General features: G+C 60.9%; 59 protein-coding genes, 1 tRNA gene and 1 pseudogene (2 of these 61 running past the window's edge). 28 read left to right on the forward strand and 33 right to left on the reverse strand.

Annotated elements, in window-relative coordinates:
• The 4 genes from SH584_RS02785 to SH584_RS02800 all read right to left on the reverse strand — a co-directional run.
• Positions 1 to 184, reverse strand: partial view of a cyclophilin-like fold protein gene (locus SH584_RS02785; RefSeq protein ID WP_324808379.1) — the 5' portion only. It extends 170 nt beyond the left edge of the window; only the first 184 of its 354 coding nucleotides appear in the window; its start codon is at positions 182 to 184; its stop codon lies beyond the left edge, outside the window.
• A gap of 143 nt (positions 185 to 327) precedes the next feature.
• Positions 328 to 858, reverse strand: a complete 531-nt coding sequence (locus tag SH584_RS02790; RefSeq protein WP_324808381.1) for a (R)-mandelonitrile lyase — start codon at positions 856 to 858, stop codon at positions 328 to 330.
• Positions 855 to 1826: an alpha/beta hydrolase gene (locus tag SH584_RS02795; protein ID WP_324808383.1), complete on the reverse strand. Its 972-nt coding sequence runs from the start codon at positions 1824 to 1826 to the stop codon at positions 855 to 857. The genes SH584_RS02790 and SH584_RS02795 overlap by 4 nt, the downstream gene beginning before the upstream one ends.
• 158 nt (positions 1827 to 1984) lie before the next feature.
• Entirely contained in the window at positions 1985 to 3136 is a 1152-nt protein-coding gene (locus SH584_RS02800) for an MFS transporter (protein WP_324808385.1), read from the reverse strand.
• A 171-nt stretch (positions 3137 to 3307) separates the two neighbouring features.
• Between SH584_RS02800 and SH584_RS02805 the strand changes: the two genes are divergently transcribed.
• The 3 genes from SH584_RS02805 to SH584_RS02810 all read left to right on the forward strand — a co-directional run bounded on the left by SH584_RS02805 (position 3308) and on the right by SH584_RS02810 (position 5912).
• Positions 3308 to 4201, forward strand: coding sequence for a LysR family transcriptional regulator (locus SH584_RS02805; RefSeq protein WP_324808387.1), 894 nt, complete (start codon positions 3308 to 3310; stop codon positions 4199 to 4201).
• 500 nt (positions 4202 to 4701) lie between these two features.
• Complete coding sequence (locus SH584_RS12675; RefSeq protein ID WP_416385145.1) at positions 4702 to 4929, forward strand: twin-arginine translocation signal domain-containing protein; 228 nt, start codon at positions 4702 to 4704, stop codon at positions 4927 to 4929.
• 797 nt (positions 4930 to 5726) lie between these two features.
• On the forward strand, positions 5727 to 5912 hold the full coding sequence (locus SH584_RS02810) for a hypothetical protein (protein ID WP_324808389.1): 186 nt from the start codon (positions 5727 to 5729) through the stop codon (positions 5910 to 5912).
• Between the two features lie 10 nt (positions 5913 to 5922).
• Here SH584_RS02810 and SH584_RS02815 read toward each other — a convergent pair whose 3' ends face one another.
• Both SH584_RS02815 and SH584_RS12680 read right to left on the reverse strand, forming a co-directional pair.
• Positions 5923 to 6234 carry a hypothetical protein gene (locus SH584_RS02815; protein WP_324808390.1) on the reverse strand — a complete coding sequence of 104 codons (312 nt, stop codon included), beginning with the start codon at positions 6232 to 6234 and terminating at the stop codon, positions 5923 to 5925.
• A 56-nt stretch (positions 6235 to 6290) separates the two neighbouring features.
• Positions 6291 to 6683, reverse strand: a complete 393-nt coding sequence (locus SH584_RS12680; RefSeq protein ID WP_416385162.1) for a lysozyme inhibitor LprI family protein — start codon at positions 6681 to 6683, stop codon at positions 6291 to 6293.
• Positions 6684 to 6847: 164 nt separating this feature from the next.
• Here SH584_RS12680 and SH584_RS02820 point away from each other — a divergent pair, with 164 nt between their 5' ends.
• The gene (locus SH584_RS02820; RefSeq protein ID WP_324808392.1) at positions 6848 to 7621 is read left to right on the forward strand and encodes a hypothetical protein; all 774 of its coding nucleotides are present in this window, start codon (positions 6848 to 6850) and stop codon (positions 7619 to 7621) included.
• A gap of 551 nt (positions 7622 to 8172) precedes the next feature.
• Here SH584_RS02820 and SH584_RS02825 read toward each other — a convergent pair.
• Positions 8173 to 8565 carry a DUF4019 domain-containing protein gene (locus SH584_RS02825; RefSeq protein ID WP_324808394.1) on the reverse strand — a complete coding sequence of 131 codons (393 nt, stop codon included), beginning with the start codon at positions 8563 to 8565 and terminating at the stop codon, positions 8173 to 8175.
• 482 nt (positions 8566 to 9047) lie between these two features.
• Here SH584_RS02825 and SH584_RS02830 point away from each other — a divergent pair, with 482 nt between their 5' ends.
• The 3 genes from SH584_RS02830 to SH584_RS02840 all read left to right on the forward strand — a co-directional run bounded on the left by SH584_RS02830 (position 9048) and on the right by SH584_RS02840 (position 11352).
• Entirely contained in the window at positions 9048 to 9257 is a 210-nt protein-coding gene (locus SH584_RS02830) for a hypothetical protein (protein ID WP_324808396.1), read from the forward strand.
• 1439 nt (positions 9258 to 10696) lie between these two features.
• Positions 10697 to 10906, forward strand: coding sequence for a hypothetical protein (locus tag SH584_RS02835; RefSeq protein WP_324808397.1), 210 nt, complete (start codon positions 10697 to 10699; stop codon positions 10904 to 10906).
• A 194-nt stretch (positions 10907 to 11100) separates the two neighbouring features.
• Positions 11101 to 11352 (forward strand): hypothetical protein, encoded by a 252-nt coding sequence (locus SH584_RS02840; protein ID WP_324808399.1) that lies wholly within the window; start codon positions 11101 to 11103, stop codon positions 11350 to 11352.
• 473 nt (positions 11353 to 11825) lie between these two features.
• Here the strand turns inward: SH584_RS02840 and SH584_RS02845 are convergent, their stop codons facing one another.
• Positions 11826 to 12359, reverse strand: a complete 534-nt coding sequence (locus tag SH584_RS02845) for an META domain-containing protein (RefSeq protein ID WP_324808401.1) — start codon at positions 12357 to 12359, stop codon at positions 11826 to 11828.
• 163 nt (positions 12360 to 12522) lie between these two features.
• Positions 12523 to 13315 (reverse strand): annotated as a pseudogene (locus SH584_RS02850) (MauE/DoxX family redox-associated membrane protein).
• A gap of 47 nt (positions 13316 to 13362) precedes the next feature.
• On the opposite strand from SH584_RS02850, the gene SH584_RS02855 reads away from it, so the two are divergent.
• Positions 13363 to 13767 carry a MerR family transcriptional regulator gene (locus SH584_RS02855; RefSeq protein ID WP_324808403.1) on the forward strand — a complete coding sequence of 135 codons (405 nt, stop codon included), beginning with the start codon at positions 13363 to 13365 and terminating at the stop codon, positions 13765 to 13767.
• A 274-nt stretch (positions 13768 to 14041) separates the two neighbouring features.
• Here SH584_RS02855 and SH584_RS02860 read toward each other — a convergent pair whose 3' ends face one another.
• Positions 14042 to 14665 carry a YceI family protein gene (locus tag SH584_RS02860; protein ID WP_322842688.1) on the reverse strand — a complete coding sequence of 208 codons (624 nt, stop codon included), beginning with the start codon at positions 14663 to 14665 and terminating at the stop codon, positions 14042 to 14044.
• Between the two features lie 405 nt (positions 14666 to 15070).
• Between SH584_RS02860 and SH584_RS02865 the strand changes: the two genes are divergently transcribed.
• Positions 15071 to 16072: a rod shape-determining protein gene (locus SH584_RS02865; RefSeq protein ID WP_324808405.1), complete on the forward strand. Its 1002-nt coding sequence runs from the start codon at positions 15071 to 15073 to the stop codon at positions 16070 to 16072.
• A 10-nt stretch (positions 16073 to 16082) separates the two neighbouring features.
• Here SH584_RS02865 and ygiD read toward each other — a convergent pair whose 3' ends face one another.
• The gene (gene ygiD, locus SH584_RS02870; protein ID WP_324808407.1) at positions 16083 to 16922 is read right to left on the reverse strand and encodes a 4,5-DOPA-extradiol-dioxygenase; all 840 of its coding nucleotides are present in this window, start codon (positions 16920 to 16922) and stop codon (positions 16083 to 16085) included.
• Between the two features lie 261 nt (positions 16923 to 17183).
• On the opposite strand from ygiD, the gene SH584_RS02875 reads away from it, so the two are divergent.
• Positions 17184 to 17660, forward strand: a complete 477-nt coding sequence (locus tag SH584_RS02875; protein WP_322842691.1) for an Lrp/AsnC family transcriptional regulator — start codon at positions 17184 to 17186, stop codon at positions 17658 to 17660.
• A 25-nt stretch (positions 17661 to 17685) separates the two neighbouring features.
• Here SH584_RS02875 and SH584_RS02880 read toward each other — a convergent pair whose 3' ends face one another.
• Complete coding sequence (locus tag SH584_RS02880; RefSeq protein WP_416385146.1) at positions 17686 to 19242, reverse strand: FMN-binding glutamate synthase family protein; 1557 nt, start codon at positions 19240 to 19242, stop codon at positions 17686 to 17688.
• Between the two features lie 113 nt (positions 19243 to 19355).
• Positions 19356 to 19844 carry a nucleoside diphosphate kinase regulator gene (gene rnk / locus SH584_RS02885; RefSeq protein ID WP_324808411.1) on the reverse strand — a complete coding sequence of 163 codons (489 nt, stop codon included), beginning with the start codon at positions 19842 to 19844 and terminating at the stop codon, positions 19356 to 19358.
• A 559-nt stretch (positions 19845 to 20403) separates the two neighbouring features.
• Here rnk and SH584_RS02890 point away from each other — a divergent pair.
• The 6 genes from SH584_RS02890 (at position 20404) to SH584_RS02915 (ending at position 26234) form a co-directional block, all read left to right on the forward strand.
• A complete protein-coding gene (locus SH584_RS02890; RefSeq protein WP_324808413.1) occupies positions 20404 to 21372 on the forward strand; it encodes a vWA domain-containing protein in 969 nt (322 codons plus the stop codon).
• Positions 21373 to 21399: 27 nt separating this feature from the next.
• Positions 21400 to 22722 (forward strand): protein kinase domain-containing protein, encoded by a 1323-nt coding sequence (locus SH584_RS02895; protein ID WP_324808415.1) that lies wholly within the window; start codon positions 21400 to 21402, stop codon positions 22720 to 22722.
• Positions 22722 to 23945 (forward strand): metallophosphoesterase, encoded by a 1224-nt coding sequence (locus tag SH584_RS02900; RefSeq protein WP_324808416.1) that lies wholly within the window; start codon positions 22722 to 22724, stop codon positions 23943 to 23945. Before SH584_RS02895 ends, SH584_RS02900 begins: the two co-directional genes overlap by 1 nt.
• A 35-nt stretch (positions 23946 to 23980) precedes the next feature.
• The gene (locus SH584_RS02905; protein ID WP_324808417.1) at positions 23981 to 24478 is read left to right on the forward strand and encodes a hypothetical protein; all 498 of its coding nucleotides are present in this window, start codon (positions 23981 to 23983) and stop codon (positions 24476 to 24478) included.
• A 122-nt stretch (positions 24479 to 24600) separates the two neighbouring features.
• A complete protein-coding gene (locus tag SH584_RS02910) occupies positions 24601 to 25548 on the forward strand; it encodes a manganese catalase family protein (protein ID WP_324808419.1) in 948 nt (315 codons plus the stop codon).
• A 254-nt stretch (positions 25549 to 25802) separates the two neighbouring features.
• The gene (locus SH584_RS02915) at positions 25803 to 26234 is read left to right on the forward strand and encodes a DUF1810 domain-containing protein (RefSeq protein WP_324809445.1); all 432 of its coding nucleotides are present in this window, start codon (positions 25803 to 25805) and stop codon (positions 26232 to 26234) included.
• Between the two features lie 21 nt (positions 26235 to 26255).
• On the opposite strand, the gene SH584_RS02920 is transcribed toward SH584_RS02915, so the two are convergent.
• The 4 genes from SH584_RS02920 to SH584_RS02935 all read right to left on the reverse strand — a co-directional run bounded on the left by SH584_RS02920 (position 26256) and on the right by SH584_RS02935 (position 30966).
• Positions 26256 to 26513: a hypothetical protein gene (locus SH584_RS02920; protein WP_324808420.1), complete on the reverse strand. Its 258-nt coding sequence runs from the start codon at positions 26511 to 26513 to the stop codon at positions 26256 to 26258.
• Between the two features lie 93 nt (positions 26514 to 26606).
• Positions 26607 to 27563, reverse strand: coding sequence for a sensor histidine kinase (locus SH584_RS02925; protein ID WP_324808422.1), 957 nt, complete (start codon positions 27561 to 27563; stop codon positions 26607 to 26609).
• A gap of 213 nt (positions 27564 to 27776) precedes the next feature.
• Positions 27777 to 29591, reverse strand: coding sequence for a hybrid sensor histidine kinase/response regulator (locus SH584_RS02930; protein ID WP_324808424.1), 1815 nt, complete (start codon positions 29589 to 29591; stop codon positions 27777 to 27779).
• 286 nt (positions 29592 to 29877) lie between these two features.
• On the reverse strand, positions 29878 to 30966 hold the full coding sequence (locus tag SH584_RS02935) for a sensor histidine kinase (RefSeq protein WP_324808426.1): 1089 nt from the start codon (positions 30964 to 30966) through the stop codon (positions 29878 to 29880).
• 115 nt (positions 30967 to 31081) lie between these two features.
• Here SH584_RS02935 and SH584_RS02940 point away from each other — a divergent pair, with 115 nt between their 5' ends.
• The gene (locus SH584_RS02940; protein ID WP_324808428.1) at positions 31082 to 31936 is read left to right on the forward strand and encodes an alpha/beta fold hydrolase; all 855 of its coding nucleotides are present in this window, start codon (positions 31082 to 31084) and stop codon (positions 31934 to 31936) included.
• Positions 31937 to 32063: 127 nt separating this feature from the next.
• On the opposite strand, the gene SH584_RS02945 is transcribed toward SH584_RS02940, so the two are convergent.
• Entirely contained in the window at positions 32064 to 32252 is a 189-nt protein-coding gene (locus SH584_RS02945) for a hypothetical protein (RefSeq protein ID WP_324808430.1), read from the reverse strand.
• Between the two features lie 483 nt (positions 32253 to 32735).
• Between SH584_RS02945 and SH584_RS02950 the strand changes: the two genes are divergently transcribed.
• Positions 32736 to 33365, forward strand: coding sequence for a tyrosine-type recombinase/integrase (locus tag SH584_RS02950; RefSeq protein WP_324809447.1), 630 nt, complete (start codon positions 32736 to 32738; stop codon positions 33363 to 33365).
• A 170-nt stretch (positions 33366 to 33535) separates the two neighbouring features.
• On the opposite strand, the gene SH584_RS02955 is transcribed toward SH584_RS02950, so the two are convergent.
• The 4 genes from SH584_RS02955 to SH584_RS02970 form a co-directional block, all read right to left on the reverse strand.
• Positions 33536 to 33967, reverse strand: a complete 432-nt coding sequence (locus tag SH584_RS02955; RefSeq protein ID WP_324808432.1) for a Ros/MucR family transcriptional regulator — start codon at positions 33965 to 33967, stop codon at positions 33536 to 33538.
• A 206-nt stretch (positions 33968 to 34173) separates the two neighbouring features.
• A complete protein-coding gene (locus SH584_RS02960; RefSeq protein WP_324808434.1) occupies positions 34174 to 34860 on the reverse strand; it encodes a fimbrial biogenesis chaperone in 687 nt (228 codons plus the stop codon).
• Positions 34848 to 37328: a TcfC E-set like domain-containing protein gene (locus SH584_RS02965; RefSeq protein WP_324808435.1), complete on the reverse strand. Its 2481-nt coding sequence runs from the start codon at positions 37326 to 37328 to the stop codon at positions 34848 to 34850. The genes SH584_RS02960 and SH584_RS02965 overlap by 13 nt, the downstream gene beginning before the upstream one ends.
• Positions 37325 to 37858 (reverse strand): hypothetical protein, encoded by a 534-nt coding sequence (locus SH584_RS02970; RefSeq protein ID WP_324808436.1) that lies wholly within the window; start codon positions 37856 to 37858, stop codon positions 37325 to 37327. Before SH584_RS02970 ends, SH584_RS02965 begins: the two co-directional genes overlap by 4 nt.
• A gap of 120 nt (positions 37859 to 37978) precedes the next feature.
• On the opposite strand from SH584_RS02970, the gene SH584_RS02975 reads away from it, so the two are divergent.
• The 4 genes from SH584_RS02975 (at position 37979) to SH584_RS02990 (ending at position 39909) form a co-directional block, all read left to right on the forward strand.
• Entirely contained in the window at positions 37979 to 38425 is a 447-nt protein-coding gene (locus tag SH584_RS02975; RefSeq protein ID WP_324808438.1) for a hypothetical protein, read from the forward strand.
• A gap of 565 nt (positions 38426 to 38990) precedes the next feature.
• Positions 38991 to 39350 (forward strand): hypothetical protein, encoded by a 360-nt coding sequence (locus tag SH584_RS02980; RefSeq protein ID WP_324808440.1) that lies wholly within the window; start codon positions 38991 to 38993, stop codon positions 39348 to 39350.
• A gap of 280 nt (positions 39351 to 39630) precedes the next feature.
• Positions 39631 to 39789, forward strand: coding sequence for a hypothetical protein (locus SH584_RS02985; RefSeq protein WP_324808442.1), 159 nt, complete (start codon positions 39631 to 39633; stop codon positions 39787 to 39789).
• A 46-nt stretch (positions 39790 to 39835) separates the two neighbouring features.
• Positions 39836 to 39909: transfer RNA gene (locus SH584_RS02990), tRNA-Gly, on the forward strand.
• Positions 39910 to 39975: 66 nt separating this feature from the next.
• Here the strand turns inward: SH584_RS02990 and SH584_RS02995 are convergent.
• The 6 genes from SH584_RS02995 to SH584_RS03020 form a co-directional block, all read right to left on the reverse strand.
• Entirely contained in the window at positions 39976 to 40392 is a 417-nt protein-coding gene (locus SH584_RS02995) for a hypothetical protein (RefSeq protein WP_324808444.1), read from the reverse strand.
• Between the two features lie 242 nt (positions 40393 to 40634).
• Positions 40635 to 42206: an ArnT family glycosyltransferase gene (locus SH584_RS03000; protein ID WP_324808447.1), complete on the reverse strand. Its 1572-nt coding sequence runs from the start codon at positions 42204 to 42206 to the stop codon at positions 40635 to 40637.
• Complete coding sequence (locus SH584_RS03005; protein WP_324808450.1) at positions 42203 to 42844, reverse strand: methyltransferase domain-containing protein; 642 nt, start codon at positions 42842 to 42844, stop codon at positions 42203 to 42205. Before SH584_RS03005 ends, SH584_RS03000 begins: the two co-directional genes overlap by 4 nt.
• Positions 42841 to 43902, reverse strand: coding sequence for a glycosyltransferase (locus SH584_RS03010; protein ID WP_324808452.1), 1062 nt, complete (start codon positions 43900 to 43902; stop codon positions 42841 to 42843). Before SH584_RS03010 ends, SH584_RS03005 begins: the two co-directional genes overlap by 4 nt.
• A gap of 103 nt (positions 43903 to 44005) precedes the next feature.
• Complete coding sequence (locus SH584_RS03015; RefSeq protein ID WP_324808454.1) at positions 44006 to 44377, reverse strand: DMT family transporter; 372 nt, start codon at positions 44375 to 44377, stop codon at positions 44006 to 44008.
• Between the two features lie 105 nt (positions 44378 to 44482).
• Entirely contained in the window at positions 44483 to 45235 is a 753-nt protein-coding gene (locus tag SH584_RS03020) for a competence/damage-inducible protein A (RefSeq protein ID WP_324808455.1), read from the reverse strand.
• 50 nt (positions 45236 to 45285) lie between these two features.
• Here SH584_RS03020 and map point away from each other — a divergent pair, with 50 nt between their 5' ends.
• Entirely contained in the window at positions 45286 to 46116 is an 831-nt protein-coding gene (gene map, locus SH584_RS03025; RefSeq protein WP_324808457.1) for a type I methionyl aminopeptidase, read from the forward strand.
• A 3-nt stretch (positions 46117 to 46119) separates the two neighbouring features.
• On the opposite strand, the gene SH584_RS03030 is transcribed toward map, so the two are convergent.
• Positions 46120 to 46872, reverse strand: a complete 753-nt coding sequence (locus SH584_RS03030) for a phosphocholine cytidylyltransferase family protein (protein WP_324808459.1) — start codon at positions 46870 to 46872, stop codon at positions 46120 to 46122.
• 136 nt (positions 46873 to 47008) lie between these two features.
• Here SH584_RS03030 and SH584_RS03035 point away from each other — a divergent pair, with 136 nt between their 5' ends.
• The 3 genes from SH584_RS03035 to SH584_RS03045 all read left to right on the forward strand — a co-directional run bounded on the left by SH584_RS03035 (position 47009) and on the right by SH584_RS03045 (position 47928).
• Positions 47009 to 47347, forward strand: a complete 339-nt coding sequence (locus tag SH584_RS03035; RefSeq protein ID WP_322842390.1) for a P-II family nitrogen regulator — start codon at positions 47009 to 47011, stop codon at positions 47345 to 47347.
• On the forward strand, positions 47347 to 47568 hold the full coding sequence (locus SH584_RS03040) for a helix-turn-helix domain-containing protein (RefSeq protein ID WP_324808460.1): 222 nt from the start codon (positions 47347 to 47349) through the stop codon (positions 47566 to 47568). The genes SH584_RS03035 and SH584_RS03040 overlap by 1 nt, the downstream gene beginning before the upstream one ends.
• A gap of 117 nt (positions 47569 to 47685) precedes the next feature.
• Entirely contained in the window at positions 47686 to 47928 is a 243-nt protein-coding gene (locus tag SH584_RS03045) for an alkylphosphonate utilization protein (RefSeq protein ID WP_416385163.1), read from the forward strand.
• Here the strand turns inward: SH584_RS03045 and asd are convergent.
• Positions 47925 to 48794, reverse strand: coding sequence for an archaetidylserine decarboxylase (asd, locus tag SH584_RS03050; protein ID WP_324808461.1), 870 nt, complete (start codon positions 48792 to 48794; stop codon positions 47925 to 47927). The genes SH584_RS03045 and asd overlap by 4 nt on opposite strands.
• Entirely contained in the window at positions 48794 to 50416 is a 1623-nt protein-coding gene (locus SH584_RS03055) for a peptide chain release factor 3 (RefSeq protein ID WP_416385164.1), read from the reverse strand. Before SH584_RS03055 ends, asd begins: the two co-directional genes overlap by 1 nt.
• Before the next feature lie 267 nt (positions 50417 to 50683).
• Between SH584_RS03055 and glnA the strand changes: the two genes are divergently transcribed.
• A complete protein-coding gene (gene glnA, locus SH584_RS03060) occupies positions 50684 to 52096 on the forward strand; it encodes a type I glutamate--ammonia ligase (RefSeq protein ID WP_324808463.1) in 1413 nt (470 codons plus the stop codon).
• Positions 52097 to 52198: 102 nt separating this feature from the next.
• Positions 52199 to 53116, forward strand: coding sequence for a PilZ domain-containing protein (locus tag SH584_RS03065; protein ID WP_324808465.1), 918 nt, complete (start codon positions 52199 to 52201; stop codon positions 53114 to 53116).
• Here SH584_RS03065 and SH584_RS03070 read toward each other — a convergent pair whose 3' ends face one another.
• Both SH584_RS03070 and SH584_RS03075 read right to left on the reverse strand, forming a co-directional pair.
• Positions 53117 to 54403: an MFS transporter gene (locus SH584_RS03070; protein ID WP_324808467.1), complete on the reverse strand. Its 1287-nt coding sequence runs from the start codon at positions 54401 to 54403 to the stop codon at positions 53117 to 53119.
• Positions 54396 to 55741, reverse strand: partial view of an amino acid permease gene (locus tag SH584_RS03075; RefSeq protein WP_324808468.1) — the 3' portion only. The gene runs 55 nt beyond the window's last position; only the last 1346 of its 1401 coding nucleotides appear in the window; the start codon falls outside the window, past its right edge — the gene reads right to left on this strand; the stop codon is at positions 54396 to 54398. The genes SH584_RS03070 and SH584_RS03075 overlap by 8 nt, the downstream gene beginning before the upstream one ends.

Here is a 55741-nt window from a genome sequence, read left to right on the forward strand (position 1 = left end):
CTCTCTGCCGTTCCGCCTGTGGCAAGGGCGATGGTAGTTCACCCGTTTTCTCCTGGCGAAGATGATCGCGCATTTGAATGTGAAGGGGTAACATTTTTGCGAGTGCATGCGCCGCCTCGTTGTCTGATAAGCGCGCGATCAGTTTACGTCCCTCGGTCGTGATCACCACCTCACGATTGGACATAGTCGATCCTTTCGGTGTCTTGGATTGCCGCCCTGCGGGGATGTTATTTTGTGCGCTCGAATTCCCCTTCGCCGCGTCAGATGGAGTTGAAGAGCCACATCCGACGAAAGCAAGAGCGGCAATCATTGCGGCCCCCGGGCGCATCATGCCGGGCCGGCGCGATAGACCTCATCGGGGACGTGTTCCATCCATTCGACGGGTGAGCCGTTCTCGGCTTCCTGGATCGCAACGTGGGCCATGGCGGTTGTCGGCGTCGCGCCGTGCCAATGCCGCTTGTCGGGCGGACACCAGACAACATCGCCTACCCGAATTTCCTCGATCGGACCACCTTCCACCTGGGTCCAGCCTGTGCCTTCGAGGACGACGAGACGCTGGCCGAGGGGATGCTTGTGCCACGCCGTACGCGCCCCTACTTCGAAACGCACCGAAGCCGCGCCAACCTGCGACGGACCTTTCGGTTCGAACAGGGGCGTGATTGTCACGCTGCCAGTGAACCAGTCGCGCGGTCCAGGCGCGGGCGATCGCGCCGCGGCTCGGCTTACTTCCATCGTCGCTGCCTCGACGGCGTTTCCGTTAGCTTCGGCGGCCCCATTCTGGCTGGATGGGGCACGCTCGTTTTCAGGCGCACAGGCCAGCAACGGGAGCGCGCAGAGGGCTGCAATCAGCGTCTTCATTTCTTGTCTCCGGCCAAATGCTGCTGAAAGAAGGAAGTGAACTTGTCGAATGGGATCACGTTGGCCCGGTCGTACAGTTCGGTGTGGCTCGCCCCCGGGACAATCACCAATTCCTTCGGCTGCGCGGCCGCGGCGAATGCCGTTTCACTGAAGTAACGCGAGTGCGCCTTTTCGCCGTGCACGAACAGGATCGGTCGCGGCGAAATCTCCTTGATATACGTCAGGATCGGCATGTTCATGAACGACAGCGGATTAGTGACCGTCCACGACGCGTTCGAGTTGACCGACCTTGGATGGAAGCCCCGACGGGTTTTGTAATAGTCGTGATAGTCGACAAGGAATTGCGCTTCACCGCCCTTGAGCTCATTCATCGCCGGCCCGTACGTGGGCGCGCCGTTCCTGGCATCCTCCCACCGTTGGCGGCTCAATTGCTCCAACGTCTTGGTTCGCTCCGCCAGCGTGACGCTGTCGTTGTAGCCTTTCGACATGACGCGGGTCATGTCGTACATCGTGCTGACCGCCACGGCCTTGACCCGCTTGTCGACAGCCACCGCGTTCAACGCCATGCCGCCCCACCCGCAGATGCCAAGAATGCCGAGCCGCTGCCGATCGACCGACGCATGCCGACCAAGGTAATCGATGGCGGCGCTGAAATCCTCGGTGTTGATGTCGGGAGAGGCAACGTTGCGTGGCGATCCACCGCTTTCGCCAGTGTAAGACGGATCGAACGCCAGCGTGACGAACCCGCGCTCTGCCATCGTCTGCGCGTACAGGCCGGACGATTGCTCCTTTACCGCGCCGAACGGTCCGCCGACGGCGATCGCCGGCAAACGACGATCCCCGCGGCTCTTGGGCAAATAGAGATCGCCAACGAGGGTGATGCCATAGCGATTGGTGAAGGTGACCTTCTGATGATCGACCTTGTTGCTCCTTGGGAAGACTTTGTCCCACGTCTGCGTGAGCTGCATGGTCACTCCATTGGGTTGGTTCCGTTGTGATTGGGCCAGCGCTGGTTGGGCAGTGACGGCAGCGAATGCCGCCATCGCGAAAAACCCGGCCCGGGCAAGACGTCGGCTGCCAGGCGACCTACTGTTCGTTGAGACATGTTGCATCGGAATCTCCGGTTTCAGAGTGCCGCCGTGACGGCGTAGGGATAAGGAGCGCGATGATCGGCAGTGGGCGATGAGCGCGCGGCGACGAATGCGACGATTGATGACGACGTCAGCAGGGTGGCGCTGGCCAAGAAGGTCACCTGATAACCCCAGCGGTCGAAGATTATCCCTCCCAAAGCCGCGCCCAGCGTGATCGCGAGTTGGACGACTGCGACCATCAGGCCGCCGCCCGCCTCGGCTTCGTCAGGCAAAACCTTGCTCACCCATGTCCACCAGGCGACAGGCGCAGCGGTGGCAGCGAAGCCCCAAAGGCCGAGCAGAATGGTGACGAAAATGGGTGAGTGTCCGACGGCCACGAGCCCGCCTGCGATCGCGGCCATGACCAGCGGGATCGAAATCAGCAGCCCATACAATGTTCGCTTCAGCGCAATCCCGATGGCGTAGGTCCCAACCAGACCAGCAGCGCCAAGGCCGAGTAGCATCAGGGATAGCGTGGTGACGTCGACGGCGGTCACGCGTTCGAGGAACGGTCGCAGGTAAGTGAACAGGGCAAATTGTCCCATGAAGAATAGCGCAACGGCGAGCATGCCGAGAGGTACCTGCCGACGGCGAAGCACCTTGAAGGCCGCAACTCTGCTCGCACGTTCGGGAGACGGCATTTTGGGAAGCGACGTGAAGAGCCACACGAAGGTGACGACAGCGAGCGGGACCACGCAGAAAAATGCGCCGCGCCAGCCTACGAATTGACCCAGATAGCTTCCGAGAGGAGCAGCTATGGTGGTGGCGAGCGCGTTGCCGCCGTTCAACAAGGCGAGCGCACGCGGGACCGCATCTTGCGGTACCAGCCGCATGACCGTGGCGGTCGACATTGACCAGAAGCCGCCAATCACCACACCCAGCAACGCTCTCCCGACCATGAACACCGCGTAGTTTGGAGCGAGCGCGACAATGACCCCCGAGACGATCATGGCGATGGTGAGACCCAGCAGCAGATTACGCCGGTCGAGGCTCTTACTGGCTGAGGCAATGAACAAGCTCGTCATCACGGCAAAGAGCCCAGAGACCGCGATGCCCTGCCCCGCCTGGCCTTCGCTGACCATCAGGCCAGAGGCGATCGGTGTGAGCAGGCTGACGGGCATGAACTCCGACGCGATCAGCGTCGACACGCACAGTGACAGTGCGAATACCGCAGGCCAGCCGCCGCCCCGTAGGCCTCCACCTAAAAGCCTTTGCGCTGAGTTGTGATGCTGAGCAATTTCCATGCAGCCCATTTAGTGCATCCACTTGATGCGGATTAGACGCTATGATCGGCATGCGGCAGTGAGCAGGATTCAACGATGCAACGCGAAATGATGGCCGATCTTGTCGCGTTTCTTGCCGTCGCCCGTGAAGAGAGTTTTACTCGAGCGGCTGCAAAGCTCGGCGTTTCGCCGTCGGCCCTCAGCCACACGATCCGAAAGCTTGAGGAGCGGCTTGGCGTCCGTCTGCTGACGCGCACAAGCCGTCACGTATCGACCACTGAACCAGGCGAACGATTGCTACAGCGCGTCGGCCCAAACTTCGATCAGGTCGCTGACGAGCTCGCTCGACTGAAGGAATTGCGGGAAACCCCGGCCGGGACCTTGCGCATCACGACTGGCGACCAGCCCGCCGAGAGCATCCTCATGCCTGCCTTGGCAAAACTTATGCTGCTCTATCCCGACCTCTCGGTCGAGCTCATGGTCGATAACGGTTTCGTCGACATCGTTGCCGAGCGGTTCGACGCGGGGGTTCGTCTCGGCGAAACGCTTGCGCAAGACATGATCGCCGTTCCCATCGGGCCAGACATGCGTATGGCGATTGCCGCTTCACCGAAGTATTTCGAGCAGCGCGGACTGCCGCAGACGCCCGGCGACCTTGCCAACCACAACTGCATCAATCTGCGACACCAGGCTCGCGGAGGAAATTCGATCTGGGATTTGGAGAAAGACGGCCGTGCCGTGAACGTGCGCGTCGACGGGCAGTTCGTTGTCAATGACATCGCGATCGTTCGACAGGCCGCCGTGGACGGTGTCGGCATGTGCTATCTGCCACGCGACTACTTGCAGGAGAAGATCGAAGGGGGCGACCTCCTGCCGGTACTCGAAGATTGGTGCCCGCCATTCCCGGGCTATCATCTTTATTATCCTAGCCGTCGCCAACAGTCCCCTGCGCTGGCCGCCTTCATAGCCGCCGTTCGCTATCGACCCTGAAATGTTCGGCTTTTGGCCGTTAGCAGACTGTCTGCTTACGGGGCGCCAGGGCGGAGATCCCGCCATTCATTCACCGAGCCAGTGAATGACCGCATCCGACCCATTGCGGACATGGCCAGTCCATGCATTTTTCCTGATATGAACATCATGCAGCCATTCCTTGCTGGAGCGCTCGTCGTGCTGGTAAGTGGGTGCTCCCCTCGAGGAGACGCTGTACCTTCCCGTGACCGGTCACTGCAGATGGTGGGGTCAATCGAGTGCGTCGCAGCTATCTCGGAGGAGGTCCTAACGAGCCGATGGGGCACCATCAGCGCGCCGGAGTTTGTGGGTGCTTCAGAGCGCGGCAGAGTTACCTTCAGGGAATTGTCGCCCGAGCAGTTCCGGTATTCGAAGCGCATTGCCGAACGTCACAGCTGCGCGACGTCAATCACCGCTGGCGAGCAGCGTTGATGTCCGCTTTCCACCTATTGCGGACATGAGAGGGTGACATCAAAACGCCGATGGTGAGCAGACGCGACCTCCTACGCGCGGCGGCGGCGACGGGCCTGACTATGGTCGTCTACAGCCTGTGGGCGTCCAGCCGACGAGTGTGCTTCGACTCTCCGTGCTACTTGCCTGAAAACGTCATCTACTTCTTGTTTGATGAGGCTTGGGTCATCGGACTGGGTGTATTCCCACTTGCCTTCCTCACGATGTGGGCTTGGCGACGCGGCGCGGACAAGCCTTGAGCGAATGTCCCCGTCCGACCCATTGCGGACATAGGCACTTCAACTCACAAGGCCGAATAAACAATTGCAATCATCGCGCGGCGTCTGCCTGATGTCGTTCTTCAAGGAGGACGGCTACCTACGACCCGAGGAGCGAGCGCCCAAACAGTCTCCGTCTCGCATCAGGAAAGGGTGTGTGATCGTCTTGCTTATTGCGGCGGCTCTGCCCTCGAGTTGCGTCGTTCTGGCGTTCAAGGAACATCGTGAGCGCCCAGCAAAGATTACGGCTCTAGAGAGCGTCTGCCAGAGGTTTCCCAGCATTGATCGGGAAGGAGCGAGGGCGCTCGATAGGCTGTATAAGTCCGCCTCGCGAGGTGAGATCGGCAAGCAAAGTGTTACCTTTAAAAGTGGAGAATACAACAGCGGCGACTATGAGCCATTCCCGTATGCCGTAGAGGACTTGTCGCGCGGGGAACTGCGTGTCCGAGTGACCGATGTACTGGTTGATGGCCGACCAGCAATCACTCTTCGCGAACCAGAACTAGTTTTGCCCAATAGGATCGGCGTAGCTGCTGACTCAACTTTCGTCGTCAACTGCAAGCGAAGTTCCGTGTTCGAGGTCTCGGATGCGGTTTCGGAGGCGCGGGAACGGGCAAAGGGTCGCCGCTAATCAAAAACTCAGGCGAGCAGGGAGAGCATAATGTCAGCTTTCCGCCCATTGCGGACGGTCTGCTCTCCACCTATTGCTCACAATCAGATGACGTTTAAGTTGGCGGCATGCCTAGCAAGAGTATCCCGCTGAGCGGAAGATGCCGCGAGTGGCCATCGTCAAAGTGAGCGACTTTGGATATCAAGGATACTTTCCTCAGTGTCGCATCATTGGCCAAATGCTGAACGAAGGCGAGGAGCCGACGCCAGAAGGGCGTGACGCGATAGTTGTCTATCGGGTAGAAAACATTCTGGCCGGTAGATTGGAAGAAGAACGGCGCATTCCAGCGCGCTAAGTACCGACGCTTAGCGGGCGCGAAGCATCCGCCGTCCCAACCATGCTCCTAAGAGCACAATCAAAGCCCAAAGCGGCACGATGGCGACTGAGAGGGCCAGCAGCATGCCCCAACTTTGGCAGCTTGCCTGCATCCACAACCAAGGTGTTATCGCTGGCATGCAACCATCGCGGAAAGCGACACCCAGCAGCATCAATAAAGGGATAACGCAGGCGAGAGTGACTCCCGATCGGCGAACCCACGCTGTCGATATCAAACTGATCAACGCACCCAGCATCGCGGCAAAGCTCACGATGGCGATCCAGATCAGCACAATGTTCATGTTCCTCGACTAAGCATCTCTGCGAAACTGCGGCCCTGAGGAGTGTGTTGCCGGCGCTAGCGCTTGGAGATGGCTAGCGCTTGCAGAAAGTCTGCGCGCCTCGTGGTCCAGCTCGTCAAGCAACCCAGCTCATTGATAGCAAAGTAAGTGGCTCTTCCGGCCTGTGCGACCCTTGCACATTCGGCGTTTCGGACATCTCGCCATGCTCGTTGCTCCGTCCGCAATCGCCGTGCAGCCCCTGGCCCTTTGACGGCTCGTTCTTGCGCTAGGGCGACAATCCAGTGCCGATTCATTTCCGTCTCAGAAGCTCGAAACTGGAGCTCCGCCAAGCAGAGCGAATACGGTCGTCCCTCATCTTGCGCGCGATTATCGCAGGCGGCAGCGCCAGGGGTGGTGGAGCGTGGAGCTTTGGATTCAGCGCAGATCCCGGATGAGACCTGGATCGCCATTCCAAAAAAGACGAGCGCTTTGATGATCTGCACGCATCGGTCTTTCGCAGAGCAGGCGCAGGTCCGCAATGAGTGGAAAGCGGACGGTGGCTGTCGCAGTATCTTGTGAAACGCATTGACGCCCGTATCAAAGGCCCTTGATTGTCGGCACGTTGATTGGCCCCATGTTTGAAGGGTTCGGGATGTTTGCAAATTTATCTAGGTCACTCATCGCGTTTGGCCTTTTAAGCTCTCTTGCGTCGCCAGCCTTTTCGCAGCGCGCTCAACTCAGCACGACTTGGTGGATTGAGCCGGTTGCGCCGCCGATCGGCGTGCGCCAACTCGCATCTAAAGAGCATGTCTTGAAGCAACGGCTGCTCCCGTCGGGACTTGTGAGGCTTTCACGGCCTGTCACGACTGGCGAAGCCGGCTTCAATCTAGCATCCGGGACAGAGTTGTTAGAGGTCGACGGTGGCCCCGGCGCAATCTTCTGCGATGCACGGCTCCATTCGGTGGGTCTGATTGGCGGAAGTCCGCAAGGCTGCTTCCTCGATTCCGATCGGGATGGGCGCTTCGACGCAACATTTCGAACGGCGTCGCAGGCTCCTGCGCTCGTTATGATCATTGGACGAATGCCAAGGCGGACGACGCCCCTTGCCGCGCCAATCGCTTATTCGCGTGCCGACCCGGCCACTTCAACTCTCGGTGCGTTTGTCGCGATCGAACGGCGCAATTATTTCAACATCTATGGGCGAGAGAATTTCATGATCGCCTTCGGGACCGCCGAGAAGCAGGAGCGGATCACCGATCCCATCTATTTCAAGACGACCGATCTGCCCAAGCAAATGACGATTCTTGGATCATCCTTTACTGCTTTGAGCGAGGCAGAGGGCCGCATGGCAATCCGCGTCGATGCAGCAATGCCGCGGCAGCCGTTCGGTGTGATAAAAACCCGGTAACGACACTAAAGCGCTGCCTATATTCGTCGAGTGGACGATCAGGACGCCTTGATTCCTGATCGATCACAGCCTGACCATTACGAGGCGGAAGAACAGGAACACCGCGGCGCGGGCAAACCCGTGACAATATTCCTTGCTGACGAAAAAAATGGCCTTGTCTTGATCCTCATCTTGGCGCCGGCGGGCTAAGTAACGTCGTCCGCGCTTCTTTCGCGCCACATCTCGAACATTTTAATCGCTCCCTAATGTCCGCCAAGCATCCATTCCCGCACGCGCGGGCGAGATCAAAGCCGTCAACCGTCGTTCCGTAACCACAGGCTCCACAATCGATCTTGAGCGCACATTTAAAGCGCACGAGATCGCCGGCAGTGTGGACGTGCTTGGTCGACATTCCTGCCCGCTACGCGGACGAGAACGATTCGGGAACATCGAAGTGCTTGCACTGTAGGATTTCTGTGGACAGGTTGAGCAGGGGCAATTCCCGTCGCAAACGCCTGTTAAGGGTCAAACGGAGACTGTCCGCTTTCGACCCATTGCGGACATTTGGACTATCAGCGAACGAAGTACCCGTTCACCGCCCACCCGGAAGCCTCGCGAGCGAGTATTACCGTTTCAAAAGCGTCGGCTTTGTTGGCGAAGGCCGTCCGAAACTCCACGATCCGATAATCACCATCGGGTGCGCCGGGGAGCGATTTGGTGGGCGTGACCTTCTGGAGTTTCCGAGAATGAACAACTCCCAATGGTGTTCGAACCGGCTGTACTGCAGCAGCCCACTGTACGCTGGTAATCTGGGACCGGAAAAGCGCACCGGCCTCGCTCCAGCTGTCGGCCCACTTTTGCTGGTCCACCAAAGCAACCCATTCACCAGCGGCGGCTTCGACCGCGACATTCGAAGGGTCCGCGACAACAAGCGCCGAGACAGCCACGATAAGATTACTAAACACGCGTTGCTCCTGCCGAAAGGTAAGCGACGGACAGTGTGACTCCCCCAATAGTCTTATGCAAGTAGCCCCGATCGGCACTGACCGATGTCCGCTTTCCACCGATCGCGACATTGAAGCTGAGCGTCTGACGTCGACCGAACGCGAGCATTCCCGCACGTTTCAAAGGCGAGTTTTCAGCACTCTCGACAAGCCGTCCTGCCTGGCTCTAGCCTAGCCGACTGTCTCCACCGAGGTGCGCCATGTTCCTGCTACCCCTTCTTACACAGCTGGTTGGGGTAGGCTCGGCCCCCGGTACGCCGCTCCCACCGCCGCAAGCCGAAAGAACGGAACTGCCACCCGAGTATGTAGCCGACTGCCGCTTGGTGAATGCGGTCGGACGGGTCGCTCGGCTGCGGGTTCAAGTGGGGAACTTCCCACAGCCAAATGGGCGGATTGTTTCTGCCGATCCTGCGCTCGCGTATCTCCGGCAACCTAGCCTAGTCATGAGCCGGGTCAGCACCCCCGACGGCCTCGGCGGCTGGGATATGTCTGACACGATCATGATCCAGCAGACTACAAGTGGGGACGTCGGTGTCCGCCTTGAGACTCGCAATCGGGAGCCGTTGGCAAGTGTCGCGCTCATCTCAACCGCAAAGCGCGATTGGGGAAGAACCTATGAAGCCGGTATGTGTGGCGTGCAGGTGAAGAACTGACCAGCTACGCGCGACACGATTGAATGAGCGGCGGATCCAATGTCCGCTTTCCACCCCTTGCGGACATTACGTGTCAGCTTGAGCTCTTGGTGTCTGGCTGCGTACCGATGCGCATGACGGGCGCCGCTCCTCATCATTGGGATAGACTGGGCTGATGCTCACGCACGCCCTAAGCATGCGCTGCACCTCTACTAGGCACTCTTGCGGGCGAAGATTATCAGCGAGTTCCGCAGGTGCTGACCTTCGGCTCCTACCAAGGAACTCGACCCAGTAGTGGCCCGTGGGGTCTGGCATAAGGCTCCTTAAATCGGCTCTTGCAGATTGGGCTACCTCCACACCGCAATCAGTAACTGCCTTAACGCAGTTCTCGGGCATGCCGCATTCCCTGAACGCCGTGTATTCCCAGTGTCCTTCCCACTTGCCAGCAAACACTCTCGGGGCCCCAAAAAGCGGGGAGACGGTTTGATCCGACTGCGATGGCTGGCAGCCGGAAAGCAACAACGCAGCAAACATAATGGAGTAGCGCATACCGCATTGAACTCATCGTTATCTCTGTGCAATATCGGCTTGCGACCCATTGCGGACATGCGCTCTTTGCGAGAGTATGTGCTCGTGTCTGAGGGCGATAATCATGTAATTTGGAGTGGTCGGCCTGCGCAGGGCTTAGCGTGGCGGCCGCAAGACTTCGGCCACACTGCAACCTACACTCTTGTGGGCGCAGTCGTGCTTTTCATGAGCATAAAAGGGGAGCATTGGTTCTTCTTTGCGCTCTCACTTGCTGTGCTAGCTTACGTCATAGTGGGGCGATTTTACCACGATGCCGCTCTGAGAAAGCGCATCAGCTACAAGCTGACACAACGCGGCTTGGAGGTCTGGCGAGACGGGAAAGCAAGACCTGAAGGTGTTATTGAGCTCCATCGCCTGAACGATCTCCAGCCCCTCTTCATCACCACCTCGGGCCGAGGCACCGTGGAACTTCCGCCTGGAGGCTGGGCGAGGCAGCCAGAATGGTTCGACCGTTGGGATAGCATGGTGCCAGCCATGTATCCGTGCCGACGACTTGAACTGCTTGAACATGTGCTACCAGCACTGGAAACCATCCGCAGGGAATCCTCCCTTGCGCGATTTGGGAACGTGAAGCCTCCGATCTCACCGACGTAGCTCGTCCACCCGCCACCCCAACCCGCCGTAGCGATCGCGGGCAGATCTGATCTAGCCCGATGGCTCGACCTGGCCGAAAGCAGACAGTCGGCTTTAGGGCCGAGGGTTAGCAGCTTCGGTCACTCGTTCAGCTAGGTCAGGGACGACCGCTTTCGACCCATTGCGGACATGCGCGCCCACGGTCACACTGCCATCGGGGGGCAAATCGATCGATGGCCAATCTATGGGCGCGGGATAGGGCGACACCATTCTACTTGGTAGTTGGGCTCATTGGCCTGATGGTCGTCGCCCTCGGCTTTGGATACACCTACGGTCTGCCGATCGCTCGTGGAAACTTTTCTGCTCCTTGGTTCGTCCATCTGCATGGCGCTGCTTCGCTGGCTTGGGTCTTGTTGTTCATTGGCCAGGCGGCACTGGTGAAATGGCGCCGAACGCCACTTCATCGACGACTGGGCCAGACAGCGGTTCCCCTCGCGCTGGTGATCTGAGCCAGCGGCATAAGCACCGCACTTTGGGCTGCTGAAAGAGATATTCCCGAACAGGGCACCGCCGCCACCTCGGCCCTTTCCGGCACGGCAACTGGGCTCACACTTTTCGTGGTGCTGGTCGGGGCGGCGATTCTAAATCGCAAGCGCCCGGACTGGCACAAAAGGCTCGTATTGCTTGCGACCATCCATGTGCTGTGGCCAGCTTTTTTCGCTTGCGGCATTGGTTTCCAGAAGTTCCCAATCCGGAGATCTGGCTGGCCCTGGTGCTTGCTTATTCCCCCATTCTATTCGCGGCCGCCCGCGACCAGTGGAAATGCGGCAAGGTTCATCCTGTTTGGCTGATCATCGCGCCGGCGCTCCTGATTGAACAAACGATAGAGGTGATGTTCTTCGATCAGGGCATCCAGAGGGCTCTTGGACAGTGGCTGTTTGGTGTTCTCACCTGATTGAGAAGTGAATCCCACGTTCGCTTCCCACCCAAAGCTTACCTTCGATCGACCTGACGCGCTGATGTCCGCGATGGGTGGCAATCGGACGTTGCGTCAGAGACATGGCCCGACGACGCATGAAGCTGACAAGGCCATCATTGGCAGGGTAAGGAAAGAAACGAGCGTATACACTGAGCCTACTAAGGCAATGACGCTACGTCGCCACCCAGACGCAAGCAGCGCGGCCATGCCTATGACCCAAACTGAGATAAGGACGGTAGCAAGCCACCAGCCCGGCGATCCACTCAGCAAAATGTGAGCTTGAGCGAGTGGGTAGAGGATGAGCGGTGGGCTGAGCAGCATCACCGCCAGTGTGCGAAAGGTGCGGGTCATGAGGGGAACCTAGCCAACTGCCAATACCGCAACGGATCGTTAGCGGACGGTTGGTTAGCGCCGCGCAGATTCTTTTCAAAGACGTAGACGGCGCTTTGCTAGCGGATGAGATCCATGGTGCCGTTCTCATTCACTATGCGGAGCCGGTCCGGGGGCGTCAGCTCCATAGTGACTGGCAGACGCAGGATTGCATAACCCTGCTCCTCTTGCGCCATGATCCGCTCGTCACAACCCCGCTCTGTTCTCATGGACCCATCGATTCCCAGCGCAAGCTTGTCACCATTGCGTGTCCAGCCGTTAAGCTGAAGCGAGTTGCAGCCCAAGAATGCCGTCGTTGTCGCCCTTGGAGCGCCGATGTTAAAGGAACCGTCCGGTCGCTGCGCTGCTACGGGCGGGCCCTCGGCGCCAAGCTCCAGCCAGGCGCCTGACGCCGCCTGCCCGTTTACGGACAGGATTGACCACCTTCCGCGCAGGTCGTCAGTAACGACCGGAGGCCGAACATCCTCATGCGGATGCGCGGCGGGCGGGATCGATCCGGCGCTAGCACAGGCTGCCAGTCCGAACGGAAGAATAAAGGCAGATACATTCATGCCGATGCGCTTAGCAGGACAAAACTGAACCTTGTCGTGCAAAGGGCCCATCCGAATGTCCGCGATGGGTGGAGAGAGGTCACCCTATCGCAGCCTAGGCGAACGTCGGATTTAATCGCCCAACGTCTCAAAAGCGGACCCGTCTGCTTCCGGCCAGTTTCCGCCGGCGTTGCGGCTTCTACTGTGGAAGGAGACACTGGGTGGGTCATAAATGAACACCTGCACCTGTGAGACCCAAGGGACCGACGGCCATCCATATGGCCATTGCGATCATCATCAGGTTTTCTGTGAGCGAGACGAAGCCGAGAGGGACGTTGCTGGAGCCGCCGACGCAAGCGCACTTCAGCTCGCGCTTGTCGATATACACGGCCTTGAAGACCGAAATCGCGCTGATCGTACCAATGAAGAGCGCAATTGGAACTGACAACCAACTAAGAGCCCCGGCCACCATGAGAACGCCGGCGAAACCTTCCGCGAATGGATATATATATAGCTGTACGCCACCCACCGCTTCGCCAGCAGGTCGTAATTCAAGAACATGGTGGCGAAGCTCTCGACATTCTGGAGCGTCAGGAGCGCCAGCACGACCATCGAGAAGCCTATGAACCACTCCACGGCGCGGATCGTGAGAACGCTTCCGGTGACCGCATAGGTTGCGCCCGCAGCCATCAGCGCGGTCATGGCGAACAGGACGAAAACGGGGGTGTAGCTCAAGGCCTTTGGGTCCGCCACGTGCTTGCCTAGGAAGCGGCGCAAGTCGTCGTAGCCGCCGATGCGCTTGCCGCCGATGAAGGTTTGAGGGGTCGTCGCGACTCCATGTTCCGCCTTAAAGGCGTCAGTTTCCTCTCGCGTAGTAAGGTGGTGGTCTTCCACCTCGTATCCGGAGCTTTGAGAAGATCGACCGCTTTGAGCCCGTATGGGCAGGTATGAGAAGGCATGACCATTCTGTGGATCACCGCCTTTTTTGCTGTGACCGGATTATTGGTCGTGCCCGACATTTCTAATCTCCTTGAAATGATGTCGGCAGCTATATAGGTCCCGTACTATGGTACAGAGTCAAAGGGTGTCTTCGCTAACAATTGGCACGCTTGCTGCCGCCGGTGGCGTGGGGGTGGAAACCATTCGTTTCTACCAGCGCAAAGGTCTGCTGGCGCAGCCAACTCGCGAGAGCGGAATCAGGCGCTATGGGTCAGAAGACCTGCGCCGCCTGCGGTTCATCAAGCGGGCTCAGACAGCGGGCTTTACCCTGGAGGAGATCAAGGAGCTCCTGATGCTGGATGCAGGCCAGAATCGCAGCCGAGCGAGAAGCCTGGCTGTAAGTCGCGTCGAGGCTCTCGATGCGAAGATTGCTGAACTGAGAGCTGCTCGAAACTCGCTCAAAAGGCTCGCCACCGAGTGTGGTGAGGGATCGAAGGGACCTTGCCCCATCCTATCCTCGTTCAGCGTTTGAGGTCTGTCTGCGACCTCCGCGGTTGTCGAGAGAGGCCGTTTGCGCGGAACCATTCGAGCAACGTCCGCTTCTCGCGGGCCTCGCCAACAAGCAGATCGTCCGCGATCGGCCAATTGCGAACGGTCTGCTGTCTACGCATGGCGGCCGTTGCCGGCGCACTAATTGGAGTTCGCACATCGCCTACCCAAGCGTCGGGCCGTCCTTGGTAGGGCACAGGTGGTTCGATGTAATAATTACGCTCAAAAGGTCTCCGAATGACGTTTGTGCCGCCGACTTACGAGGGCTCCTGCAGTTTAAATTCGGCCTCCAGTCGCAGAGTGACTTCGTCACCCAGCAGCGGCAGCCCATAAATGATGCCAAAGTCCGACCGCTTGATTTTCGCCTCTCCGTCGAAGCCAACGGTATACTTCTTGTCGGCGGGACTGACGCCGGCCTGATTGAAATCGGCTTTGATGACGATTGGACGCGTAACGCCGCGCAATGTCAGATCGCCCGAAATACTGGCTGTATCTCGATCGACAATCCGAATGCTGGACGCACGAAATGTGGTCGCCGGGTGGTTCTTGGTATCGAAGAAATCCGCGGTCTGAAGATGTTGATCCAGACCTTTGCTGAACGTCCCGGCACTTTCCATCATGACCGTCGCATTCAGGCGGCTTGCTGACGGTTTTTCAACGTTCAAGTCGAGGTTTGCGAACACATTGGTGAATTGCCCCGCATACGTCGAGAATCCCATGTGGCTAACTGACCAAGTGATTTTGCCGTGAGCAGGATCTAGCACATAAAGTCCGGAACGCGCCTCTGTGGGATTCCGCGTGAGAAGGCCGGTTTGAGCCCAAGCAGCGCCTGACAACGCCGTTACGCAGATAACGCTAATCATGATCATCTTCTTGGCCACGTCGATCTCCCCGAAACATAAAACGGTAGGGCGCTTTACCCACCAATGAAGGACGAAAAAGCTATCACGGCTGGCAAGCCGAAAGCGATTGTCGAGCCTACAACTACAACTTCGAACTTTTCCCGAATGGTCATTATGTCTCTCCGAAACGCCCGCGACATTGCGGTGCAATTGTATTAGCTCGACGGCGCCCGCAGGTGGCTCGGAAGATGTTGATCGATACCGCAGATTCGACTGTATGATTACAAGAAGTCCGCAGAATCAGCTGGGCCGCACGGGATGCCGGATTCTAGGGGCCTTGATGGGTAACGGTTTCCTCACGCGAGACTCGGTTCGATTGACTCCGGATGCTAGACGTCAGGTTGCCGGTTTCCCTGGCCGACGGCTCGCCGAAGGAACACGTGAATGTTGAAATCAAATGCTGCGCGCCGCGCGATCGGCATCGACCTTGGCACGGCCAATACTATTGCCGTGACGGCACGCGGCGGCATTGTCTTCGATCAACCGTCCGTCTGCTGCTTCCAAAGCTATGACGCAGCGCCGCGCTTTATTTCGGCCGGCGACGTCGCGCACAGCTATGTCGGTCGGGTAACCAAACCGCTGAAGATCGTGCGACCCCTGAAGAACGGCGTACTCAGCGACATGTCGGCGGCCCGCGAACTGCTTTACTTCGTGAATCAGGCCATCGGTGGACAACGTCGCTTTGGCCGGCTTCGTCCCCACATCGGTATTCCCGCGGATGCTACGCAAAGCGAACGCAGCGCCTTGTTCAGCGCCGCGACTGATGCCGGCTTTGGCCGGCCCGAACTGCTGCCGGAGCCGCTGCTCGCGGCGATCGGCCTGGGGCTGGACGTCGACCAACCGCGCGGCCGGATGATTGTGGATTGTGGCGCCGGAACGACGGAAGCCGCCGTGATTTCGCTTGGCGGGATCTGCCTGACCAATTCGGTTCGCGGGGGCGGCGAAGCCTTGAACCGGTCGCTGATCGAGCATCTCCACTCCGAGCATCGGTTTCAGATTGGGGTCGCCGCGGCAGAGACGATGAAAATCCAATTGTCAGCGCTCCTGGCCAACCCGGCGTCAGACGACTCGGTCGAGGTGCGCGGGCTGGACGCGGCGTCTGGACTGCCCCGTGCGCTCCCGGTGCCGGCATCCGAGCTATTGCCGGTGTGGCAGAAACATGTGTCCGAGATCGTCAACATGGTGCGCGAGACGCTGCGCGACACGCCCGCCGAACTGTCGAAGGACATATTGGACGACGGCATCACGCTAACCGGTGGCGGCAGCCTGAGCGCCTTGCTGGCCAAGCAAATTTCACTGGAGACGTCGGTGACGACCCGCGTCGCCGACGCGCCGCGTCATTGCGTCGCCTTCGGCTTGCAGCGCCTGCTGGAGAAGCAGGCTTAGGCTTGTGCTGCTAAATGTTGGTCTGGTCGGCGGGAACGCCCACCGGCAATAACGCCGCACCGTCGCCTTCCGCGCAGTCCAGTCCGTCCATGCCGATGCCGTAGCAGGTCATCGACAGTGATCCCATCGCATAACCGCGCACGATCGCCGATGCGCCGCCATCGGTCGCGGCCAGCCCGGCAGTGTAAAGCAACGGAATGAAATGATCGGGTGTCGGCACTGCCATGTCGAAATCCTGATGCTCGAGGGCACGAAGGATGTGCGCCGGATCGCTGCTCATTTGCGCGGCGACCGCTTCGTCGAACCGCTGCGCCCAGTCGGCGCCGCCGTCGGGGTCGTCCCAGTCGATCCGCCGCAAATTGTGAACGACATTCCCGCTCGACACGATCAGCACTCCGCTGCGGCGCAGGGCCGACAGCTTCAATCCCACATCGACGTGATACTCCAGCGGTTTCAAAGCATTGATCGACAGTTGAACGACGGGCACGTCGGCATGCGGAAAGAGATGGGTCAGCACGCTCCATGTGCCGTGGTCGAGGCCCCATTGATCGCGATCGGCGCCGACCCAATGCGGCTTCACAATTTCCGCAATTTCGCCGGCAAGTTCGGGCATTCCCGGCGCCGGATAGTCGAACTCGAACAAGTCGTCGGGAAAGCCGTAAAAGTCGTGGATCGTCCTGGGCCGGGCCATCGCCGTTACCGCCGTAGCGCCGATAAACCAATGCGCCGAAATCACGAGGATGGCGCGCGGACGCGGCAGGGCCTTGCCCAGCCGGCGCCACGCCCGCGTGTAGCCATTCAGTTCGAGCGTATTCATCGGACTGCCATGTCCGATGAACAGAGCAGGCATCAAAGTTTCGTGTGTCGACATCCGGCCTCTCCTGCGCAGCTTAGCCCGCGACGAGCGAGGCTACTGCCAGCAACGCCGGCAGTCCGAATGCAATCGTCGACCCGACAATTGCAACTTCTGACTTCTCACGAACGGTCATGGTTAGTCTCCCTAAAGATCCGGCTTCGCACATTTCGAAGCCACCTGAGGAATAGGGCAAAGCCGGCCGCAGGTGGCATAGAACCTCTTGACGCCCACCGCAGACTCTGCGGTTTAAATGCCATGAACGCAGCACAACGACTGGATCGCATCGATCGGCGGATATTGGCCAATTTGCAGGCCGAAGGCCGTCTCACCAACCACGCGCTCGCGGAGCGCGTCGCGTTGTCGCCAAGCGCTTGCCTGGCGCGCGTCCGGCGGCTCGAGGAAGCGGGCGTGATCGAAGGTTACCATGCCCGCCTCAACCCCTTCGTGCTCGACATCGGCCTCGTCCTGTTCGCCGAAGTCACGCTCAACGCTCACGGCACGGCCGATCTGGCCCGCTTCGAAGCTGGCATTGCGCGCTTCGAGCAGATCGTTGAGGCATCGCACGTCAGCGGCGCCTTCGACTATTTGCTTAAGGTGGTCGTTGCGGACATGGCCGAATGGAACGCGATTGCCCAGCATCTGACCGCGAGCGACATCGGCGGCGAGCGCGTCAACACGCATGTGCTGATGGACAAGCCGAAGAAGTTCGTCGGCTATCCGGTACGGATCTGACCGTTCGCTCGCGCTCGCCGCGACGTCAGGCCGTAAGCTCGAAACTGTCGGCGCGGGCCGCGCGCCACGCGGCGCTGTAGAAGTCGCGGTCGTGGGCGTCAGTCAGCAATTCGCCCGGCTCAAGGTAGATGTGGAGTTGGGAGAACATCCGGATTTCGGTCGGGCTGACGCGTCGGACGAGGTGGCGCGGGCCGATCGCGCGCGGATGATCGAGGCCCGCCGCGGCAATCATGTCGGCCAGTGCGCTCAGCGTGTTGCGGTGAAATGCTTGCACCCGATCGGCCTTGTCGGGCACGACAAGTGCGCGCTGCCGCATCGGGTCCTGGGTCGCGACACCGACCGGACAGCGATTTGTGTGGCAGCTGAGCGACTGGATGCAGCCCAGCGCGAACATGAAGCCGCGTCCGGCGTTGGTCCAGTCGGCGCCTAAGGCAAGCACCGCTGCAATATCGAAGCCGCTGATGATCTTGCCTGCGGCACCGACCTTAATCCTTTCGCGGATGCCAGCCCCGACCAGCGTATTGTGCACGAACAGCAGGCTTTCACGCATTGGCATGCCGAGATGGTCGGAGAATTCGAGCGGCGAAGCCCCGGTGCCCCCCTCGGCGCCGTCGACGACGATGAAGTCGGGATAGACGCCGGTCTCGCGCATCGCCTTGACCATGCCCATGAACTCCCACGGCTGGCCGACGCACAGCTTGAAACCGACCGGCTTGCCACCCGACAGCCGGCGCAGTTTTTCGATGAAGGCCATCAGGCCGAGCGGCGTCGAAAACGCGCTGTGCCTGGCGGGGGACAGGCAGTCCCGCCCCATCGGCACGCCGCGCGCGTCCGCGATTTCGGCGCTGACTTTTTCCGCCGGAAGGATCCCGCCGTGGCCCGGCTTTGCGCCTTGGCTCAGCTTGATTTCGATCATCTTTACTTGCGGGTCGTCGGCCTGTTCAGCGAAGCCGTCAGGATCGAACGACCCGTCGTCTGTCCGGCACCCGAAATAGCCGCTGCCGATTTCCCAAATCAGGTCGCCGCCATGTTCGCGATGATAGGGGCTGATGCTGCCTTCGCCCGTGTCATGCGCGAAACCGCCCATCATCGCGCCCTTGTTGAGCGCGAGAATGGCGTTCGCACTCAAGGAGCCGAAGCTCATCGCCGAGATATTGAAGATCGATGCCGAATAAGGCTGCTTGCAATCATCGCCTCCAATCAGGACGCGGAACGTCGCTGGATCCGCCGGCATCGCCGGACGGGTCGAATGGGCAATGAATTCATAGCCGTTCTTGTAGACGTCGAGCATCGTCCCAAATGCGCGATCGCTGCTCTCATTTTTGGCTCGGGCATAGACCAGCGAGCGCTGACTGCGCGAGAACGGCGTTTCTTCTTGGTCGCCCTCGATCAGATACTGGCGGATCTCAGGCCTAATTTCTTCGAACAACCAGCGTAGGCGCCCGATGATCGGATAGTTGCGGCGCACAGAGTGCAACGGCTGGGCAAGGTCGTAGAGGCCCAGAAGGGTCAAAAGGGTCCCCACGACGAAGAATGGGATCGACCATATCGCAGGTAGATAGAAAGCCGTGACAGCGGTCATGACGACGCTGCCAACTAGTGCGGTGAATCTGGAAAAAAACACGAACCTTATCCTGCATAGTAACACGACCGCCGTGGGATCGAAGGCCGCCGGTTAGATTGCAATCGAAGTTGCTAAGCAGCCGAAATGACTTCGAGCACAGAGAGGATGCGTGGGCTACCGTCGAGCCCCGGCCAGTTGATCGACTGCCCGGCGCGCAGGCCGATGAGCCCGGCGCCGACGGGCGTCAAAATCGAGATACTGCCTTCGTCGATGTTGGCCTTGCCTGGCAGAACCAGTTGCACGTTGCGCACAACGCCGCTGCGATCGTCGAAGTAGGCGATCTTGGATCCCAACTTGACGACCGTGTCCGGCACCTTAGCGGCCGGACAGATTCTCGCGCGGTTGATTTCCTTGAACAGCATGTCGGCTAACTCGGGTTGCGCCTGTTCAAGGCCCGTCGCGTAACTGGCGATGAGGTCATAATCGGTGTCGGAAAGCAGAATTGCGGGTCTGCTGGCGCCGCGGCGCCTTTCAGCATGTTGCATGATGATACCAATGCGAGATTCTTGTTGGGCCACGATGCGCGAGTCCGCGTCACCAAGGTGACGTCCGCTATTCATCGCTCGAAGTGAATTGCCCCAGACCGTCGACCTTGTCGGAGCGGCCTGGGGCTAGAAGCCCGCGAGGAGCTGGCCCGAATGCGCACAAAAGCGCCGGAAAATCGGCATGCAATCCATCTCAGGAAGGTGGGCATGCGGTCGATACAAGTCAAGCAGACCAAGAAATGGGGTGCCGCCGGCGCGGCGGGATGCGAACGCGGTCAACTCGCTATTCGCCATACGACACGGCCTGTCCTTAGAGATACCACTGTAAATGGCAGCTCTGGAAAGACGTCAGCCTCCTCCTAAACGACCGACATGGGCACGAAGAAGAACGGCGGAACCTGGCCGCTAGCGGACTGGCCGCTTTCGAGCGGCAAGGGCGAAAAGCGGACACTCTTTCCGAGAGCCGGACCGCAACCGCTTTAAACCCATTTCGAGTACTCCCTCTAGGTGAATCTGACCGTTCGCCTCCCCAATCTTACCAACTAGAGAACTGCCGCTCGGAACGATCGCCAAGTGTCCTCGTTCGCTCAGGCAGTGGACCGCCTCCGTGCGCCCAATATGAATGGAGAATGAGATGAGCACCGATCCGACTGCGCCTGGCGCCGACGAAGCGACCACCAGCCTGCCGACCGAAGCACCGCCGGTCGAGAGCGGATCAGACGGTCATCCCCCCGCTGAAACAAGCCCTTTTGGCGAGGCTTCTGAAGCGGCCTCGCCCGATGCCGGTGCTTCACCCGTCGCGGATGAGAGCGCGACTGTGGGAGACTCCACTTCCCCCGGGGTCGCCGAGATAGCAGCAGGCGGACAAGCGCCGCAGAGCCGCGAGAAGACCAAGGGCGTCGCCGATATCGTGTTCGTCGTCGACATCAGCGGCAGCATGGCGCCGTGCATCGACGCGCTGCGTCAGAACATCGAGACCTTCGTCGGGACTCTCGCGAGCGGCGACGCCAACAATGCGGCACCGGTCAAGGACTGGCGGGCCAAGGTCGTCGGCTACCGCGACATCGAAGCCGCCGAAAGCGACGGGCTGCCGTGGATCGTCGATAACCAGTTCGTCCGCGATCCGGCCGAGCTCAAGGGCCAGCTTGCCGCGCTTCAGGCCAGTGGCGGTGGCGACGAGCCCGAATCCCTGCTCGACACCCTGTACAAGGTCGCCACCATGGAGGCGACGGCCAAGGGCGCGCAGACCGTCGAAGGCGCCAAGTGGCGCTACCGCAGTGACGCGGCGCGCGTCGTCGTCGTGTTCACCGACGCCTCGTTCAAGGAAACGATGAGCATTCCCGAAGCGAGCGGCGGATCGCTGCAAGACGTCGCCAACGTCGTCATGGCCAACCGCGTCATTCTCAGCATCTTCGCGCCCAACTTCGAAGGCTATGACCGCCTCAGCCAGATCGACAAATCCGAATGGGAAGTGGTCGAATATGAAGGGTTGAACGCGCAGGAAGCCCTGCAGAAGTTCACCTCCGACCCCGTCAATTTCCGCAACACGCTCAAGCAGCTTGCCGCTAGCGTCTCCCGCTCCGCCGAGACGGTCGCGCTTTGACGCGCGGCCCGCGGCGGTAGGCAAAAAATGGCAAAGAAACTCAAGGTCGGGGACGTCATCCGGGGCTATCGCATCGTCAAGGTGTTCGGCCCCGGAATGATGGCGATTTCCTATGCCGCGGTAGCCCCAAGCGGCCGCAAGGTGTTCTTGAAGCAGTACAAGTCGCCGGCACCGACGGTCGTCTGGTACCCCGACTTCGTCGCCTATCAGAAGGAGGTGGCGGCGCGTGTGGTGCGCGGCAAGGCCGACAACTTCGCCGTCGGTCACGTCGACTCGTTCGAGGAAATGTGGGGCGGCCGTTGCTATTTCCAGGCGTTCGAGTTCGTCGAGAATGGCGCCGACCTGCAGCAAGTGCTCGACAAGGAGCGCGAAAGCCATCGCGCGACGAAGCGGGCGCCGACCAGCGACCCCGCCATCTGGCAGCGCCACGCGACCTGGGCGAAGGTGCTCGTCGCTGGCGTCGGGGCGCTCCACGACGTCAAGATCGTCCACGCCGATCTAAAGCCCGCCAATGCCTATCTGATCGAGGACCCGACGATCGCGTCGGAATTCCAGCTCAAGCTGATCGACATGGACTTTTCGCTGCTCGCGGACCGCCGGCCGCCGTGGCACGGCCACCAAGGCTATGTCGGCACCGACAATTATCGCTCCCCCGAGCATTTGACGCGCGGCGCGGTGCCGGGGCTTGCCTCCGACATGTTCACCTGTGGCGTGATCCTCTACGAACTGTTAGCCGGCCATCACCCCTATTGGTCCGAGGACCAGGCCGACTATGCGCGCAAGGTCCAGGGCTACGCCGCCAGGCCGCCGGCGCTGCTGGGCCAGATGCCGTGGCCCGCGAGCAATGCCGACGTCAGCGCCGCACTGCATCGCTGCCTCGACCCGAACCCGGCGGGCCGCCCGACCGCGACCGAACTGCGCGCGATCCTGAGCGGCCGCAACCGCAAGGCCGCGACCGCAGCGCCGGCTGCCCCCGTACCCGCGGCGCTAAGGCCCGCCTCCCCACCGGCCCCCGCCGCCGCTCCCGGCCCGGCGCTGGTGTCCGACGCCGTCGAACTAATCGCCCCGGGCGGCCGGACGCTGCGGCTGCGCATCCGCACCGAGCTCGGCAAGAGGCTGATGCGGCAATTTGGCGACGAAGCTGAGTTCTGGGACGAGCGCCAATGCGTCCTCGAGCGCGGCGCCGGCGGCCAATGGTCCGTCAAGCCCGCCGGGCCGACGACCAACCAGACCCTAGTGAACGGCCGGGCCCTGACCGGCCCGCAATTGCTCCAGGGTGGCGACCAGATCGCGGTCGGCAATGAGGCCAAAAAGGTCGCCAAGCTTCCGCTCATCGTGCGCGCGGCATGATGGACGACGAACCCGACGTCGCGGTCGATCAGCACGGCACCCCCGACGAGCCGTGCGCCGGCGACCGCATCCCCGCGATCGAGCCCGCGCCGAGCGAGGCCCCACCCGACAAGCCCACCATCGCTGCTTTGCCCGAAATTCAGGATGTTCACGACCTCGACTGGGCCCCGATTGGGGAGGCTGTGACGAGGTCGTCCGACCGCTCGCGGATGCGTGCGACAGTCGAAGGGTTCGAGGCTTTGCTCGACCGTCCTGGTGGACCCGGGCTTCTGTTCGACCGCGACCGCTCCGGTGCCGAGGACCAGGCGATTAAGGTCGGCGAGCTCGATCCCGCGGCGCCCTTGTGGATCATCGGCGACCTGCACGGCGACCTGCTGGCGCTCGAAGCCTCGCTCACCCTGATCGCCCGATGCGCACACGACGAGGGCTCACCGCCGCCGAACATGGTGCTGCTTGGCGACCTGTTCGACGACGAGGGACTGGGCCTCGAATTGCTACTTCGCGTGTTCGAACTAGTGCTCGAAGCGCCGGATCGCATTTGCGTCCTCGTCGGCAACCATGACGAGGCCCTGTCTTACGACGGCACCCGTTTCGCCACGAGCGTGTCGCCGGGCGACTTCGCCGACTTCCTCAACGCCAATCTCGCCCATGAATGGATCGAGCGCGCGGGCAAGCTCGCGGTGCGCTTTTTCGCCCAAGCGCCGCACGCCTTGTTCCTGCCCGACGGGCTGCTCATCGCCCACGCCGGCTTCCCGCTGATCGATCTCCATCCGCACCTCGAGGCGAACGCTGACTGGAACGACCCGGCCTGCCTGTCTGACTTCACCTGGACCCGTGCCCACCCGACCGCCCGCAAGAAGATGCCCAACCGCTTCACCCGCGGAAGCCAGTTCGGACGCGATGACTTCGCCGCTTTCTGCGAGCTCAGCACGCGCCTCGGCCGCCCGGTGACGCACATCGTCCGCGGTCACGACCACGCCGAGGAGCGCTTCATGGTCTATCCCGCCTACGAGGCGCATCCGATGCTGACGACCGTCGCTTTGTCGCGCCGTCTGCCGCGCGAGACATTCGGCCCCTATGAGCGGGTGCCAACGCTCGCCCGCTTCATTCCCAGATCCCTGCCGCGGTTGTACCGCCTCCACCTGCCCGCCGAGCTGGTCGCGACGGTCTTCCCCCCGCCCGAAGCCCCCGCTGATCCGGCCCCCGTGGAGTGCCAGCAATGAGCGGTGTTGTCCTCAGATGTCCCAATTGCGGGACGATGAAATCAACGGAAGGCCAGTGCGAGGCATGCCACGAGGCAGCGGTGCGTTACTTCTGCCTCAACCACAAACCGGGATTGTGGCTGGAAGTCTCCACCTGCCCGCAGTGTGGCGCGCGCTTCGGCGATCCAGTGCCGTCGCGCCGCGAGGAAGAAAAACCGGTCGAGCGCCCCGCGGTCAGCCCGCCACCGACGCGCCGGACGCCCCGAATCGCGCGCGACACGGACAGCGTAGCCGGGCCATGGAGCGCTGGCCCCACGGCCGAGCCGCGCGGGACTGGGTCCGCCCACGACCCGTTCCGCATCCTGATCGGCGCCATGACGGCCGCCGCCCGCGCGCGATCGGAGCGCGCTGCGCGACGCGAGTATGGCGAGACCGTTCCGGTGCGGCGCGGCGGGGGAGGCTGCGTCGGGCGGATCTTCATGCTGGTCCTGTTCCTGGTGGCGTTGTTCCTGATGCTGCCGATATTGCTCGGAGCCTTTTTCAGCTTCGGTTGATCCTATCCACACCCAGACTCGCGGCGGTGATACGGTCTTATATCGCCCGCGAAACTCTCGGAACGCGCCGACCCCGACGCAGGTTGACCAGTACGAGGCCGTCCCGGCCCGGAGCAAAGTCCATGTTCATGCACAACAAGCGCCTGCAATATACCGTTCGGGTCGCGGAGCCGAACCCGGCCCTCGCCTCCCTGCTGCTCGAACAGTTCGGCGGCCCCGACGGGGAACTTGCCGCGGCGATGCGTTATTTCACTCAGGGCCTTGGCGAGTCCGATCCCGGGCGCAAGGATTTGCTGATCGACATCGCGACCGAGGAGCTAAGCCACCTCGAAGTCATCGGCTCAATCGTCGCGATGCTCAACAAAGGCGTAAAGGCGCAATTGTCGGAGGCTGCCATGGAGGAAGCCGATCTCTACATGGCTATCAATTCAGGCGGGAACAGCCACACACAGTCGCTGCTCTACGGCGGTGGACCGTCCCTGACCAACTCGTCGGGTGTGCCGTGGACGGCGGCCTACATTGACACGAAGGGCGATCCTACCTGCGATCTGCGTTCGAACATTGCTGCCGAAAGCCGCGCCAAGATCGTCTACGAACGATTGATCGCGATTACCGACGACCCCGGCATCAAGGACGCACTCGGCTTTCTCATGACCCGTGAAATTGCCCACCAGAAGTCTTTCGAGAAAGCGCTTTATTCGATCGAGAATAATTTCCCGCCTGGCAAGTTGCCGGGGATCGAGCGCTTCGCCAACGTCTACGTCAACAGCTCGCAGGGCGACGGCGACATGGAAGGTCCGTGGAACAGCGGCGACCAGTGGGAGCGGATAGACGACCTCGGCGAGGCGATGGCGATGGACGGCGGCGACGGCACTGCGTCGGTCAAGCTCGATAAGGACAGCGCTGCGGTCGCCAAGAAACTAGCGACGCGTACTATGTCGGACCCGGCAAAGGACCCTGCAACTGGAGCTGACCTTGGCGCCGGACCCGGCGCGGGCCTGATCACGGGCGGTGATAAGGGCGGTGCCAAGGACATCAAGGAGGCCACCGCCATGGCTGATGCCCTCTGATCCGAATATCCGGATCCGGCAGTTTGAAACGACCAGCTTTGGCTGCATGGAGGTCGCGTAGAAATGCGCGGCCTCCGCTTTGTATCCAGTAGCGCCGTTGCGCACCTGCAGTTACGTCCCCAACAGAAGACTTGGAAACGCGCGCGGCTGTGCCGTTATTGGCCCGTTAGCGGACCGTCTGCTTGGAGCGCCAGATCTTCGAAAGCCGCCAACGCGCGGTCGGAACTCTCAGGGCGCTCAATGTTTCAGGGGGCGTGACGAACAGCCATTACCTAGAGCGATTCGTTGAGGCCCAGGCGCTTACGTACACCACTGTTCGGCGTGAGCTCGCTCGGGGGCACAAAACAAGCCATTGGATGTGGTTTATATTTCCGCAACTGCGAGGCTTGGGCTCGAGCGGAACAGCTTGCAGATATGCGATTGCCTCGCTTGACGAGGCTCAGGCCTATCTCGCTCACCCGCTGCTCGGGTCCCGCTTACGGGAGTGCGTCACCACGCTGCAGGACCTCCCGCAGGCCGATCCGCAAGAGGTATTTGGGGACGTAGATTCTTTGAAGCTACGGTCGTCCCTCACGCTCTTCCTGCGTGCTGGCGGCGGAGAATTGTTCGAGGCCGCCCTTCAACGCTGGTTTTCGGGGAAGGCCGACGAACGCACCGACAGCTTGCTCGAAGAAGCGCAGCCCTAGGCGCGTCAAATAAGCGGGGAGTCAGAGCCCGGCTCTGCTGATGGCTGCTGCAACTTCCACTTCAACGGTCGCGTCGTCCTTGGGCTTGAGCCGGTTCAGCACCGTCGCCACGCGTTTCTGGGCTACCTGCATAGCCTTGTGCCGGACTTCACGGGTCAGGTTGGTTCGCCACAACGCACTCTCGCCCAACAGCGCCGACCACTTTGCTTCCTCCGCTGCCAAGACTGCCAAGGCCAGCCGCAAACCATCTCGTCGGCCATGCGCGTACTCTTCGGACATCAGGCGACCCCTCCTCTCATCTAACGATCTTCAGTGTGAGACCCCGTTTTCGTCGCACCAAAATACGCACGTTAATCGCGATGGTGCACAACCTTACCCTTCGAGCCGCTCCTGCTTCACGCGGACTGTCACTACGAGACCGCTCTTCTGCCAGTCGTAAACCAACTCACCGCCAAGTTGACCTGCCACGCTGCGCGCGATGAGCTTGCTGCCAAAGCCCTTCAGAGCGCGTGCATCGGTAATCGTCGGGCCGCCCGTCTCAGTCCATGTGATGAGAATAAACTCGCCGTCCATTTTGCTAGATACGTCAAGGAACCCCGTATCAGACGACAGCGACCCGTACTTTACAGAATTGGTCGCCAGTTCGTGGATTACCATTGCGAGGGCGGTTGCAGCCCGCTCACCCACGCCCATCCGCGCGACCGCAACGCGAATGCGGCCGGAGAATGCTGCTGTTTCGTCGTATGGGGCCAGCAGGATCGACAGAAGGTCCCCCAGCAGCGCTGCCTTGCCCTGCTGGTCTGGTAGCGGCCGGACAAGGTCGTGAGCTCGCCCGAGCGCCGTCAAGCGCTGGGTCAACTCGGTCGCCATCTGTTCGACGGACTTTGCGCTGCGCGCCGTAAGTTGTGTCAGGCCGGTTGCGATGGCGAGTAAATTTTTGACCCGGTGGCTCATCTCCCCGGCCAACAACTCGCTTCCTTCTTCCGCTTGCTTACGACCTGTCACATTCAGAAAAATACCAAACATGACCCGGCCGATGATGCCCTCGTCCGCGCCGTGTCCGCGAGCCGCTATCCATCGGACTTCGTCCCCTATGCATATCCGAAAGTCGATTTCGTACGAGCCGATGATGGAACGGGTGGCGTTGAAGGCGGCTCGGACCCTGTCGCGGTCGACCGGGTGAATGCGGACAGATAGCTCCTCGAACGTAACCTCATCAACGTGGGGTAGTCCCCAGAGCTCAAAAGCGCGTTCGTCCATTGAGAATTTGTCTGAATCAACGTGCCATGCCCAGACAGCAACGCAGGCCGCTTCCACGGCCAGTTGCAACCGCTCTTCGCGTCCTACGGGGACTTTGGAGCCATTAGTCACCAAGCGCGCATCCTCCATTTTGGCATTTTAAATCCTCGTGCGACTTGATCGGTCCTCGCGCATCAAGTCCCCTATCAAAGGGCAGAGAATGACAGTCGCTGCGTCGGCCTTCGATAAAAACGGCACCTTGCTTCGCGCCCGGTCGCATACTTTCATGTCGCGTCCGAAACACTAGAGCTCTGCTACATCGTGGGCGAGCAATTCCGAAATACTGGCAGCAAGATCGACGCTCCGAAAAGGCTTGGTTAGTCGAGGCAAGTCCGGCGCGATGGCGTCAACATCGGCGTAGCCAGACATGATTAGGATTGGCATCGTCGGGCTGAGCTTACGCGCTTCCCGCGCAAGGTCCGCGCCGCTCATACCCGGCATCAGATGGTCCGTGATCAAAAGTTGCGGCATGTTGGCAGCCGTCATCAAGCCGAGGGCCTCGTTGGCCGATGCCGCTTCTGTCACGGCGAAGCCGAGTTCCAAAAGCATGTCTGCAGTGCTCATCCGCACCAATTCTTCATCGTCGACTAAGAGGACCGTTCCAGGCCCAGTCCGCTCCATCGCCAGCGCCGCAACGTTCTTGGCATCATCATCGCGAAGTTCACTTGTCGGCAGGAAAAGCTCGACCGTCGTGCCATTTCCGATCCGCGATTTAATCGTCAGACCCCCGCCAAGCTGCGCTGCCAACCCATGAGCCATCGACAGGCCTAGGCCAGTACCTTTCCCGATGCCCTTGGTTGAGAAGAAAGGCTCAATCGCCCGATCGCAAGTGGCTTCATCCATGCCAACGCCCGTATCGCTGACACTAAGGCGGATATACTCCGCAGGTTTCAAGCCCGCGGGATGGGATGCTAGCACATCGTCCCGCACCGCTGTGATGGTTAGCTTGCCGCCTTCCGGCATCGCGTCTCGCGCGTTGACCGCCAGGTTGACTAAGGCCATTTCGAGTTGGCTTGCATCAGCATGCGCCAACGGCAAGTCGGGCACTATTTCTACCCGAACGTCGATAGTCGGACCGACGGTGGACTCGATTAGACCGGCCATACCGAGAACCAAACGGGCCATATTCACGGGCGCCGGCTGCAAGGGTTGTCGCCGCGCGAAGGCAAGCAAGCGCTGGACCAACGTTTTGGCGCGCTCTGCCGATTGAAGCGCCCCGTCGATGAGACGCTGCTCCCGTTCGCTTCCGACGCGCTTCCGCACGAGCATGTCTAGTGAACCGATGATTGGCGTCAGCAAGTTATTGAAGTCGTGTGCAACGCCCCCGGTGAGGCTGCCCATCGCCTCCATTTTCTGACTTTGTCGTAACATCTCTTCGCGGCGAAGATCCTCAGTGATGTCGCGGCCGACGGTGTGAAAGGTGCCGGCATCGGTCTCATCCGGCACAGCTGACCAGGCAAAAGCTACCGGCTCGCCGTTCGCCTTCAGCAGGCGAACATGAAACTGGTGGACAGGTTCACCTTTGCTGAGCGTAGCTACCACTTCAGCTGTGGCGCCCAGATCGTCGGGGTGGATGATCGCCGAAAACGGATTGGCGAGCAGTTCTTCTTCCGTCCGGTCAAGAATTCTCGACCATGCAGGGTTTACCGTCTTCAGATATCCATCCAGCGTCGCGACCGCGAACAGGTCGCGCGTAAGTTCAAACAGTCGATCGCGCTCAATTAGAGATCGTCGCTGTGCGAGGATTTGCTCGGTCGTCTCCATGCACGAACAAAACATGCCTGCGAATGTCCCAGTGCCGTCGGAAACCGGCGAATAGGAGAAGGTCCACCAAGTTTCTTCGGGGAAGCCCTTACGTTCCAGCAAAAGCGGCATATTCTCCGACCACGTCGCCTCCCCGCCCAGAGCGCGGTCAATCAGGGGTTTGATATCCTCCCAGATTTCCCACCAAACCCGGCGGAAGGGTTGCCCCAAGGCAGCCGGATGCTTGGTTCCGAGGATTTCAGCGTACGAATCATTGTAAAGGAAAGTGAGGTCCGGTCCCCAGGCAATGAACATTGGCTGCCGGGAACTTAGAGCGATATCCGTCGCCGTTACCAAAGATATCGGCCAAGCCTGACGCGGTCCTAGCGCTGTCCTCGACCATTCGTACGCTTCGACCTGCTCCGCCATCGAGGATGGGGAGCCTGGAATCGTATGCACCACAGTCACCATTACCACCCCAGGCCTTATGCCCGATCAAACTCATAGGCCGTCTGTTAACCCCGGGGTGAGCCCGCCGTTCCACACCAAGCGCCTAAAGGTCGAGTTGCGCGAATGAAGCGAGCTTGAGATCAATTGATTATCAGTGTGGGAATGCGACCGTGAAACACGCGCCTTTGCCGCTCGCACGATCCCCAGCCGTCAGCGTTCCGTTGAGCTGCTTCACGAGCGACGTGACGATGCGCATACCTAAGCTTGGCCGATCGACATTCGGGTCAAAGTCCTGGGCGAGGCCGGGGCCTTCGTCGCAAACGACCAGTGTGTGCGCATCCCCAGCGGTGGTGTAGCAGACCTCGATTTCTCCTGCCCCGTGCTTGGCGGCATTGGTCACGAGTTCGTTGACGAGGAGTCCAATGGGTTGGATGGAGGTTGTCGGCACATCGCCCTCATCGCCCAGGACGACAACCGGCCGGTCGAGGATCGCCGAGAGATCGCTGCAGAGGCGACGAAGGTAGCCGATGCACGAGACTTGATCTGAAACCTCAGCCGAGAAGTGTCGATGTACCTGAGCGACAGCCGCAATGCGGTTCGCGGCTAACTTCAGATGCGCAGCGCCCCCATCAACGGCGGGCGATCGGCTCTGCATCGATAGGAGACCGGAAACAAACTGAAGGCTGTTCATCACGCGATGATCGATTTCCTTGGCCATCAACTTCGCCTGACTGACGGCTCGCCGCGCCGCCAACTGCGTTTCAATTTGGTCCATTACGATCGATGCAAGATCTTTGAGGTCTTCGATCTGCTTCTCGTCAATCGCGCGCGGTTCCCTGTCGATCACACACAGCGTGCCCAAATTATAGCCGTCGCTCGTCGTCAGCGGAACCGCCGCATAGAAGCGAAGCCCGAACTCGCCGGCGACAAGCGGGTTCGCGAGTGAGCGAGCGTCCGTACTGGCGTCGGCAAGCAGGAAGGGATCGTTGCCAAGGATTGCCGAGGCGCACAGACCCGGCTCGCGATCGATCTGTTCGACCGGTAAGCCATGGTGCGACTTGAACCAAATGCGGTCTTCATCAACGATGCTGATGATAGCGATCGGAACGCCGAAGCGTCGCGCAGCCAAGGCTGTAATGCGATCAAACGCACCGTCGGGCGGGGTGTCCAGGATGTCGTATCGCCGGACCGCCGCGATGCGCTTCGCCTCGTTGAGTGGAATGATGTCGGCGACAGGCATGCGATCAACCCCAAAACGCAGTTCGGACCAGAGCGAACTTCATGGCCGGATTTCAACGACTTGTCGATGTCGCGACGTTGGTGGAACTCTTGACGAGCTGGCCTGTTCACCGCGCATGCCCAAAAAACAGACGCTCGACCTCGGCCACGGCCGCACTCTTTACGTGCACCAGGAGGGGGTCGGTCCGGATCTGGTGCTAATCCATGGCGCCATGACGACCTCACACGATTGGCTTGCCAGTCCGGTATTCACACGGCTCGTCAGATCGCATCGCGTCTGTGTGGTCGACCGACCCGGCCACGGTCTGAGCCGCCGACCACGTTTTGGTACCCCGCGCGAGCAAGCGGACCAGATTGCGGATGGGCTCGGCAGGCTCGGTATTGAGCGGGCCGCCGTTGCTGGCCACAGCTATGGTGCCCTCGTTGCGCTGGCAATGGCCGAACGGCACCCAAAGCTGGTAACGGACTTGGTGCTCGTCGCGCCGCTTGCATTCCCGGAGCCGAGGCTGATGGAGCATAGCTTGTTGGCCCCACGCTCAATCCCATTCTTCGGCCCCCAGTTCGCGCGGTTTGCGGAGTTCGTTCAGCTCGATCGACCGATGGTCGATTTACTTCATCATGTGATGTTCGCGCCGGCTCCGGTGCCCAGCGACTGGAAGGCGACCTATCCTTACCCAATGATCCTCAACGCCGACACGATTGTTGCCGAGGCCGAAGACGCCGCTTCGATGCTGCCCATGTCGCCGGCCGGAACGCTCGATATGTGCAAGATCATGGTTCCTACGCAGGTTCTGACGGGCACGTCAGACGGGGTCGTCGAGGACGAGCGACAGGCCAAGGTACTAGCGCGTCAACTTCCGTTCGGTAGCTTAGTCGAGGTCGAGGGCGCCGGGCACATGCTTCACCAAAGCCATCCAGACCATGTGATCCGCTCCATTGAGGCGGCCACGGCCCTCGCCGATCAAGCTTAATGTGGCGCAAGGGCAGGTGGGTGGCGCGCAGCAACGTTCTGGTCGCTGTATAGGTCAAGACGCGCTGGTTCCGAATTATCGAGGGCGGGAAGCTAAAGCTCGCAGCCTAGCGGGGAAGCAGCGCGCATTACGGAGGCGACTGCGCATCGTGATCGTCCTCGATTTCCTGGCGATGACGCCTGAGCAGCTTGTCGGACGCGCCGACGAGCCGCTCGGTATTAGCGATGCTGTCGCGCAACTCGGTCTGGCTGGCCTCTACCTCGGCCTCCTGCTGCGCGCGCCGGTCGGCTCGCAGCTTTCTCCATTTATCTTGCATGGGCGAAACCTACTTCTTGGGCCGGCGGGGCAACACAGAGAGTAAGGCTCCGCCGGCAACAGCAGCGACGATTATGACGGTGCTGCCGACCCTCGGTAAAGCGAAGTCATGACAGGGAAGTTCCCGGCGAGGGAAAGCGGCCTGCGTGATAAAGCCGGCTTGCAATGGGCGAGCCCCCGAGCCGGGCCGCTAAGACCGCGCACTGATATCGGCAGTGCGCGCGACTAGAATTCGGGACCGCTTACGGTGACATTCCTTGCGCTATTGAATGTCCGACATGGGCGCATTTCGGACGCTCAGTTCAATTCTGGACGAAGGACCGATTGCGGTCACAACCAACAAAAACGGTTCAAGGCAATCGGGCTAACACTACTGTCGCGTTCAAGTGTGGCTCTCTGCCCCAAGCCCGAAAATCAGTCGTAGCTCGTAGCAGCCACCTCATTCGTTTTCACGATGGTCAATTCCGACCACTGGAGAAGCGTGATGGGACATTCTTCTTTCGATGCAGTCAATGCAGCCCCTGCCTGGAACGTAGGCCGGAAGCTCGGCGCGAAACGCCCGCTGAAGCCCAAGGAAATTTGGGCCATCCGTTTCATGCTCGATCAAGCCGGCAAGCTTCGTGATCGAGCCCTCTTTGACCTCGCAATCGATAGCAAATTACGTGGCTGCGACCTTGTGAGGATTAGGATCGGCGATCTCGTTTCCGGCGGTCGCATTCGCAACCGATCGATGGTCATTCAGCAAAAGACTAAGCGCCCTGTGCAGTTCGAACTTCTCGAGCCAGCTCGGTCAAGCCTCTTGGCTTGGCTCGAACGCCGCGGTGGAGGGCTGGAGGAGTTTGCCTTTCCCAGCAGGGTGGATCGCCATCATCACCTCAGCACTCGACAATATGGGAGGCTAGTCGATGAATGGGTCATGGGGATAGGTCTGCGGAAGGAAGATTACGGCACGCACTCGCTGCGGCGTACAAAGGCAGCATTAATCTACAAGCAGACCGGTAATCTTCGAGCTGTTCAGATCTTGCTCGGCCACACGAAAATCGAGAGCACCGTCAGGTATCTGGGCGTGGATATCGAGGATGCGCTTGCTCTGTCAGAGGGCACCGAAGTCTGACGCTGCCCGGCGCCGCTCAGTGCGGCGCCGGGCAGGTCTGCGATTGGCCGAAACAGGGCGCTTCAAATGCTTCAGCGACACCTCGAAGAATGCCGATCGCGCGATCTAAAGAGGGCCGCTAGCAAGCTGGACATCAAGGAACACACCTCCCATGCCCCCCTGCAAGTGCATTACTTTGGTTTATTCCCTTTTGACGTCTTACGAGTCTTGGTGCCTAGGCCAATCGACTTAGCCAGGTCCCGTCGCCGCTCAGCATAAGAGGGAGCAGTCATGGGATAGTCTTTCGGGAGATTCCACTTAGTGCGATATTCTTCCGGCGTCATGCCATAATTAGTCATGAGATAGCGCCGCAGCATCTTCATCTTTTTTCCGTCTTCCAGACAGACCAAGTAGTCCGGCTTGACCGACTGGCGGATCGAGACCGCTGGCTCCTTGCGCTCCTCTATCGTAGTCTTGTTCGAAGAGAGGCCTGCCAGCGCAGAATGCACATTCGAAATTAGCGTGGCGACGTCTGAAATCGCCACACTGTTGTTATTAACGTGCGCCGCAACGATATCCGCAGTCAAATCGATCAAATTATTGGGGGCTTCGTCGATATCCATGAGAAATTTCCCGAGCATTATTAATGTAGATTAGTCTTCTGATCAATCTACTTTTTAAACTACTTCAAGCCCTCTCGAAATACAAATGTTTGCAGGTTTGATGAGCCGTACTCCAATTAGGAACGTTGCTTCGGCACCTCTCCTTGCGCTTGCCAGTTTGCGTAGCCTTGGATTTTCAACGTCCACTGCAGACTTCGCCCGACAAGCTAGAATTTGAGTGTCGACCATCCGCTCATTGATTTAACTCGGAATTCTCCAGTACCGGTCGGAGGAATAGGCTGAGACCAGATGGCGCCCGCATAAATCCGTCGACCGGGGATAGACGAGCAGACTTTTGTCGGCAGGCAAAGCTTTCCTTCGACCAGCTCGACGCTCGAAGCTCCGTCGTTTCTAATAGTCAGGGTGGAGCCTGTCCGCTCTTTCTTGAGATCTACCGCAGAGGATACCGGTCGCGATATGACCAGCAGATCGTAACCCACCAGCATCTTAATACCGCTTTGCGTAGCCTCAATCTCTCCAGTCACCGGTTTCACGGTCACTCGATAGATTTTCTCGTGGTCGGATGAGGCCCCTACCCTTGCAATCCGTAACCTTCGTCTTTGGTTTGGCTCAAGTATCAGGCGAGATGGCGAAACAAGCAGTCCCAGCGTTTCGGGATTTGGCGTCGAGAACGAGCTTTCTGCCGGGGTGCCAGGTAGCTGGATCTGGCGAGGCGTGACCGTAACATAGGCTCTCTCGCCGCTGTCATTGACCACTTCGAGATCAGCCGCGCTGTTTTCTGTGTTCAGTTCTACAATCAACTGGCTGACTGATATCTGCGCGGAAGCAGGGCTAGCGAACAGTGTCGCGCTAATCATCATCAAGGACGCCCGCAGGAACGCTATTTTACGCACTTAAGATCTCCCACAGATATGAAGTCCTTCGCAGGGCTGAGCCCGTTGATATTAATGCGGCAATCTGCGTCGCTACCGACTGCGCCGCTGCCGCTGCCGAGAACCAGCGTGTCGCCTTCCCTCGTCTCGATCTGGAAGAAGCCGTCCCGGTCAGTGCGGCTGATCCCAAAGCTGCCGCGCACCTCTCGGTTTGACAACGGGAGCCCACTTAGCTCCAGAGCGCGGCCGAAGAGTACGGCCACTCTTGCGGCCGTCCAATTCAGATCGACGATGTTCCCAGGATACAGCGTCACCGTTCGAGGGTCGTAATCTGTCGAGGACATAGCCGAACCGAGGGGGCGCAGTCGGATTTCGTACGAGCGATAAGGCGGGAGAGAAAGCACGGTGTGCTGTCTCTTCGTCACGATTGCGCGCGGCACCCCGTCGACAAGCACCTCGAATGACCCGCCCCGCTCAGCACCAGACAGCGACACCTTCACGCCGCTCTCGCTTGCGTCACGCCCGGAAAGTCCCACCCCTTCGGAAGTTACGGCGAAGGATGTAGCGAACGTGATCGCTGCGTCAGTTTGCGGTCTGCCGTCGAGCGCCTGTACGACATCGGCGCGACCACGAAAGGCCTGCGACGCATAGGTAGCAGTCGCTCGCGCTCGGCTTCCGTCCAAGGACCGCCCAAGCGCCGCGTCGGCGGAAATAGTCCTTTCGCTCGAGCTATCGCTCCAACCGACTTGGGCCTCTCCGATAAGCGTCGGCGAGCGATCGTTCGACTCTTTTCCCGTCACAATGCCGCCTGACAGCGATGTCGAAAGCTGTCGCTTTGACGCGTTCAGTCGAAAGCCCAGGAATGTTGCAACCCCGCGGTTCGTTTTCTCCGCGTCCGCGAGAAGGACGAAGTTCATTCGGCCGCGCGCGACGACGGGCACCTCGATAGACGCGTTTACCCGGTAATCGGTCTCAGCCCTCGCGCTTCGACGAAAGAGGCCTCCCAATCGCAGCGTGGCGTTCCTCCAGTGATATGACAGAATTGAATGACCCTGGGTGTAGCTGCCAATGTCAGCCAGCCCGACTATCGCGTTTTCATTGAAGGACCGCCCGGGGGCAGCGGAAGGGAGGATTGAACGTCCATCCGCGCTCCAGATCTTTCGCAAGTCGAAGCTGACCGAAAGCGGCCCGGATCCCACCGAATTGGCACGAAGGCTGACGCCCATGTCGCGTGAGGTAGAGGCGAGGACCACCAATCTAGACTGAAGCAAACGACTGTGGTGTGACGCCCCTATCTCAACGATCGCCTTCTCATTCGTTCCCAGCACAACGGTGTCAATGCCAAGGCCGGCAGAGAGGCGCACGGCGGCAGCAGCCTGATAGAATAGCGAGCTACTGTCGAAGCGCAGAGCCCTTCCAGTCTGCATCGTCCCCAGAAATGCGGACAGCATCGGTCGGCCAATGGGAGCCAACGCCGTTCCTTTCGTGAAGAAACGAGACTCTTCGCGAACTTGGCCACCTTGCTCATGAATCCGTAGAATTACCTCGTACGACCCCGTCATTAGCCTATTCGTGTCGATATATGAGAGCCCCCCTGGCTGGATCTGCGAGCTGACCAGACGACCGTCTACAAGCAGATCTACTCGCGAAGGCTGACTCAGAAATAGGTCAAGCGGCGTGCCTAGGATCTCGTCCCTCGACCGCAAGGTGTCGAGCTGTGTCGTTGCCCCGATGCCGATAATTTGACGGCGGCCGAGCATCTCTGAGCCGGGAGCCCACAGGAGGCCGCCAAGAAACCGCCAATTTTTGCGGTCTGCCTCAAGGGTCAGGTTGTCGTACTCGACACCGAATGTGTCGGACGCCGACACATCGCCCCTGACCCGGAGAGTACCGAGCGAGGCGATCGAGCGATTTTGCAGGTGGACAGACGTTCCCTCGAACTGATTTCGGTACAGGCTCCCGCTCCAGGACGATAAAAGTGCTGGTGCACTTGATGTCGCCGAAAGATACCCTCCGTCCGTTCTCTCTCTCACCCTCCTGTCTTTGGCTGGGACGATGACGTCGAGGCGAAACCTGTCTTGGTCGAGCACGACAATCGTCCGATCGTTCGGCACCTCCTCGCAAGCCACGCTCGAGTTTTCTGAACAGGCCAAGTTGGCATTTGAAGACACTGAGCCACTGAGCTGCGCAGCTATCCCCGCCGGGTTAGCTAGGTCGTCGAGCATTGCGACGACCCGCGACGGATCCGAAAAAGTTACGTGGCCCGGACTCAGCGTGGCCCGGGCTTCGCCGACTTTCCTGCCATCATAGTAGACGTCGAGGATGACGGCGCGTTCACTCTCGAGATCGGCAAAGTCGACTGGCATGGTCGACGATAGAATCCGGCGGTCCTCGGCAAGAGCCCCATCGCAGAGAATGAAGACCGCGCTAACCAAAATTAGGAAAACGCGACAGGCCTGCCACCAGCAATGACGAAGGTGAGCGATCATTCTGCTGAAATCAGGATGGAGAGGGTGCCGCTGTAGGCACCTTCTACCGCACGAGAAAGATCCGCGGCCCGAATGACAACCGACAAACTAGCCGACGTCGATGGTCCATTGTTGCAGAACTGATGTGTCGCCTGACTGGCGTAGCTGGATTGCAGCCTGTTTGCCTGCAGCAAATTGCCGTTATTCCGACTTGCTTCCGGGCTCCACAAAACCTCGTAGGCGAGTACCTGCATTCCACTCGACAACTGGAAAGCGCCATTTGGGCCAGATCCCGCCGCGGTCACTCCGTAACGGGCGCCTGGCCCGTTGCTGAAAACGCAGACACTCTGAGATCGAACGTGATCGATCTGCAGGTTTGCCGGCTGACCAAAGCTCACGTCGGTGAGGCCAGTTATCCGGGCCTTTTGTGCGGCGGCAGGCTCGGCAGAGAGAGCCGCCAAGAACCCCATGGCAATTGTCGCTGCCAGTCGCCGCCCAGACCGGTTGACCGGGCCTGACTTTGCATCGATCGGCGTGCCGATCCGCGACATGGTAGGCGACAATTGCACCTAAGGGTGACTTATTCGGGCGCTACGACAAGTGTTAAAGTGCCATTGTAGGTGACCCCAGAGGTCATGCCTTGCAGGTCGGGCGATGCCAGCGAAACGATCATGCTGGCCGTGGTCGGCGGACCTGCAGTGCAATCTGAGTTCACCGCGGTCGACACTAATCCGGTCAACGGCACGCCGGGAGTGAGACTTGCTCCGCTCGATTGGCCCGAAGTCTGTGACCACCGAACGGCAAATGGCACGGTGGGCAGCGACCCGCTGCTCAAAGTGAATGCGCTGCTGGCGCCATTTCCAGTCGCGGTGATGCTGTATCGACGCGTGCTCGTATTACTCCAAACGCAAAGGTTCTGGGCGCTCCGAGCTTCACTTAAGGGGTCAGCACCGGCGAAATTGATATCGGACAGGCCACTGATCCGAACGCGACCGGGAACCGAAGCATTGATGTTGATTGATCCTGTCGAGGTGGCGCCGAAAGCTCCATCCGTGGAAGCGACGCCTGGCGCCGATACGAGCGCGGCCGCAACTCCCCAGGCGAGCTTGCGACGGTAACTGTGAGTCATCTGATAATCCCCCACTTACCTCCGAAATGGAGGTTCTGTGAAGAATTGGGTAACGACCACCGTTTAATTTCCGGTTAAACTCCGCTGATCGATCATGAGTTGGCTCCAAGCTACCGTGGAAGGCAACGAGTTTCCGATTCCTCTAGGATCTTCGCGTCGGCCGATGAATGACCAGGCGAGACAACGGGGCCCGTGAGTGGAGCGGCTAAGTAGGCCAGATCGAAATCTGCGCGAAGTTTAAGGCGATTGCCCAAATCGTGATCGCGACGACAGGGTCGTGCCCCTCCGGCGCGATCACATGAGAAAGAGAAGATGATTTAATGGTTGAGTTAAAATGAAGAAATAGCCGGAGGCATTGGCTCGACTCCCCGGTATGAAGAGGAGTTATCCAATGGTTTTTCAATGTGATTTACGTCCCGCGTTTGTTGATCCGATCCCGCCGGCGAGCGTCCAGATGCGAAGGTTCATGCTCGCAACCTCGTTGCTTGTGGACGGGTTAACCCGGGCGCTACCAGCCCTATCTCGAGAACACGTTTCTCATGCCGCACGCGAGCTTGCTGATCGGCGGAACGCTCTGCCGTCGCCCGCTCGTACTGCGCGAGTTCGCCGATGTTTGTCGCGGGTCGGATCTCGACGGTATTCTGGTGCGCATGCCTGTCACGGGCGACAATCCGAGCTTTGACATTAAGATCGCTGGGTCGGATCGCATGTTGTTAATGCACATGCTTTGGCTTCCCCAGCCTTCGGGGCCGCCGTGGCTCATTCCTAGCGTAGAGTCTGGTCCCGCGATCCGCTTGAGCCCGCTCGGTATCACTGCGGAGAATACCATGCCGTTCGATTCGATTGAGGACCGCCATCGTGGCCTGAGGTTCGGCTTCGAATTTCTTTCTGTCGCGGCGAAGTGCTGGTTCTGATGCGCACGAAGAAAGAGGCTGCCCACACACCGAAAACCTACAAAGCTGCGCCAGGATTGGACTATGATCCAGTGACCGGCGCTGATCCCAATCTCTCGTACGGCGTCGTGAAGGCTATAACCGATTCCAGCGAGCGAATTAGGCTGCAGGACGTGATTGTTCGACGACTCTTTCCCGTCGGCCGGCCTGTCTCCGGAGACCCTTGGCCGCAGCCCACAGCGTCACTGGTCGCAAGTCAGCCAAGCATCTCCACGACCTGAGAGGAACCTTCGCTACCCGCATGATGATCGGGACCGACCCTTCGGACGTTGAAATCACCGACATCATGGGATGGTCACCCGATGAAGTTTCGCGCATTCGAAAGGTCTATGTTGACCAGCGCGCGACGATCGTGGCAATTGGCGAGCGCATTGCCCGTGGGTGTAAACCGGGGTTGTAAACCGGACGAGCGGCTTGTTCAAGAAACCGCAGATTTCGGCGATAAAGCGGGTGTAGCTCAATGGTAGAGCAGAAGCTTCCCAAGCTTACGACGAGGGTTCGATTCCCTTCACCCGCTCCACGTTTCCATCGAATCCGAGCGTCCTGCCTATCCGCTTTACCGCGACGGCGGTGTGGGGTGGATCCTCTAGTTGGGATCTTCATCCAAGGTCGCGACACCCATCAATGGATGCATTACGAACGTCCAGCCGTCGCCGCCGACGATCATCAGGCGCAGCGATTGGCGGTCGGCCGTGCCGAGCAGCGCCGCCGCTCCTGAAGAAGCAGGCAATGCAATTGTCTTTCCATCCTGACGAATGCCGGTCGCCCAGCCAAGACGACCCTCGCGGATTTCGGTGGCAAGTCGCTCAAGCGCCGTCTCAAGTGCGGTTCTGGCGCGCGAACCGCGAACCCACGCGTGCTCGCCGCGAGCCGATCCATTCGTTTCCACGACGCCGTCGTCAGGATCTGGAGCCGGAGCTTCAGTTGAGGAACGAGTTTTTCCGTTCGGTTGATTAAGGGGACGAACACCCTCCATACTCATCAAACGGGAAAACTCGTCCACTGCCGTCTCTCCATCGCTATGTCCGGAGCGTCCGAATCGGGTCTCTGGTTCCCCTTTGTCTTTCGTGCAGTCAATGAGGCGATGACCAACGAGCAGGCTTAACACAGGTATGCGTTGTGCACAGTGCGCGGCCATCGTCTCACGCTCGGCCTGAGCTGAATTTGGCCAAGGCAGTTCGTCCGCAATTGATTGAACCGTCTACCCCATGATACCGCAAGCACTTCGATTATCGGCGGCTCTGCTCAGCGATGTGGGTAGTGAATCGTATATTTCCCGATCTCGCGTTTGACAGGATAAGCGCGGTCGATGGCGTCGATGACAGTTTCATTGTAGCGCGCGTCGAATAGCGCGCGACCGCGCGATCCTTGCGTCACGAACAGTGAAAACTGGCGCGCGTCGATGCGGCGCAGGAAATCGCTCTCGTCCCAGACGCCGACCTTCGCCAGCTCGGCAAAGATCGCGGGCTCCCACACCACGTCCTTCCCCGCGCGCATGACGAGGACCATGTCGTCCGAAATGACGGGCCCTTCCGCGCGATCGACGATCACCTGCACCTGGCGCAGTTCCGCGACCTCCGCAGGCGTCTGGTCATGCGCGTTCGCAAGCGACCCCATGAAAAAGACCTGAAGGAGGATCAGCGCGGGCACGAGCAAGGGATTTTCCCACGCGCGTGGCCCGACGATTTGGCGTTCGCCCAGCGCCACTTCGACGCAGGGTCGCGACACGATCCCGACTAGGATGCTGAGCGCTACCGATCCATCGACGAAATAATTGACGTTAGAGCCCGACTTGCTGATCGCGAGGCTCATCAGGCACGCGAAGAACGCATACGCCCCGAGCATGACCAGCATGATGTCGGCTGGCGCTGACCGCAGGGTGGACCTCGCTTCGGCGAAAGAATTTAGACCGCGATACCGCGGCAGCCGCTCCTTCAGCAGCGTGACGAGTCCCGTGAGCAGGATCAGCGTGAAGAAGATGTGGATGACGATCGAGATGAGAATGCTCAGCATTCTCGAGGGGTCGAACCGGTTCACGTTGTACAAAAAGATGTGCCGCGCGAACCCGCCATCGGTCGCGATCTGCATGGCGATCAGCACCGTCAAACCGAGAACTAGGCATCCCGCGACCAATGCCCAGGCCAGCCGCGGCCTTGCAAGCAGCAAGGTCACGATGACTGCGGCCGGCGCCGCAAGCGCGATCTGCTTGGTGTAGACGGCCGCGACGAAAAAGAAGGCGGCAAGGACGATCAGCTTGGGCTGACGAAGCGCCTTCATGGCGGTCAGCAGCCCGGCAAGGCTCAGGGCAACCGACAGCATGTCGACCCGCATGTAGGGTGCCCACAAGACCACTGCCGAGCAGCAGAAAATCGCCAGCCCCGCGAGCATCCCGCACAGAGTGGCGGCCCGGCGCGAAGCGCTGGCGCCGACCGCGGTGGAGGCGATCCAGCCGGCGACGACGCTAATAAGCACCGTCGATCCGAGCGACACCGACCGTCCCGCGACCAATTCGTCCCAGCCGGTTAGGCCGGCGACGATCGCCGTGACCGAGTGGTAGACCGGAGGATAGTGAAACACGATAGCCGGAAAGCCGTCGATGGCGCCATAGGCCCGGCCCGCGACCATCAGCCGCATCTGCTCCCAGACGATGCCTTCGCCGTAATCGAGCTCGCCGGGAAAGCGGACCGCTTCGATAGCGCCGCCCAACATCCGGATCGCATTATAGACAAGCGCCGCGAGCGCCAGCGCCAGGATGATTCGCAGGATCGTCACGGACGTCTTGCCGACGGTCGTCACGATGGGCGTTTGCGCATTCATCCTCGTTTAGGCCTCGCGCTCACGAGCATCTGCTTGCCCATCGGCTTGAATGGCAGCGCCAGATAAAGGCGGATCAGCAGCTTCGACACGGGCAGCCGCGACTTCACGGTCAGCGGCAGGAAACGCGGGCGAACCTCGATGATTTCCCACCCGTGCGCCTCGATGAAATCGGCAAGGCTGATATGCGAATAGACGGCGACGTGCGTGTAATCGTCGAAATATTCTCGATAGGCGAAACGGTAGTTGGGCTGGATCAGCGTCAGGGTGCCTCGCTTCGTGAGCTTGACGCTCAGCTGTTCCAGCACCTTTGCAAACTCGGTCTGTGGAATGTGCTCGATCAGGTTGCTTGCGAAGGCGAAGTCGACACTGTCGTCGGCGACTGCCGAGAGGTCGGAAACGCTCGCCACGATCGGCTTCACGCCCGACGCGAGACTAGACGAAATCCCGTCCCACAGGTCGAGACCGATGCGGCGCTTCGCCACCACATTGTTGATAAATTCGCCATGCCCACAACCAAGGTCGAGCACGCAGCCGTCGCTGGGAACCCGCGCCTTGAAATAATATTCCCACAGCGCCTTCCACACTGTGTTCCGGCGCCGGTCGAAAGACAGGCGCGTGTCGTGGTATCCGTCGATCATCTCGCGCCTTTCCAGCCGAAGACGATCCCTTGAATCATCGCCAAACCGACGCGAAGACCACGCAGGTTGTTGATGTTGCCGCCCTTGCTCACGCCCACTCGCTTGTGGAACGTGATCGGGCACTCGACCAGCACATGGCCACTGGCCAGCGCCGTATCGAGGAAATAAGCGTTGAACTCGAGGTTCACGGTCGGGTCTAGGCGCGGCAGCAGGTCGAGCAATCGCTCGCGCCGGCAGAGCTTGTAGGTCGTTCCCACGTCGGTGATCGTCCCCCGCCCCAAATGCTTGGCCTCCAGCAGCTTCCCGACGAAGACGTTGCCGTAATACATGAAGGTGCTCAACTGGGTGACCGGTTGCCGTAGTGGTTCGGCGGTGCGAGTCCCGTTCACGATGTCGCTGTGCGGGGCATAGGCCAGAAGCTTTTCGATGTCGTAGGCCCGGAAGGTCATGTCACCTTCGCACAGGACGACCATCTCGGTGTCGTCGAACTGCGCCGCCTCGCGCAGGCAGCGATGGACGCATTGTCCATAACCGGGATTGATCTCGTTAAACGTGATCGCCCCCGCCTCGACCGCCCGCTCGAAGGTTCGATCGCTGCTGTTATTGCTGACGACGATTACTCGACGGACGAGTGGATGGGACAGGAAGTCCGCCACCGCGTCGGCAATGCTTTCTTCGTCGTTGTAGGCAGTGAGCGCGACGGTGACCGCGCGATTGGCCGGCGGCTCGTAGCGGACCGGCGCATGCGCCTTTCGACCGGTGAACAGCCACAGCAGGTCGACCAAAGCCAGCATGATGCCAAGAACGATCGGAACACCGCTGTACCAAACCAGCCACTCACTGGCCTGGTCCAGGATGGTTGGAAGCCCGAGCAAATAGCGCGGGAAGACGAGGAGAACGCCAGCCAAATACATGACGATGCCCACACAGAAGCTCAGTGCGCCCCACAGCAGTAGCGGCGGGTGCCGGCGCGGCAGCAGCGACAGGCCGTCGCCGCTGCGGTCGAATGTGACGTTGTCCTGCGCGGTCAACGGTCCGGTATGGACGAATTTGTGCAACCCCACCCCCTGTCCCAATCAATGAAGGACTAGGCGAAGATAGTTAACGAATTCCTCGCAGGGCGAGTTAACCACGATTTGCCGAGAATCTCCAGCGGCGGGCTCAGCTGGTGATGATAAGCAGTCCCGCAATCACCAAGGCTCCGCCGATCGCAAGTCGGATCGAATAGGCTTCGCCGAACAGTAGCGGCCCACTCGCGACGGCGAGAATGAAGGCCAGCGCGACGAATGGATAGGCGATCGACAACGGTACGAACGTCAACACCCAAACCCACAGGGCCGACAGTCCTGCGTAGAGCATGATCGCAGCGACAAGGAATGGGTTCAGCGCCATCGCGAGGACATCGTCGACCACTCTGCCACTGGGTTTGTAGCGAAGGGCGGCGAGCTTGAAGAGCACTTGGCCCCCGGCGAGCATTACCGAGTAGGAAAGCAGGATGAGCACCGTCGACAGCGAAAGTTGGCGTTCGATCATTGCCCCCTGTGATTTACTGACATTCCGCCACTTGGTGGCCTCGACGACTTGTAGGTTCGGGCCCGCTTTCGTTGCAAGCGAGGATCCGTTAACTTCGTTGAAGGCCTAGATCCCGCCCGACACCGCGGGATAGCCAAGATCTTCCAAACCCTTCGCCAGCACCGCCGCGACGCTTGACGCTTGGTCGGCATCCTCGCTCCGCACGACGAAATTTGCCCCGACCCGTCCTTCCTTGAAGAACGGGTAACTGCCGATGGCGACGCCGTTGGCGGATTGCTCGGTCGTCTTTAGCAGTTCGGCCACTTCGCTCTCCGGCGCATAGGCGCCGACGGTCACCGACTGGACCGGGCGCCCACCCTCGAGCGTCCCGGTCAGCGCGTCGAGCATCCCCGCGGTGATGTGCGGGACGCCCGCCATGACGAACAGATTGCCGATCTTGATGCCCGGCGCGCCCGACATGCGGTTGGGGATCAGCGATGCGCCTTCCGGCACCCGCGCCATCCGCAACCGTCCCTCGTTCAGACCGCCCTTGTCGGCGTAATATCGCTCCAGGATTTCCCTCGCTTCGGGATGGATCACGACCGGGACGCCCAGCGCCCGCGCCACGGCATCGACGGTGATGTCGTCGTGGGTCGGACCGATCCCGCCCGTCGTGAAGCAATAGTCGTTGGCGTGGCGCAGCGCATCGATTCCCTCGACGATCCGCTCCTCGACATCGGCGACGACCCGCACTTCCGACAAGCGAATGCCCTGGACGTTCAGCCACGTCGCCAATTGCGCGACATTCTTGTCCTGGGTGCGTCCGGACAGGATCTCGTCGCCAATCACCACCAGCCCGGCGGTCCAAATCCTGCTCACCTCGTCCGCCTCCAATCGACTTTTGCGTGCTGCTACCCTATTTGCACCCGATGACCGAATATATCCACGTCGCCCCAGAAGACCGTACCGAAGCCCGAAGCCATGTCATCAAGCTGCATGGCCCGGAAGCGTTCGAGGGCATGCGTCGCGCCGGCCAGCTGGCGGCGAGCATCCTCGACCGTCTCGCCCCGCACGTCGTTCCCGGCGTGACGACGGCTGAGATCGACGACCTCGCCCGCACGATGATGCTGGACGCCGGCGCGGTTCCGGCGACGCTGGGCTACCGCGGCTATTCCAAAAGCAGCTGCATCTCGATCAACCATGTCGTGTGTCACGGCATCCCGGGGGACAAGCCGTTCAAGGACGGCGACATCGTCAACGTCGACGTCACCCCGATCCTCGACGGCTGGCACGGCGATTCGAGCCGCATGTATTTCGCCGGCGATGTGCCGCTGAAGGCGCGCAAGCTGGTCGATGTCACCTACGAATGCCTCATGCTGGGGCTTGAGCAGGCCCGCCCGGGCAATCGCCTCGGCGACATCAGCAACGCCATCCAGGTTCATGCCGAAAAGCATCGCTACGGAGTGGTCCGCGATTTCTGCGGGCACGGCCTCGGCCGCCTGTTTCACGACAGTCCCGAAGTCGTCCACGCCGGACGCCCCGGCACCGGCCCCGAGCTGAAGCCGGGAATGTTCTTTACCGTCGAACCGATGATCAACATCGGCCGCGCGGACGTGAAGATCCTCGACGACGGTTGGACGGCCGTCACCCGCGATCGGTCACTTTCGGCGCAGTTCGAACATTCGATCGGCATTACCGACGGAGCCTGCGAGATTTTCACGAAGAGCCCGGCGGAGTTGGACAAGCCGCCCTACGGCTAAGCCTCAGGCGGCTTCGACCTTCGTCGTTTCATCCCACGACTGGCACAGCGCCTCCGCGCTCTCCACGTCTTCGGGGAAATCGACTTCACCCCACTGCTCGCCCGAGATGTCGAGCGTCCACACGTCGCCATTCTGCGCGAGGTGGTGAATGACGCGAAGGTACCAGATCGTGGTGCCCTCGGTGGTGCGCATCGCCCGTTCGATCGCGTCGCGAAACTGCGAGGCGCCGGTGCCGCGGAACGCCAGCAAACCGATCGACTCGGCGTTGACGCCCGTCGAGATGCGCTTGCCGATCGCGCGAAGACGACCGCTTTCGCCCGCGATGACCTTCATGTCGTCGTCGTCGTAGCGGTCCTTGCGGTCGATCGTGACGCAGATACCGTCCTGGTCGCGATTGGCCACGACCCGCGCCATCAGTTCGTCGCTGACCAGCGTGTCACCGTTCCAGACGATCACGTCCCCGTCCAATTCCTCCCGCGCCACGAAGAGCGAGCCAAGGTTGTCGGCGACCTTGTAGAAGGGATTGAACACGGTCCGAACGCGCGGCAATCCCGTACGCCTCGCCAGCACCGCCTCGATCTGGTCATCGCGGAAGCCGGTGACGACCACCACTTCCTCGATCCCGTTGGCAGCCAGCGTGTCGAGTTGCCGGTCGAGGAGGCTGCGACCGTTGAATTCGATCAGGCATTTGGGGCGATCGTGCGTCAATGCGCCGAGGCGCGACCCTTGGCCGGCGGAAAGAATTATCGCTTTCATAGCCACCTGACTGAACGGGAATTGCGGCAGAGATTGGACAGGATCGCACGGCTCGACGGCTAAATCGCCTCAACCGGTGGCGCTTCCCGCCCCGCTCGCGCTAAGACGATCGCATAGCCAAAGGAGCGAAGCTGACGTGAAGAAGATCGAAGCGATCATCAAGCCGTTCAAGCTCGACGACGTGAAGGACGCGCTTCACGAGGTCGGGGTCAGTGGGATCACCGTGACCGAGGTCAAGGGATTCGGCAGGCAGAAAGGCCATACCGAACTCTACCGCGGCGCCGAATATGTCGTCGATTTCCTTCCAAAGGTGAAGATCGAGGTGGTGGTCGAGGACGAGCTCGCCGATCGCACCGTCGAGGCGATCGAGATCGCCGCCCGCACCGGTCGCATCGGCGACGGCAAGATCTTCGTCATTCCGGTCGAGCAGGCCATCCGCATTCGGACGGGGGACCGGGGCGCGGACGCGATCTGATGCCCGATACGCCGAATTCCGATCTCAAGGCCTCGATGGCGCCGGAAGAACTCCGCCGGCACATGCGCGCGCTCGGTTATCGGACCCAGGCCGACCTTGCCGCCGCGATCGGCGTCAGTCGGTCGGCGGTCAGTTTGTGGCTGGAAGGAAAGGTCGGCGTGCCCCGGCCCGTGGCGATGCTGCTGCGGATGCTGACAGGCGCGCAACGACGGTCCTTCTAGAACTGCCGAGGTCGATGGGCGGGGTTGCCAGTCAGGCCGAAACCATTGGAGATAATCGTGTCGAATGAAGACTACATCTACGACGAGGACAGCGGCGAGTGGCGGCCCGCTGCGGAGATGTCGCTGAAGCTCGACACTGACGCTAAGGTAGAAGTCCGGGACTCGGTCGGCAATCTCCTCGCCGACGGTGATCAGGTCACCCTCATCAAGGATCTGGACGTGAAAGGTGCCGGTCAGACGCTCAAGCGCGGGACGCTGATCAAGTCGATCAGGCTGACCGGCGACAGCCAGGAAATCGACTGCAAATTCGACGGGATCAAGGGCCTTGTGCTTCGTGCCGAGTTCGTGCGGAAGCGCTAGAAGACCGGCGCACCGATAACCGGGCGATCGCCCATCTTTTCGCCAAGGCGGACCGGACGTTCGGGCGCCCAGTTCGCGTTGAAGCGGATCGTGCCCGGCTGAAAGAGCATGACGATGGTCGATCCCAGCAGGAAGCGGCCCATTTCTTCACCCTTCCGAAGCACGACCGGCTCCGCGTCATAGGCCCAGGTCGACACCCCGCCCCCACGCTTCGCGTTGACGACGCCGTGCCAGACCGTCGCCATGCTGCCGACAACCGTCGCGCCGACCAGCACCATCACGAACGGCCCATGCTCGGGCGATTCGAAGACGCAGACGACTCGCTCGTTGCGTGCGAACAGGTTGGGGACGCCCCGCGCCGTGGTCGGATTGACCGAGAATAGAGCGCCGGGGACGTAGACCATACGCACCAGCTTTCCGTCGCACGGCATGTGCAGCCGGTGATAATCCTTGGGCGACAGATAGAGATTGGCGAAGCTACCGTTGCGAAACGTCGCCGCCAAAGCGGTGTCGCCACCCAATAGCTCGGTGGTCGTGAAGCGGTGGCCTTTGGCCTGAACGATATGGTGATCGTCGATCGCGCCCAGCTGGCTGATCGCGCCGTCGACCGGGCAGATGAAATCCGCGTCTGCCAGTGGTCGGGCACCGGCCTTGAGTGGCCGGGTGAAGAAGTCGTTGAAGCTCTTGTAGCTGGCGATGTCGGGGTCGGCGGCCTCCGACATGTCGACGCCGTATTTGTCGACAAACCAGCGGATCAACCGCGTCGTCAGCGCGCCGCCTTCGGACCGGGCGACACGGCCCGCAAAGGACGTGATCCCGTGCTTCGGGAGCAGGTGCTGAAGAATCACCTTCAGACGGTCGGACATCAATTGCGCTCCCGCACCGCCGCGAACTCAATCTCAGGCCAATCCTTGACGAAACGATCGAACTCCCACGAGTTTCGCATCAGCAGGACCGGCGTGTCGTCCTGGTCCGCGGCAATGCGCGAATGGTTCGCCTCGATGAAGCGTTTCAACTCGACGGGGCTTTTCGACCTCAGCCAGCGCGCTACGTCGAAAGGCGACGGCTCGAAGTCGATTTTCGCGCCATATTCCTGCTCCATCCGCGTCGCCAGCACTTCAAGCTGGAGCTCGCCGATGACGCCGACGATCCATTGCGAGCCGATCGCCGGCTTGAACAGGCGGATCACGCCTTCCTCGGCAAGGTCCGAGAGCCCGCGGCGCATCTGCTTGACCTTCATCTGGTCGCTCAGGACGACGCGCCGCAGGATTTCGGGGGCGAAGTCCGGCAGGCCAGTAAAAGCGACATCGCCCTTTTCGGTCAGCGTGTCCCCGACGCGAAGCGTGCCGTGGTTGGGGATCCCGACAATGTCGCCAGCCACCGCGCCCTCGGCGAGTTCACGATCGCGGGCGAAAAAGGTGATCGGGTTGTGAACCGCCAGCGCCTTGCGAGAGCGCGTGTTGGTGACCTTCATGCCCCGCACGAGCGTGCCCGAGCACACCCGCAGGAAGGCGATCCGATCGCGGTGATTGGGGTCCATGTTCGCCTGGACCTTGAAGATGAAACCGGTCAGCCGGCTTTCCGACGGGTCGACCGGCTCGGGAATGGCGGGCTGGGTCTGGGGCGGAGGGCCATCGTCGGCGAGTCCGTCGAGCAGCTGCTGGATTCCGAAACTGCGCAGGGCGCTTCCGAAGAAGACAGGCGTGAGATCGCCGTTCCGGAACGCCTGCAAATCGAACACGGGGTATGAAGCGGCGGCGAGACCTCCATTCTCGCGCAGGCTCTCGGCGGCTTCTGATGGAAGGACTCGCAAAGTGCTCTCGTCGTCGATGCCCGAACATTTCACGACTTCGCCCAAGGCCAGCCCGTCGGACCGATCCGCGACCAGCAACTCGTCCCGCCGAAAGTCGTAGAGGCCATGGAAAAGACCGCCGATCCCGGTCGGCCAATTCTGCGGAGAGACGTCGAGCTGAAGCTTGTCGGCAACCTCGTCCAGCAGATCGAACGGGCTGAGACCCTCGCGGTCGACCTTGTTGACGAAGGTGATGATCGGGATGTTTCGCAGGCGGCACACCTCGAACAGCTTGCGCGTCTGCGCCTCGATGCCCTTGGCCGCGTCGATCACCATGATCGCGCAATCGACGGCCGTCAGCGTCCGATAGGTGTCTTCCGAAAAGTCCTGGTGCCCCGGCGTGTCGAGCAGGTTGAACAGGATATGCCGACGCTGGAACGTCATCACCGAGCTGGTGACGGAAATCCCGCGCTGCTGCTCGATCTTCATCCAGTCCGATTGCGCGCGTCGGCGGTTGCCGCGCGCACGCACTTCCCCCGCCTCATGAATTGCGCCTGCCGACTGGAGCAGCGCTTCGGTCAGCGTCGTCTTGCCGGCGTCAGGATGCGAGATGATCGCGAAGGTGCGACGCTCGAGTTCGGAGCGGCTGAGCGAGCCTTCGTCGAATGGCTCCTTTGCAAGGGCGGCTGCGGACAAATCCGCCGGTGCGCTGTCGAGATTCAAGGGAGGTTCCAGAAGGTGTGAAGGTGCCGGTGGCGGGTTGAAAAGACTGATCCAGGAACCCTTTAGATGATCCCTCGCGGATTCCTATAGCGGCTCCCTACTGCGGGTCCTGACGGCGTCGCGAGCCACGTGAATTCTTCACCGCCATCGTGACTCGGGCGGGGGGCTCTGCAAATCGGTGGCGCAGACCGGCGGCGGGGGGCCGCGGGTGATTCTTTTTCCCTTTCCAAGAGGTCCGTCATGGCGAACACCGCTGCCACCATCCTGAAATCGATCGAAGAAAATGAGATCGAGTATGTCGATCTTCGTTTCACCGACCCCAAGGGCAAGTGGCAGCATCTGACCATGGTCGCCTCGGTCATCGACGAGGATATGCTGACCGACGGCTTCATGTTCGACGGTTCCTCGATCGCCGGATGGAAGGCGATCAACGAGAGCGACATGATCCTTATGCCCGACCTCGACGCGACCTACATCGACCCGTTCACCTCGACCCCGATGATGATTCTGGTGTGCAACGTCGTCGAGCCATCGACCGGTGAACTCTACGCCCGCGACCCCCGCTCGACCGCCACCCGCGCCGAGGCCTATCTGAAAGCGACCGGCATCGGCGACACCGTCTTCGTCGGACCCGAAGCCGAATTCTTCATGTTCGACGACGTCCGCTTCGAAGACGGCTATGCGACCAGCTTCTTCAAGATCGACGATATCGAGCTTCCGGGCAATTCGGGCCGCGAATATGAAGGCGGCAACCTTGGCCACCGTCCCCGCGCCAAGGGCGGCTACTTTCCCGTCGCGCCGGTCGACAGCGCCGTCGACATCCGCGGCGAGATGGTTTCGACCATGCTCGAAATGGGCCTGCCCTGCGACAAGCATCACCATGAAGTCGCCGCCGCCCAGCACGAGCTTGGCCTGACCTACGGCAAGCTGGTCGAAACGGCCGACCGAATGCAGGTCTACAAGTACGTCGTGCACATGGTCGCCAACGCTTACGGCAAGACCGCGACCTTCATGCCCAAGCCGATCGCTCAGGATAACGGCAGCGGCATGCACACCCACTTCTCGATCTGGAAGGGCGGCAAGCCGCTGTTCGCGGGCAATGGCTATGCCGGGCTCAGCGAGATGGCGCTCTATTTCATCGGCGGCGTCATCAAGCACGCCCGCGCGCTGAACGCCTTCACCAATCCGACCACCAACAGCTACAAGCGGCTGGTCCCGGGCTTCGAAGCGCCGGTGCTGCTCGCTTACTCGTCGCGCAACCGCTCGGCCTCATGCCGCATTCCCTATGGCGCGGGCGAGAAGTCGAAGCGGGTCGAATTCCGCTTCCCCGACGCAATGGCCAATCCGTACCTCGCTTATGCCGCGCTGCTGATGGCCGGCCTCGACGGCATCCAGAACCGCATCCACCCGGGCGAGGCGATGGACAAGAATCTGTACGACCTGCCGCCGGCCGAGTTGGTCAACGTCCCGACCGTGTGCGGCTCCCTCCGCGAAGCGCTCGTCAGCCTCGCCGCCGACAAGGACTTCCTGCTCAAGGGCGACGTGTTCAGCGCCGACCAGATCGACGCCTACATCGACCTCAAGTGGGAAGAGGTGATGCGCTGGGAAACCACGCCGTCGCCGGTCGAGTACGACATGTACTATTCCTCCTAAAGGAGGGCGCCTTCGGGTTCCTCCTGAGCGGAGGTGCCGCTTACCTTATCGTAAGACCTCGCAAGCCATAGTCGCGCGATTATGGCTTGCGAGGTCACATCGATGAACAAGTTCCGCTCCGCGATCCTCTCGGGCAAGGGATTGCACGGAGACGATCCCGTCGTCCGCGACAAATCGGCGCGCGGCGTCGAGCCCGACGACCTGTCCTCGATCGAAGTCACGCGCGAAGCGACCCGCGCCTACGACGGACGTGAGGAAGATCGCCATCGCCTCACCGGCGAGATCGCGACCCTCCGCCACAACGGCACGATTCATCAGGTGGAACTGATCAACCTGTCGGGCGGCGGCGCGATGGTCTCGGCCGAATTCGGCCCACGCCTGTGGGATCGCGTCGATCTCGTCCTCGCCGAGGGCGCCGAACTCGAATGCGCCGTTCGTTGGCTTCGCGGCGACCGCGTCGGCCTGGAATTCGCCCACGAAACCCGGATCGAGTGCGACCCCGCCAAGCGCGACGCACTCCTGCTCGACGTCGTCCGCCGCAGCTTCCCCGACATCAAGGTCGACGAGGAAGCCGCGCCGGTGCCGGCCGTTGCCGAAGACGACGACGCAATCGCCAATTCGCGACGCACCGAGCGCCGCCATCCGCTGATCTGGATGGGCGAGATCCTGTTCCAGCATAATTGCGAGCGCGTGCGCCTTCGCAACATTTCCGAACATGGCGCGCTGGTCGAAAGCCCGCTGACCTATCCGAAGGGCGCCGAACTGCTGCTCGACCTCGGCGCGGCCGGACAGCATTTCGCCACGGTCGGCTGGACTTGCGGCGACAAGGTCGGCCTCGCGTTCGCGCAGCCGTTCGACCTTTCGACCCTCGCTCAGGTTCGACCCGACGTCGCCTCGGGCCGCTCCTCCGCGATCATCGTCCCGCGTGTCGCCGACGACGACAGCCCGTGGGCCGACGGCTGGCGTCGCCAGTCGGTCGAGGAATTGCGCGAAAGCCTGGAAGGCTATCTCAAGCGCTGATCACTCGCGGATCAGGCTGGTCCGCTTGGTGTCGCGCATCGTGATGTAGGTCACCAGGCTGAGCGCGATGATCGCGGTGACGTAGCCGTAGAACCAGCGCTCGTACCCGGCATCCTTCAGCCACAGCGCGACATATTCGGCCGTCCCCCCGAAGATCGTGTTGGCGATGGCGTAGGGCAGCGCGACGCCGAGCGCCCGGATGTGCCCCGGGAACAGCTCGGCTTTCACCACGGCGTTGATTGACGTGTAGCCCGTCACGATGACGAGGCTCGCCATCACCAGCGCGAAGGCGGTCAGCGGGTCGCGCGTGCTCTCCAACGCCACGAAGATCGGATAGGTGAACAGGACGCCGGCGACGCCGAACGCGATCATGATCGGCTTGCGCCCCACCCGATCGCTCAGCCATCCGGCAGCAGGCTGCAGGCACATAAAGATTGCCAACGCCACCGTCATGATCCGCGACGCGGTCGCGCGGTCGAATCCGACCGTGTTGGCGAGATATTTCTGCATGTAGGTCGTGTAGGCGTAGAAGGCGAGCGTGCCGCCCGCGGTCAGCGCCATCACGAGAAACGCCTCGCGCGGATGGTCGCGAAACAGGTTCGCGCCGCTCGACTTGGGCCGCTCCGCCCCCATCGCCTCGACCGCGACATAGCTGTCGCTCTCGGTCAGGCGGCGGCGGATGATGAAGACGACGACCGCAAGCACCGCGCCGATCGCAAAGGCGATGCGCCATCCCCACGCCTCGAGCGCGGCTTCGCCCAGCACTGACTGCAGCGTCAGCAGCAACGCCAGCGCGACCAATTGGCCGGCGATCAGCGTGACGTACTGGAAACTCGACCAGAAGCCGCGGCGCTTCTCGCCGGCCATCTCGCTGAGGTAGGTCGCGCTTGACCCATATTCGCCGCCAAGGCTGAGCCCCTGCACCATCCGCGCGGCAACGAGGATTGCGGGCGACCACAGCCCGATCTGCGCGTAGGTCGGCGCCGCCGCGATCGCGAGCGAGCCGAGGCACATCAGGCTGACCGACAGGCTGAGGCCCGCCTTCCGCCCGCGATGATCGGCGTAGATGCCCATCACCCACGCCCCGATCGGGCGCATGATGAACCCCACCGCGAACACCGCGGCGGTTGACAGCAGTTGCGCCGTCTGGTCGCCTTCGGGAAAGAAGCTCGGCGCGAAATAGAGCGCGAAGGCGGCGTAGACGTACCAGTCGAACCATTCGACCAGATTTCCCGCCGATCCCCCGACGATGTTGGTCAGCCGTTGCCGCGAGCCAGCCTCAGCCACGCGCGGCGCGCGTCCGATGCGCCAGCGGCGACGAGTAGACGAGGTACACCACAAAGCCGATCACGTTCCACAGCACGAAATAGAGCTGTGTCTTCGACGGCAGCGATGCGAACAGCCACAGGCAGCCCGCGATCCCGGCGATCCCGATCACCCACGGCAGCGGTGTCTTGAAGCGCCGCTCCCGGTGAGGCTCGCGCACCCGCATCACCAGCATCGCCGCGCAGACCGCGACGAACGCGCACAACGTGCCCGCATTGGCCAGCGCGGCAATCTCGTCGAGCGGAAAGATGCCCGCGATGATCGCGACGATGACGGCGGTGAAGATCGTGATCCGCACCGGCGACCCGCGGCTCGACACCTTGGCGAGGGCGGGCGGCAACAGGCCGTCGCGCGCCATGGTGAAGAAGATGCGGCTCTGCCCGAAGAAGAACGCGAGGATCACGGTCGGAAGCGCGATCACCGCCGACACCGCCAGGAACCATGCCGCCCAAGGCTGATTGAGTTCGCGCAGGATCAGCGCCAGCGGCTCGGGACTGTCGGCAAAGCGGGTGTAAGCAATCGCGCCAATCGCGGTCGCGGCGACCGCCATGTAGATCACCACGCACAGCAGCATCGAACCGACGATCCCGATGGCGAGGTCGCGATCGGGGTTCTTGGCCTCCTCCGCCGCCGTGGCGATCGCGTCGAATCCGTAGAAGGCGAAGAAGATGATCGCCGCCGCGGCCATCACGCCCACCTCGCTCCCCGACGGCCCGCTGCGCGGGAAGCCGTTGGGCATGAACGGATCGAAATTGGCAGCGTCGAAGAAGGGCAGCGTGACGATGATGAACAATGCCAGCGCGGCCAGCTTCACCAGCACCAGCGCGGCATTGAGGTTGGCGCTCTCGCGCGTGCCCGCGATCAGCAGGCCCGCCACCACCGCAATGATCGCGATCGCGGGAAGGTTGACGATCCCGCCAAGCTCGGGCCCGTTCGCCAACGCGAACGGAATGTGCGCCAATGGCGCGGCATAGCCCGACCAGCCGACCGCGACCGCGCTGACGACCAGGCTATATTCCAGGATCAGCGACCAGCCTACGATCCAAGCGAGCAGTTCGCCGAAAACGACATAGGAGTACGTGTAGGCGCTTCCCGATGCGGGAATCATCGTCGCGACCTCGGCATAAGCGAGCGCGGCGCAGGCGCAGATCACCCCCGCGATGGCGAAGCTGACTATGACCGCCGGTCCCGCCTTGCCCGCGCCGACACCGATCAGAGTCAGGATCCCGGTGCCGACGATTGCCCCGACACCGAGCGCGATCAGGTGCGGCCATGACAACGACTGCGCCAATCGATGCT

The sequence above is a fragment of the Sphingomonas sp. LY29 genome (genome assembly GCF_035593985.1).
Taxonomy (GTDB): Bacteria; Pseudomonadota; Alphaproteobacteria; order Sphingomonadales; family Sphingomonadaceae; genus Sphingomicrobium.

Excerpts from the sequence above, each read along its gene's own strand:
- SH584_RS02815 (WP_324808390.1), bottom strand. The coding sequence starts at position 6,234 with ATGAACATTGTGCTGATCTGGATCGCCATCGTGAGCTTTGCCGCGATG.
- SH584_RS03015 (WP_324808454.1), bottom strand. The coding sequence starts at position 44,377 with ATGATCGAACGCCAACTTTCGCTGTCGACGGTGCTCATCCTGCTTTCC.
- SH584_RS02900 (WP_324808416.1), top strand. The coding sequence starts at position 22,722 with ATGGACGACGAACCCGACGTCGCGGTCGATCAGCACGGCACCCCCGAC.
- SH584_RS02970 (WP_324808436.1), bottom strand. The coding sequence starts at position 37,858 with ATGTCGCGGATCGGCACGCCGATCGATGCAAAGTCAGGCCCGGTCAAC.
- SH584_RS02790 (WP_324808381.1), bottom strand. The coding sequence starts at position 858 with ATGAAGACGCTGATTGCAGCCCTCTGCGCGCTCCCGTTGCTGGCCTGT.
- SH584_RS02975 (WP_324808438.1), top strand. The coding sequence starts at position 37,979 with ATGCTGGCCGTGGTCGGCGGACCTGCAGTGCAATCTGAGTTCACCGCG.
- SH584_RS02820 (WP_324808392.1), top strand. The coding sequence starts at position 6,848 with ATGTTTGAAGGGTTCGGGATGTTTGCAAATTTATCTAGGTCACTCATC.
- SH584_RS02945 (WP_324808430.1), bottom strand. The coding sequence starts at position 32,252 with ATGCAAGATAAATGGAGAAAGCTGCGAGCCGACCGGCGCGCGCAGCAG.
- rnk (WP_324808411.1), bottom strand. The coding sequence starts at position 19,844 with ATGAATAGCGGACGTCACCTTGGTGACGCGGACTCGCGCATCGTGGCC.
- SH584_RS12680 (WP_416385162.1), bottom strand. The coding sequence starts at position 6,683 with ATGGCGATCCAGGTCTCATCCGGGATCTGCGCTGAATCCAAAGCTCCA.
- SH584_RS02930 (WP_324808424.1), bottom strand. The coding sequence starts at position 29,591 with ATGTTCATTGCCTGGGGACCGGACCTCACTTTCCTTTACAATGATTCG.
- SH584_RS02905 (WP_324808417.1), top strand. The coding sequence starts at position 23,981 with ATGAAATCAACGGAAGGCCAGTGCGAGGCATGCCACGAGGCAGCGGTG.
- SH584_RS02910 (WP_324808419.1), top strand. The coding sequence starts at position 24,601 with ATGTTCATGCACAACAAGCGCCTGCAATATACCGTTCGGGTCGCGGAG.
- SH584_RS02955 (WP_324808432.1), bottom strand. The coding sequence starts at position 33,967 with ATGGATATCGACGAAGCCCCCAATAATTTGATCGATTTGACTGCGGAT.
- SH584_RS03045 (WP_416385163.1), top strand. The coding sequence starts at position 47,686 with ATGTCGCTGAAGCTCGACACTGACGCTAAGGTAGAAGTCCGGGACTCG.
- SH584_RS02950 (WP_324809447.1), top strand. The coding sequence starts at position 32,736 with ATGGGACATTCTTCTTTCGATGCAGTCAATGCAGCCCCTGCCTGGAAC.
- SH584_RS02920 (WP_324808420.1), bottom strand. The coding sequence starts at position 26,513 with ATGTCCGAAGAGTACGCGCATGGCCGACGAGATGGTTTGCGGCTGGCC.
- SH584_RS02865 (WP_324808405.1), top strand. The coding sequence starts at position 15,071 with ATGTTGAAATCAAATGCTGCGCGCCGCGCGATCGGCATCGACCTTGGC.
- SH584_RS02985 (WP_324808442.1), top strand. The coding sequence starts at position 39,631 with ATGATGATCGGGACCGACCCTTCGGACGTTGAAATCACCGACATCATG.
- SH584_RS03040 (WP_324808460.1), top strand. The coding sequence starts at position 47,347 with ATGCCCGATACGCCGAATTCCGATCTCAAGGCCTCGATGGCGCCGGAA.
- SH584_RS03005 (WP_324808450.1), bottom strand. The coding sequence starts at position 42,844 with ATGATCGACGGATACCACGACACGCGCCTGTCTTTCGACCGGCGCCGG.
- glnA (WP_324808463.1), top strand. The coding sequence starts at position 50,684 with ATGGCGAACACCGCTGCCACCATCCTGAAATCGATCGAAGAAAATGAG.
- SH584_RS02875 (WP_322842691.1), top strand. The coding sequence starts at position 17,184 with ATGAACGCAGCACAACGACTGGATCGCATCGATCGGCGGATATTGGCC.
- SH584_RS02890 (WP_324808413.1), top strand. The coding sequence starts at position 20,404 with ATGAGCACCGATCCGACTGCGCCTGGCGCCGACGAAGCGACCACCAGC.
- SH584_RS02935 (WP_324808426.1), bottom strand. The coding sequence starts at position 30,966 with ATGCCTGTCGCCGACATCATTCCACTCAACGAGGCGAAGCGCATCGCG.
- SH584_RS03000 (WP_324808447.1), bottom strand. The coding sequence starts at position 42,206 with ATGAATGCGCAAACGCCCATCGTGACGACCGTCGGCAAGACGTCCGTG.
- SH584_RS02805 (WP_324808387.1), top strand. The coding sequence starts at position 3,308 with ATGCAACGCGAAATGATGGCCGATCTTGTCGCGTTTCTTGCCGTCGCC.
- map (WP_324808457.1), top strand. The coding sequence starts at position 45,286 with ATGACCGAATATATCCACGTCGCCCCAGAAGACCGTACCGAAGCCCGA.
- SH584_RS02835 (WP_324808397.1), top strand. The coding sequence starts at position 10,697 with ATGGTCGTCGCCCTCGGCTTTGGATACACCTACGGTCTGCCGATCGCT.
- SH584_RS03065 (WP_324808465.1), top strand. The coding sequence starts at position 52,199 with ATGAACAAGTTCCGCTCCGCGATCCTCTCGGGCAAGGGATTGCACGGA.
- SH584_RS02855 (WP_324808403.1), top strand. The coding sequence starts at position 13,363 with ATGGTACAGAGTCAAAGGGTGTCTTCGCTAACAATTGGCACGCTTGCT.
- SH584_RS02795 (WP_324808383.1), bottom strand. The coding sequence starts at position 1,826 with ATGCAGCTCACGCAGACGTGGGACAAAGTCTTCCCAAGGAGCAACAAG.
- SH584_RS02880 (WP_416385146.1), bottom strand. The coding sequence starts at position 19,242 with ATGACCGCTGTCACGGCTTTCTATCTACCTGCGATATGGTCGATCCCA.
- SH584_RS02965 (WP_324808435.1), bottom strand. The coding sequence starts at position 37,328 with ATGATCGCTCACCTTCGTCATTGCTGGTGGCAGGCCTGTCGCGTTTTC.
- SH584_RS12675 (WP_416385145.1), top strand. The coding sequence starts at position 4,702 with ATGGTGAGCAGACGCGACCTCCTACGCGCGGCGGCGGCGACGGGCCTG.
- SH584_RS02830 (WP_324808396.1), top strand. The coding sequence starts at position 9,048 with ATGAGCCGGGTCAGCACCCCCGACGGCCTCGGCGGCTGGGATATGTCT.
- SH584_RS03030 (WP_324808459.1), bottom strand. The coding sequence starts at position 46,872 with ATGAAAGCGATAATTCTTTCCGCCGGCCAAGGGTCGCGCCTCGGCGCA.
- asd (WP_324808461.1), bottom strand. The coding sequence starts at position 48,794 with ATGTCCGACCGTCTGAAGGTGATTCTTCAGCACCTGCTCCCGAAGCAC.
- ygiD (WP_324808407.1), bottom strand. The coding sequence starts at position 16,922 with ATGCCTGCTCTGTTCATCGGACATGGCAGTCCGATGAATACGCTCGAA.
- SH584_RS02895 (WP_324808415.1), top strand. The coding sequence starts at position 21,400 with ATGGCAAAGAAACTCAAGGTCGGGGACGTCATCCGGGGCTATCGCATC.
- SH584_RS02940 (WP_324808428.1), top strand. The coding sequence starts at position 31,082 with ATGCCCAAAAAACAGACGCTCGACCTCGGCCACGGCCGCACTCTTTAC.